Source organism: Planomonospora corallina (assembly GCF_042650625.1).
Lineage (GTDB): Bacteria > Actinomycetota > Actinomycetes > Streptosporangiales > Streptosporangiaceae > Planomonospora_B > Planomonospora_B corallina.
This window is the reverse complement of sequence record NZ_JBHSBM010000027.1, coordinates 2,080-59,750: the sequence shown is the minus strand read 5'-3', so window position 1 is coordinate 59,750 and position 57,671 is coordinate 2,080. Positions and strand designations below refer to the sequence as shown.

46 protein-coding genes are annotated in these 57,671 nt (G+C 73.0%); 19 read left to right on the top strand and 27 right to left on the bottom strand.

The genetic code is table 11. The annotated features are described in order from the left end of the window. Positions 1-106 precede the first annotated feature (106 nt). Complete coding sequence (locus tag ACFOWE_RS24025) at positions 107-1,003, top strand: SDR family oxidoreductase (RefSeq protein ID WP_377291505.1); 897 nt, start codon at positions 107-109, stop codon at positions 1,001-1,003. A 263-nt stretch (positions 1,004-1,266) separates the two neighbouring features. Here the strand turns inward: ACFOWE_RS24025 and ACFOWE_RS24020 are convergent, their stop codons facing one another. From ACFOWE_RS24020 to ACFOWE_RS24010, 3 genes are read right to left on the bottom strand one after another with little or no spacing between them, the layout of a single operon-like run. Then, the gene (locus ACFOWE_RS24020) at positions 1,267-2,352 is read right to left on the bottom strand and encodes an alcohol dehydrogenase catalytic domain-containing protein (RefSeq protein ID WP_377291503.1); all 1,086 of its coding nucleotides are present in this window, start codon (positions 2,350-2,352) and stop codon (positions 1,267-1,269) included. A 25-nt stretch (positions 2,353-2,377) separates the two neighbouring features. Then, complete coding sequence (locus tag ACFOWE_RS24015) at positions 2,378-2,581, bottom strand: ferredoxin (RefSeq protein WP_377291501.1); 204 nt, start codon at positions 2,579-2,581, stop codon at positions 2,378-2,380. Between the two features lie 12 nt (positions 2,582-2,593). Then, on the bottom strand, positions 2,594-3,043 hold the full coding sequence (locus tag ACFOWE_RS24010; protein WP_377291624.1) for a pyridoxamine 5'-phosphate oxidase family protein: 450 nt from the start codon (positions 3,041-3,043) through the stop codon (positions 2,594-2,596). Between the two features lie 100 nt (positions 3,044-3,143). On the opposite strand from ACFOWE_RS24010, the gene ACFOWE_RS24005 reads away from it, so the two are divergent. After that, positions 3,144-3,803 carry a class I SAM-dependent methyltransferase gene (locus ACFOWE_RS24005; RefSeq protein ID WP_377291499.1) on the top strand — a complete coding sequence of 220 codons (660 nt, stop codon included), beginning with the start codon at positions 3,144-3,146 and terminating at the stop codon, positions 3,801-3,803. A 53-nt stretch (positions 3,804-3,856) separates the two neighbouring features. Here ACFOWE_RS24005 and ACFOWE_RS24000 read toward each other — a convergent pair whose 3' ends face one another. From ACFOWE_RS24000 to ACFOWE_RS23990, 3 genes are read right to left on the bottom strand one after another with little or no spacing between them, the layout of a single operon-like run. After that, positions 3,857-5,047 carry a prenyltransferase gene (locus ACFOWE_RS24000; protein WP_377291497.1) on the bottom strand — a complete coding sequence of 397 codons (1,191 nt, stop codon included), beginning with the start codon at positions 5,045-5,047 and terminating at the stop codon, positions 3,857-3,859. A 4-nt stretch (positions 5,048-5,051) separates the two neighbouring features. Beyond that, on the bottom strand, positions 5,052-5,765 hold the full coding sequence (locus tag ACFOWE_RS23995) for a class I SAM-dependent methyltransferase (protein ID WP_377291495.1): 714 nt from the start codon (positions 5,763-5,765) through the stop codon (positions 5,052-5,054). Between the two features lie 28 nt (positions 5,766-5,793). After that, positions 5,794-7,038 carry a glycosyltransferase family 4 protein gene (locus ACFOWE_RS23990; RefSeq protein WP_377291493.1) on the bottom strand — a complete coding sequence of 415 codons (1,245 nt, stop codon included), beginning with the start codon at positions 7,036-7,038 and terminating at the stop codon, positions 5,794-5,796. 310 nt (positions 7,039-7,348) lie between these two features. Here ACFOWE_RS23990 and ACFOWE_RS23985 point away from each other — a divergent pair, with 310 nt between their 5' ends. Together ACFOWE_RS23985 and ACFOWE_RS23980 are read left to right on the top strand one after the other, a co-directional pair. Beyond that, complete coding sequence (locus tag ACFOWE_RS23985) at positions 7,349-8,377, top strand: GDP-mannose 4,6-dehydratase (RefSeq protein ID WP_377291491.1); 1,029 nt, start codon at positions 7,349-7,351, stop codon at positions 8,375-8,377. Between the two features lie 243 nt (positions 8,378-8,620). After that, complete coding sequence (locus tag ACFOWE_RS23980; protein ID WP_377291489.1) at positions 8,621-9,157, top strand: DoxX family membrane protein; 537 nt, start codon at positions 8,621-8,623, stop codon at positions 9,155-9,157. An 82-nt stretch (positions 9,158-9,239) separates the two neighbouring features. Here the strand turns inward: ACFOWE_RS23980 and ACFOWE_RS23975 are convergent, their stop codons facing one another. The 4 genes from ACFOWE_RS23975 to ACFOWE_RS23960 all read right to left on the bottom strand — a co-directional run bounded on the left by ACFOWE_RS23975 (position 9,240) and on the right by ACFOWE_RS23960 (position 12,121). Beyond that, positions 9,240-9,932: a maleylpyruvate isomerase N-terminal domain-containing protein gene (locus ACFOWE_RS23975; RefSeq protein WP_377291487.1), complete on the bottom strand. Its 693-nt coding sequence runs from the start codon at positions 9,930-9,932 to the stop codon at positions 9,240-9,242. 162 nt (positions 9,933-10,094) lie between these two features. Then, a complete protein-coding gene (locus ACFOWE_RS23970; protein WP_377291485.1) occupies positions 10,095-10,415 on the bottom strand; it encodes a helix-turn-helix domain-containing protein in 321 nt (106 codons plus the stop codon). Continuing rightward, the gene (locus tag ACFOWE_RS23965; protein ID WP_377291483.1) at positions 10,412-10,789 is read right to left on the bottom strand and encodes a type II toxin-antitoxin system RelE/ParE family toxin; all 378 of its coding nucleotides are present in this window, start codon (positions 10,787-10,789) and stop codon (positions 10,412-10,414) included. The genes ACFOWE_RS23970 and ACFOWE_RS23965 overlap by 4 nt, the downstream gene beginning before the upstream one ends. A 135-nt stretch (positions 10,790-10,924) precedes the next feature. Next, complete coding sequence (locus tag ACFOWE_RS23960; RefSeq protein ID WP_377291481.1) at positions 10,925-12,121, bottom strand: cytochrome P450; 1,197 nt, start codon at positions 12,119-12,121, stop codon at positions 10,925-10,927. A 613-nt stretch (positions 12,122-12,734) separates the two neighbouring features. On the opposite strand from ACFOWE_RS23960, the gene ACFOWE_RS23955 reads away from it, so the two are divergent. The 4 genes from ACFOWE_RS23955 to ACFOWE_RS23940 all read left to right on the top strand — a co-directional run bounded on the left by ACFOWE_RS23955 (position 12,735) and on the right by ACFOWE_RS23940 (position 16,868). After that, a complete protein-coding gene (locus ACFOWE_RS23955; protein ID WP_377291479.1) occupies positions 12,735-13,577 on the top strand; it encodes a fumarylacetoacetate hydrolase family protein in 843 nt (280 codons plus the stop codon). Positions 13,578-13,709: 132 nt separating this feature from the next. Next, a complete protein-coding gene (locus ACFOWE_RS23950) occupies positions 13,710-15,056 on the top strand; it encodes an L-fuconate dehydratase (protein WP_377291477.1) in 1,347 nt (448 codons plus the stop codon). After that, positions 15,053-15,895: an SDR family NAD(P)-dependent oxidoreductase gene (locus tag ACFOWE_RS23945; RefSeq protein ID WP_377291475.1), complete on the top strand. Its 843-nt coding sequence runs from the start codon at positions 15,053-15,055 to the stop codon at positions 15,893-15,895. Before ACFOWE_RS23950 ends, ACFOWE_RS23945 begins: the two co-directional genes overlap by 4 nt. 28 nt (positions 15,896-15,923) lie before the next feature. Next, positions 15,924-16,868 (top strand): aldo/keto reductase, encoded by a 945-nt coding sequence (locus tag ACFOWE_RS23940; RefSeq protein ID WP_377291473.1) that lies wholly within the window; start codon positions 15,924-15,926, stop codon positions 16,866-16,868. Between the two features lie 60 nt (positions 16,869-16,928). On the opposite strand, the gene ACFOWE_RS23935 is transcribed toward ACFOWE_RS23940, so the two are convergent. From ACFOWE_RS23935 to ACFOWE_RS23925, 3 genes are all read right to left on the bottom strand, one after another. Then, complete coding sequence (locus ACFOWE_RS23935) at positions 16,929-17,603, bottom strand: FadR/GntR family transcriptional regulator (RefSeq protein ID WP_377291471.1); 675 nt, start codon at positions 17,601-17,603, stop codon at positions 16,929-16,931. Between the two features lie 144 nt (positions 17,604-17,747). Then, positions 17,748-18,905 (bottom strand): steroid 3-ketoacyl-CoA thiolase, encoded by a 1,158-nt coding sequence (locus ACFOWE_RS23930; protein WP_377291469.1) that lies wholly within the window; start codon positions 18,903-18,905, stop codon positions 17,748-17,750. Positions 18,906-19,019: 114 nt separating this feature from the next. Then, positions 19,020-19,748: a TetR family transcriptional regulator gene (locus tag ACFOWE_RS23925; protein ID WP_377291467.1), complete on the bottom strand. Its 729-nt coding sequence runs from the start codon at positions 19,746-19,748 to the stop codon at positions 19,020-19,022. A 188-nt stretch (positions 19,749-19,936) separates the two neighbouring features. On the opposite strand from ACFOWE_RS23925, the gene ACFOWE_RS23920 reads away from it, so the two are divergent. The 3 genes from ACFOWE_RS23920 to ACFOWE_RS23910 all read left to right on the top strand — a co-directional run bounded on the left by ACFOWE_RS23920 (position 19,937) and on the right by ACFOWE_RS23910 (position 25,517). After that, a complete protein-coding gene (locus ACFOWE_RS23920) occupies positions 19,937-21,145 on the top strand; it encodes an acyl-CoA dehydrogenase family protein (protein WP_377291465.1) in 1,209 nt (402 codons plus the stop codon). Continuing rightward, positions 21,142-22,296: an acyl-CoA dehydrogenase family protein gene (locus tag ACFOWE_RS23915; RefSeq protein ID WP_377291463.1), complete on the top strand. Its 1,155-nt coding sequence runs from the start codon at positions 21,142-21,144 to the stop codon at positions 22,294-22,296. Before ACFOWE_RS23920 ends, ACFOWE_RS23915 begins: the two co-directional genes overlap by 4 nt. 260 nt (positions 22,297-22,556) lie before the next feature. Further along, on the top strand, positions 22,557-25,517 hold the full coding sequence (locus tag ACFOWE_RS23910) for a hybrid sensor histidine kinase/response regulator (protein ID WP_377291461.1): 2,961 nt from the start codon (positions 22,557-22,559) through the stop codon (positions 25,515-25,517). A 76-nt stretch (positions 25,518-25,593) separates the two neighbouring features. On the opposite strand, the gene ACFOWE_RS23905 is transcribed toward ACFOWE_RS23910, so the two are convergent. Then, the gene (locus ACFOWE_RS23905; protein ID WP_377291459.1) at positions 25,594-27,138 is read right to left on the bottom strand and encodes a hypothetical protein; all 1,545 of its coding nucleotides are present in this window, start codon (positions 27,136-27,138) and stop codon (positions 25,594-25,596) included. Between the two features lie 286 nt (positions 27,139-27,424). On the opposite strand from ACFOWE_RS23905, the gene ACFOWE_RS23900 reads away from it, so the two are divergent. From ACFOWE_RS23900 to ACFOWE_RS23875, 6 genes are all read left to right on the top strand, one after another. Beyond that, the gene (locus ACFOWE_RS23900) at positions 27,425-28,693 is read left to right on the top strand and encodes an ABC transporter ATP-binding protein (protein WP_377291457.1); all 1,269 of its coding nucleotides are present in this window, start codon (positions 27,425-27,427) and stop codon (positions 28,691-28,693) included. Further along, positions 28,686-29,354: an ABC transporter permease gene (locus ACFOWE_RS23895; protein WP_377291455.1), complete on the top strand. Its 669-nt coding sequence runs from the start codon at positions 28,686-28,688 to the stop codon at positions 29,352-29,354. Before ACFOWE_RS23900 ends, ACFOWE_RS23895 begins: the two co-directional genes overlap by 8 nt. Next, the gene (locus tag ACFOWE_RS23890) at positions 29,351-30,019 is read left to right on the top strand and encodes an ABC transporter permease (RefSeq protein WP_377291453.1); all 669 of its coding nucleotides are present in this window, start codon (positions 29,351-29,353) and stop codon (positions 30,017-30,019) included. Before ACFOWE_RS23895 ends, ACFOWE_RS23890 begins: the two co-directional genes overlap by 4 nt. A 34-nt stretch (positions 30,020-30,053) precedes the next feature. Continuing rightward, on the top strand, positions 30,054-30,968 hold the full coding sequence (locus tag ACFOWE_RS23885; protein ID WP_377291451.1) for an ABC transporter substrate-binding protein: 915 nt from the start codon (positions 30,054-30,056) through the stop codon (positions 30,966-30,968). Between the two features lie 318 nt (positions 30,969-31,286). Continuing rightward, a complete protein-coding gene (locus tag ACFOWE_RS23880; RefSeq protein ID WP_377291449.1) occupies positions 31,287-31,739 on the top strand; it encodes a DoxX family protein in 453 nt (150 codons plus the stop codon). Positions 31,740-31,875: 136 nt separating this feature from the next. Next, the gene (locus ACFOWE_RS23875; RefSeq protein ID WP_377291447.1) at positions 31,876-32,355 is read left to right on the top strand and encodes a flavin reductase family protein; all 480 of its coding nucleotides are present in this window, start codon (positions 31,876-31,878) and stop codon (positions 32,353-32,355) included. A 147-nt stretch (positions 32,356-32,502) separates the two neighbouring features. On the opposite strand, the gene ACFOWE_RS23870 is transcribed toward ACFOWE_RS23875, so the two are convergent. Further along, on the bottom strand, positions 32,503-33,480 hold the full coding sequence (locus ACFOWE_RS23870; protein ID WP_377291445.1) for a helix-turn-helix transcriptional regulator: 978 nt from the start codon (positions 33,478-33,480) through the stop codon (positions 32,503-32,505). Between the two features lie 90 nt (positions 33,481-33,570). Here ACFOWE_RS23870 and ACFOWE_RS23865 point away from each other — a divergent pair, with 90 nt between their 5' ends. Continuing rightward, positions 33,571-35,928, top strand: a complete 2,358-nt coding sequence (locus tag ACFOWE_RS23865; protein ID WP_377291443.1) for an excinuclease ABC subunit UvrA — start codon at positions 33,571-33,573, stop codon at positions 35,926-35,928. Between the two features lie 26 nt (positions 35,929-35,954). Here the strand turns inward: ACFOWE_RS23865 and sppA are convergent, their stop codons facing one another. From sppA to ACFOWE_RS23820, 9 genes are all read right to left on the bottom strand, one after another. Next, positions 35,955-37,652, bottom strand: a complete 1,698-nt coding sequence (gene sppA, locus ACFOWE_RS23860) for a signal peptide peptidase SppA (RefSeq protein ID WP_377291441.1) — start codon at positions 37,650-37,652, stop codon at positions 35,955-35,957. 235 nt (positions 37,653-37,887) lie between these two features. Beyond that, complete coding sequence (locus ACFOWE_RS23855; RefSeq protein WP_377291439.1) at positions 37,888-39,909, bottom strand: S8 family peptidase; 2,022 nt, start codon at positions 39,907-39,909, stop codon at positions 37,888-37,890. Between the two features lie 182 nt (positions 39,910-40,091). After that, the gene (locus ACFOWE_RS23850; protein ID WP_377291437.1) at positions 40,092-41,732 is read right to left on the bottom strand and encodes a glycosyl hydrolase family 18 protein; all 1,641 of its coding nucleotides are present in this window, start codon (positions 41,730-41,732) and stop codon (positions 40,092-40,094) included. A 310-nt stretch (positions 41,733-42,042) separates the two neighbouring features. Next, positions 42,043-44,307: a 1,4-alpha-glucan branching protein GlgB gene (glgB, locus tag ACFOWE_RS23845; RefSeq protein WP_377291435.1), complete on the bottom strand. Its 2,265-nt coding sequence runs from the start codon at positions 44,305-44,307 to the stop codon at positions 42,043-42,045. A 114-nt stretch (positions 44,308-44,421) separates the two neighbouring features. Then, complete coding sequence (locus ACFOWE_RS23840) at positions 44,422-45,636, bottom strand: copper amine oxidase (RefSeq protein WP_377291433.1); 1,215 nt, start codon at positions 45,634-45,636, stop codon at positions 44,422-44,424. Next, positions 45,630-46,304, bottom strand: coding sequence for a hypothetical protein (locus ACFOWE_RS23835; protein ID WP_377291431.1), 675 nt, complete (start codon positions 46,302-46,304; stop codon positions 45,630-45,632). The genes ACFOWE_RS23840 and ACFOWE_RS23835 overlap by 7 nt, the downstream gene beginning before the upstream one ends. Before the next feature lie 104 nt (positions 46,305-46,408). Further along, a complete protein-coding gene (locus ACFOWE_RS23830) occupies positions 46,409-47,728 on the bottom strand; it encodes a maltokinase N-terminal cap-like domain-containing protein (protein WP_377291429.1) in 1,320 nt (439 codons plus the stop codon). A gap of 12 nt (positions 47,729-47,740) precedes the next feature. Then, positions 47,741-49,435, bottom strand: a complete 1,695-nt coding sequence (gene treS, locus ACFOWE_RS23825; protein ID WP_377291427.1) for a maltose alpha-D-glucosyltransferase — start codon at positions 49,433-49,435, stop codon at positions 47,741-47,743. A gap of 37 nt (positions 49,436-49,472) precedes the next feature. Then, entirely contained in the window at positions 49,473-51,635 is a 2,163-nt protein-coding gene (locus ACFOWE_RS23820) for an alpha-1,4-glucan--maltose-1-phosphate maltosyltransferase (RefSeq protein ID WP_377291425.1), read from the bottom strand. Positions 51,636-52,000: 365 nt separating this feature from the next. Between ACFOWE_RS23820 and glgP the strand changes: the two genes are divergently transcribed. Then, positions 52,001-54,583 (top strand): alpha-glucan family phosphorylase, encoded by a 2,583-nt coding sequence (gene glgP, locus ACFOWE_RS23815; RefSeq protein ID WP_377291423.1) that lies wholly within the window; start codon positions 52,001-52,003, stop codon positions 54,581-54,583. A 102-nt stretch (positions 54,584-54,685) separates the two neighbouring features. On the opposite strand, the gene ACFOWE_RS23810 is transcribed toward glgP, so the two are convergent. The 3 genes from ACFOWE_RS23810 to ACFOWE_RS23800 all read right to left on the bottom strand — a co-directional run. After that, complete coding sequence (locus tag ACFOWE_RS23810) at positions 54,686-55,324, bottom strand: response regulator (protein ID WP_377291421.1); 639 nt, start codon at positions 55,322-55,324, stop codon at positions 54,686-54,688. Between the two features lies 1 nt (position 55,325). Beyond that, entirely contained in the window at positions 55,326-57,281 is a 1,956-nt protein-coding gene (locus ACFOWE_RS23805; RefSeq protein ID WP_377291419.1) for a sensor histidine kinase, read from the bottom strand. Further along, the coding region (locus ACFOWE_RS23800) for a sensor histidine kinase (RefSeq protein WP_377291417.1) at positions 57,278-57,671 on the bottom strand (394 nt) is incomplete at its 5' end. The genes ACFOWE_RS23805 and ACFOWE_RS23800, both read right to left, overlap by 4 nt.

Sequence of the window (57,671 nt, the reverse complement as noted above, 5' to 3'; positions counted from 1 at the left end):
GCCTCTCTCCGGCCCTGGCCGTTCCCGCCGACCTGTCGTGGCCCCGGAGGGGCGGGCGGGCTATCCTGCTCGGGACTAGAACTTTATTCTCGTAGGAGGGCTCCTGATGTCAGAGCTGCGGTTCGACGGCAAGGTCGCGATCGTCACCGGCGCCGGGCAGGGCCTGGGGCGCTCGCACGCGCTGGCCCTGGCCGAGCGCGGGGCCAAGGTGGTCGTCAACGACCTGGGCGGCGCGGTCGACGGCACCGGCGCGTCCACCGGTCCGGCCGCCGACGTGGTCGAGCTGATCAAGAAGAACGGCGGCGAGGCCGTCGTCAACGCCGACAACGTCGCCACCCCGGAGGGCGCCAAGGCGATCGTGCAGTCGGCCCTCGACGCCTTCGGGCGGCTGGACGTCGTCGTCAACAACGCCGGCATCCTGCGGGACAAGTCGTTCGGCAAGATGACCGTCGAGGAGTGGGACGCCGTCATCGCCGTCCACCTCCGCGGCTCGTTCCTGGTCAGCCACGCGGCCTTCCCCCACCTCAAGGAGCAGGGCTACGGCCGCATCATCAACACCTCCTCGCCCTCGGGCCTGTTCGGCAGCTTCGGCCAGGCCAACTACTCCGCGGCCAAGATGGGCCTGGTCGGCCTGACCAAGACCCTGGGCCTGGAGGGCGCGCGGGCGAACATCAAGGTCAACGCGATCGCGCCGGTCGCCTGGACCCGGATGACCGAGAGCCTGCTCCCGGCGGAGTTCGAGGCCAGGTTCACCCCGGAGAGCGTCAGCCCCCTGGTGGTCTACCTGGCCCACGAGTCCTGCGAGACCAGCGGCGAGGTCTTCAGCGTCGCCGCCGGCCGGGTGGCCCGGGTGTTCGTCGCGGAGGGGCCGGGCTGGAAGCAGGAGAACCACACGGTGGAGGACATCCGGGACAACTGGGAGGCCATCATGACCGAGCAGCCGTACCTGACGCCCACCACCCTCGGCCAGCAGTCGGGCGCGTCGATGAAGGCCATGCTCTGACGCAGCTCTGACGCGGCCCTGACACCGCTCCGGCGCGGAAGGCGACGAAGGGGCCGTGCTCCGGGCGGAGCACGGCCCCTTCGGGCGCGGGACACCGCGAGGGACGCCGCGTGCGAGGGACGCCGCGTGCGAGGGACGCCGTGTACGAGGGACGCCGCGTGCGAGGTACGGCCCCCCGCCGGCCGGGACGCCGTCCGCCGTGGCCGGTCGCTCTCCGGCCGGCGGGTCCTCGGCCGGTTCTCGGCCGGCCGCCGGAACGGGCCCTAGTCCAGGACGACGACCTGGCGCAGGACCTCGCCGCCGCGCAGCGCCGCCACGGCGTCGTTGAGGTCGGCGAGCTTGATCCGGGAGCTGATCATCGTCTCCAGGTCGAGCTTGCCGGCCTTGTAGAGGCCGGCGAAGAACGGGAAGTCCCGGCGGACGTCCGCCTCGCCGTACATCGAGCTGAGGATGTTCTTGCCCTCGAACAGCAGCTGGAAGGCGGTCAGCGGGACGGTGTCGTCCATCGCGCCCGCGCCGACGACGATCACGTCTCCGCCGCGGCGGGTCGCCTGCCAGGCGGTCATGATGGCGGCGGACTTGCCGACGGCCTCGAAGCCGTAGTCGAAGCCCTGCCCGCCGGTCAGCGTGGCGAGCGCGTCCGGCAGCTGGTCGGGGGTGACCGCGTGGGTCGCGCCGACCTTCTTGGCCAGCTCGTGCTTGGACTCCAGCGGGTCGACCGCGAGGATCGTGGTCGCGCCGGAGATCCGGGCGCCCTGGATGATCGAGAGGCCGATCCCGCCGGCGCCCACCACGGCCACGGTCGAGCCCGCGCGGACCCTGGCCGTGTTGAGCGCCGCGCCGACGCCGGTGGTCACGCCGCAGCCGATCAGCGCCGCCACCTCGAAGGGCACCTCCGGGTCGACCTTGATCGCGCCCTGCCAGGGCACGACGATCTCCTCGCACCAGGTGCCGCACCCGGCCATGCCGAACGCCGGAGTGTCCCCGCCGTACCGGAACCGGGCGTTGACGAAGCTGTCCATGACGTAGGTCATGCACAGGAACGGCTGGCCCACCAGGCAGTTCGGGCAGGTGCCGCAGGCCGGTGTCCAGTTGACGATGACGTGGTCGCCGGGCTGGAGCCCGGTGACGTGGTCGCCGACCTCGAGGACCTCGCCCGCGCCCTCGTGGCCGGGGATGACCGGGAGCGGCATGGGCAGCACGCCGCTGAGCACCGAGAGGTCGGAGTGGCAGACCCCGGTCGCCCTGACCTTGATCCGCACATCCGTCGGCCCCATCGGGGCGAGGGTGAAGTCGTCACGGATGTCGAGCTTGTCGTCGCCTACGGCGTGCAGCAGCGCACCACGCATTGGGGGGTCCTCCTGGGTCGGGGCCCTACTCCTGAGGGTTCTCCTCGAGGGACAGGGCGGCTTTGGGGCAGGACCGCACGGCGTGCCGGACGCGGTCCATCATCTCGGGCGGCGGCTCGGGCAGCAGCACGTGCAGCTGGTCGTCGTCGTCGACCTCGAAGACCTCGGGGGCGAGTCCCATGCAGACGGCATTGGCCTCGCAGACCAGATAATCGACCTTGATCTTCATGAGTGGGCCTCCTCAACCGGACTGGATCGGCGTGGCGAGCTTACGGTGATCCCACGAGATCACTCGAGTGGGCTCGACCACGAAGGCGACCCTTTTACGGCCGGTGTGGGCGACGTACTCGGACAGCAGCTCCTCGGAGTCCGGCATCCCGCTCATCCGCCGGGCCACGCTCATGCCGACGCGCAGGACGCCGTCGGGCTCGTCGATCCGGTGCGCGATGCCGTAGATCAGGACGCCGCGCAGCTCGTCGTAGTCGTCTCCGGCCTCGATCAGGCAGCTCACCCGGGCGTCTCGCTGGATGTTCAGCGTCTTCTGGGCCTTGCCGTAGGTCCAGAACGTGATCCTACCTTCGTCCAGCCCGTAGAACATGGTCACCATGTGGGGCGTTCCGTCAGGGTTGATCGTTCCTAGCTGAAGCTTCCGTGCGGCGGCGAGGAAGGACGCGACCTCTTCGTCGGACATCGCTATGCGAGCGCGCTGGTTCACGGTGAAAGTAGAACATGTTCCATGGGGTCGGGCAAGGGTCGTTCCGAATCTCATTCGGTATGGGTAGGCTGCTCCGATGAGCAACGCCACCGAGTCTTCCCGCATGCCCGCGGACCTGCTGCAGGCCGCCCGGCGCGCCAAGGGCTTCATGCCCCCCGCAGAGGGACTCGCCCTGTTCGAGACCGCGCTCGAGTACGGCTCGCGCGGCCCGATCTGCGAGATCGGCACCTACTGCGGCAAGTCCGCCATCTACCTGGGCGCGGCGGCCCGCCAGTGCGGCTCCGTCGTCGTCACCGTGGACCACCACCGGGGCTCGGAGGAGATCCAGCCGGGCTGGGCGCACCACGACCCCACGCTCGTCGATCCCCGCTTCGGCAAGATGGACTCCCTGCCCACCTTCCGGGAGACGATCGCCGCGGCCGGGCTGGAGGAGGAGGTCATCGCGGTCGTCGGCCGCTCCGAGCGGGTCGCCGCGCTCTGGAACACCCCGCTGGCCATGCTGTTCATCGACGGAGGCCATTCCGAGGAGCCGGTGACCGCGGACTACGAGGGCTGGGCCCCGCACGTGATGCGGGGCGGGGCGCTGGTCTTCCACGACGTCTACCCGGACCCGGCCGACGGCGGGCAGGCGCCGTACCGGGTCTACCAGCGGGTGCTCGCCTCGGGCGCGTTCAAGGAGGTCCGGCACGAGGGCTCGCTCCGGGTGCTGGAGCGGATCGCCCCCGGCATCGGCTGAGGTTCCGGCCCGCATCCGGCGCGGTCCGGGCGCCGGGGCGGGCCGGGGGACCGTCAGCCGCGGGAGCGGGCGTGGCTGCAGCCGCAGGCCGCGGTGGGCCGGTCGGCGCCGTCCGCCTGCCGGCCGGCGTCCCGGAAGACGCCCGAGCCGGCGGTGTGGCCGTACAGCGCGTCGGCGGCGAGCACGACGGCGGCCGCGGTGTAGGCCGAGCGCTCGTGCGGGAAGTGCTTGCGGTTCACGAACTGCCAGCCGGTCCAGTAGGAGCCGTCCTCGTGCCGCAGGTGCTGCATGTCGGTGAAGAGCCGCACCGCCCGCTCGCGCTCGCCCAGCGCGTCCAGGGCCAGCGCCAGCTCGCAGGTCTCCGCCCCGGTCACCCAGGGCTGGTCGGAGACGCAGCGGATGCCCAGGCCCGGCACGACGAAGGTGTCCCACTCCTCGGCCAGCCGGGCGTGGGCCGCCGGGCCGCGCAGCGCGCCGCCGAGGATCGGGTAGTACCAGTCCATCGACCAGCGGCTCTTGTCGGCGAAGGCCTCCGGGTGGGCGGCCAGCACGTGGGCGAGCTGGTCGGCCGCGAGCTCCCAGTCGGGCTGCGGGTCGCCCAGGCGGTCGCCGAGCAGCACGCCGCAGCGCAGGCCCTGGTGGATGGAGGCGCACCCGGTCAGCAGGGCGTAGGAGGCGGCCCGGCCGTCCGCGGCCCGCTCCCAGACGATCTCGCCCCGGGTGGTCTGCAGGCCCACCACGAAGTCGAGGGCGGAGCGCACGACGGGCCACATCTCGCGGGCGAAGGCCTCGTCACCGGTGACCAGCAGCTCGTGCCAGACGCCGACGGCCACGTAGGCGGCGTGGTTCGACTCCCCGCCGTGCTCGACCGCCTCGCCGCCGACCAGCTTCATCGGCCAGGACCCGTCGGTCCGCTGGGTGCGGACGAGCCAGTCGTACCCGCGCCGGACCTGCTCGGTCAGCCCGGCCACGCTCATCGCCATCAGGCACTCGACGTGGTTCCAGGCGTCCACGTGGCCCTCGGGCCACGGCACGCCGCCGTCGGCCTCCTGCACGGCCGCGATGCTGCGCGCGGTCTGCACGATCCGGTCCCAGCCGACGGGCGGCTCGTCGTCCCGGTCCCAGCCGGTGGGCGGCTCACCGCCGGCGAGCCGCCCGGTCACCGCGGGCGGCTCGCCGCCCTCGTCCGTCACATCGGCGGGCCCGTCGTACGGCCCGCCGCTCCGCTCGCCCCCTGCCGTCATGGCGTCAGGCGGGCTTCCGTACGTAGAGCACGACGCTCTTGCCGATGACCGGGTTGAGCAGGGCCTCGGCGATGCGGGTGGCCGCCGGGCGCTTCATGATGTCCCAGACGAGCAGCTCGTGGTAGGCCTTGGCCAGCGGGTGGTCGTCGTTGTTCACCCCGACGGCGCACTTGATCCACCAGTACGGCGCGTGCAGGCCGTGGGCGTGGTGGTGCGGGCCGATGACGAAGCCGGTGGCCTTCAGCTTCGCGCCGAGCTCGGCGAGCGTGTAGATCCGCACGTGCCCGCCGGGGGCGGTGTGGTAGTCCTCGTCCAGCGCCCAGCAGATCCGCTCGGGCAGGAAGCTCGGCACCGTGATCGCGGCCAGGCCGCCCGGCTTGAGCACCCGGAAGATCTCCCGCATCGCGGCCATGTCGTCGGGGATGTGCTCCAGGACCTCGGCGGCGATCACCCGGTCGAAGCTCGCGTCGTCGAAGGGCATGTCCAGTGCGTCGCCGGTCACGGTCTCGGCGGTCGCCTCGTCGGGCACCTCGCCGGCCTGCTCCATCGCGGCGAACATGGTCGCCACGCCCTTCAGCTCCTCGGCGTCCATGTCGAACGCCACCACGTCGGCGCCCCGGCGCAGCACCTCGAAGGCGTGCCGCCCGCCGCCGCAGCCGAGATCGAGGACTCGGTTCCCGGGCCCGACGGGCAACCGGCCGAAGTCGACAGTCAGCACTTGCCGCTCCTTGCAGGGATGGTGGTGATCACTTCGCGTGCCGGGCCCGGATGGCCTCTCGGTAGGCCTCCACGGTCCGCTGCGCCACGACGTTCCAGGTGAAGCGCTCCATGGCGCGCTCGTAGCCGCGTCTGCCGACCTCCGCCCGCTCCTCGGGCGAGTCGTGCAGGCGGCGCAGCACGGCGGCCAGCTCCTCCGGGTCGCCGGGCGTGACCTGCACCGCGGCGTCGCCGACGACCTCGGGCAGGGCTCCGGTCCGGGAGGCGACGAGCGGGGTCCCGGAGGCCATGTGCTCCACGGCGGGCAGCGAGAAGCCCTCGTAGAGCGAGGGGACGACCGCGATCTCCGAGGTGGCGATCAGCTCGCCCAGCTCCTCGTCGGAGATGCCGTGCACGAACCGGACCCGGTCGGCCAGGGAGAGCTCGGCCACCAGCTTCTCGGTCGGGCCGCCGGGCGTCGGCTTGCTGACCACGGTCAGGTTCACGTCGCGCTCGGTGGCGAGCTTGGCGACCGCCCGCAGCAGCGTCGCGACGCCCTTCATCGGGGAGTCGGCGCTGGCCACGGCGACGATCGAGCCGGGGCGCTTGGGCAGCTCCGGGCGCGGGTGGAAGTAGCGGGTGTCCACGCCCAGCGGGATGAGCCGCATGTTGGCCTGGGGGACGTTGAAGTCGCGGTGGATGTCGGCGAGGGAGGACTCGCTGACGGTCAGGATCGGGTTCAGCCGGGGGGCGACCCGGGCCTGCATCCGCACGAAGCCGTACCAGCGCCGCATGGAGAACTGCTTGCGCAGGGGGGCGGCCTTCAGCTCGATGCGCCGGTCCACGCTGATCGGGTGGTGGATGGTGCCGACCACCGGGAAGAGCTTCTGGATGCCGAGCAGGCCGTACCCGAGCGTCTGGTTGTCCTGGACGACGTCGAAGTCGCCGACCCGCCTGGCCAGCTCGCGGCGGGCCCGCAGGGTGAAGGTCAGCGGCTCGGGGAAGCCGGCGGTCCACATGGTCGCGACCTCGAGCACGTCGATCCAGTCGCGGAACTCGCGCAGCCCGGGCGTGCGGAAGGGGTCCTCGTCGCGGTAGAGGTCCAGGCTGGGGACCTTGTTGAGGATGACGCCCTCGTCGAGCTCGGGGTACGGCTGGCCGGAGAAGACCTCGACGTGATGACCGAGGGCGACCAGCTCCCGGCTCAGGTGGCGCAGGTAGACACCCTGGCCGCCGCAGGTCGGCTTGCTCCGGTAGGACAGCAACGCGATCCGCAGCGAGTCCGCACCTGGCACGGCAACCCCTTCCTCACCCTGTCCGGGTGCGGACAGGTACCGTGAAAGATGACCTTAGACCTCGGACCCTACCATTTGGTAGGTCTCACGCTTCTAATGTGGAATTGTGCTCAGTGTCACTTCCAAGGCGCGCAAGCTGCGATGTTGGCCTGTCCGAGCATGATTCGGTGTAACAGGTTCTACTAGGGGCGCGAGACGCGCTATGGTGCCCGTACCCGGGCAGGGCGGTACATTCGCCAGTCAACGGCACACTGTTCGGGCGCACCCGAGTGCGGGCGCGGCGCCCCGCCCGACGAGCGAGGAGGACGCCTTGGCCAGGCGCGCGCTGATCACCGGCATCACCGGGCAGGACGGTTCTTACCTGGCGGAGCATCTGCTGAGCGAGGGCTACGAGGTCTGGGGCCTCGTGCGCGGGCAGGCCAACCCGCGTGTCTCCCGGGTGCGCAAGCTCCTGGCGGACGTCCAGCTCGTCCGCGGCGACCTGCTCGACCAGGGCTCGCTGATCTCCGCGGTGGAGAAGGTCCGCCCCGACGAGGTCTACAACCTGGGCGCCATCTCGTTCGTGCCGATGTCGTGGGAGCAGGCCGAGCTCACCGGCGAGGTGACCGGCATGGGCGTGCTGCGCATGCTGGAGGCCATCCGGGTCTGCTCGGGGATCTCCGCCTCCCGCACCCCGGGCGCGAGCGGGCAGATCCGCTTCTACCAGGCGTCGTCGTCGGAGATGTTCGGCCAGGTCAGGGAGACCCCGCAGACCGAGACCACGCCCTTCCACCCGCGCTCGCCGTACGGCGTGGCCAAGGCCTACGGCCACTTCCTGACCCAGAACTACCGTGAGTCCTACGGGATGTTCGCCGTCAGCGGCATCCTGTTCAACCACGAGTCCCCGCGCCGCGGCGCCGAGTTCGTCACCCGGAAGGTCTCCCTCGGGGCGGCCCGCATCAAGCTGGGGATGGCCGCGGAGCTGCGCCTGGGCAACCTGGAGGCCCGCCGCGACTGGGGCTACGCGGGCGACTACGCCCGGGCGATGCACCTGATGCTCCAGGCGGACACGCCCGAGGACTACGTGATCGGCACCGGCCGCACCCACTCGGTGCGGGAGCTGGTCGAGGCCGCCTTCTCCGCCGCCGGTCTCGACTGGGAGCGGTACGTGGTCTGCGACCAGACGCTGCACCGCCCGGCCGAGGTCGACCTGCTCTGCGCCGACCCGAAGAAGGCGCGGGCGCAGCTCGGCTGGGAGCCCTCGGTCTCCTTCGAGGAGCTGGTGGCCATGATGGTCGAGTCCGACATCCGCCTCCTGTCCGAGGGCGGCGACCCCGAGCAGGACTCCTCCTGGCCCTGACGGGCGTACGGCTCCGGGCCGCCCCGGTCCGGGCGGGTGGTCCCGGACCATGCCGACCTTGGCGACGTGCCATCCGATGTTTCCTTTCCCCAGGCAGGGGCATGCGGCAGCGATAGGGCGATATGTCTGGATATGCCGCTGCTCCGGTCTGCGACGCCGGGGTACCGGTGTTCCGGCCCGCGCCCTGTCCCGCCGCGGACGACGGGTCCGGGCGGGAGAAGACGTCGGAGGGGGAGTCGTCCCATGGCAACCGTTTACTCGCAGGGGCCCGATGCCCCTGCCGCCCCGGCGCGCTCGTCCGCCGCGGACAAGGTCTGGGCCGTGACCCGCATCGCGCTCGGCTGGATCTTCCTCTGGGCCTTCCTGGACAAGCTGCTCGGCCTGGGCTTCTCCACGCCGAGCGAGAGGTCCTGGCTCAACGGCGGCAGCCCGACCACTGGCTTCCTCAAGGGGAGTGGAGAGAACATGTTCGGCGGGTTCTTCTCCAGCCTGGCCGGGCAGGCCTGGGTGGACTGGCTGTTCATGATCGGCCTGCTCGGCGTCGGCCTCGCGCTGATCCTGGGCATCGGTATGAAGATCGCGGCCGTCGCCGGCGCCGTGATGATGGTCCTCATGTGGCTGGCCGCGCTGCCGCTGGAGACCAACCCGATCATCGACGACCACATCATCTACGCCCTCGTGCTGGCCGGTCTCGCCCTGTCGCGAGCCGGCGACACCTGGGGCCTCGGCCGCCAGTGGGGCCGCACCGGCCTGGTCCGCAAGAACCCCGTCCTCAGGTGACCGGCGCCCCGCCGTGACGTACGGCTCCCGGCCGCACGGCGGGGTGCCCGGCCGGGAAGCGCCCGGCGACCCGGCGCGTCCCTCAGCCGAGGAGCGGGAACCGGTCCGCCACCGCGCCGAGGCGCTCGCGCTCGCTTCCGGTCAGCGGCACACGCCCGCTGCCCTTGAGCGCGTAGGCCACGTCGTCCCAGGCGGCGCCCGCGGGCGCTCCGGCGAGACCGTCGAAGGTGCGCCGGACGACGGCCAGCGCCGAGGCCGGGGGCGGCGGGGCCGTGTCGACGCCGGCGGTCACGTCGAGGTGGTGGATCGCCGCCTCCACCGCCCACTCGGCGAGGAGGTCCGCCACGGCCAGGCTCCGGCCGTACTGCTCGACGCGGGCCCCTTCCGGCACCGTTCCCGCCTGCCGGACCGCCGCGCGTACGGCGGGCGACATGTGCGCGACGAGGGCGCTCGGCCTCCGGTACGCCGAGGCGACCAGGCGCACGAAACGCAGGTGCGCCAGAGCGCCCTCCTCGTCGCCGCCCCCGTCCCGCCACACGGACACGAAGTCGGTGTCCGGCTCCGCGTCCGCCGGTGTGGCGAGGGCGACGAGCACGTCCTGGACGCCGAGGTGCAGGTGGCAGAGCACGTCGCCGACCGACCAGCCGCGGCAGCGGCTCGGTCCGGTCAGCGACCTGTCATCGAGCGAGGCGGCCAGCTCGTCCAGCGCGGTGAACGCCTCGGTGAACGCGGTCAGCGCCACCTCGTGGGAGATCGGTTCCGGGGACGTCCTCATGGTCGAGCATGATCGCATGCCGTATCCGGTGCGGGGCACGGCCTCCCGCGGCCGGCGGGGTGACCGGTCCGCGGGATCCGGGGTCAGGCGAGGGTGACCGGGAGCTCCTTGATGCCGTTGATGAAGTTGGAGCGGAGGCGGCGGGCCGGTGGGCCCCTGCGGTCAGCTGACCTTCAGCTGCTCGTCTCCGAAGTCGGCTACGAGCTTGAGGGTGCCGCCGAGCGCGGCCACGTAGCGGTCGAGGACCTCCCTGGTGGAGACGTCGCCCTTCTCGATCTGGGATACCCGAGCGATGGAGACGCCCATGCGCTCGGCCACCTGAGCCTGAGTGAGGCCGCGGCGTTTGCGCATCTCACCCAGCCGCCATCCCTGCGCCTGGGCGCGCTGTTGCCGTACTTCGCTCTCGAACTGCTCGGGACCACCGGCGATTTCGATCGCCCGCTCCAGGTGGCCGCTCTCACGCCACCTGCGGTAGTTGCTCACCGGTCCATCTCCTTCTGTCGTTCCACCAGATAGAGCTCGTACAGCAGCTCGGCTCGCGGTACAGCCGTCCGGTACCAGCGTTCCCAGTTACCTGCTTTGTCACCGGCCACCAGCAAGATGGCGGCCCTCCAGGGATCGAAGACGAACAGGATACGGATCTCGCTGCGGCCTGCGGAGCCCGGCCTGAGCTCTTTCATGTTGGGAATCTTGGAGCCTGTGATCGTGTCCACGAGTGGGCGGCCCTCTGCGGGACCGTTGCGTTCCAATATCAAGATGGCCTGGTTGACCAGCTTGTAGGAAACGGGATCGGTCTCGCTCAGAGTGTCGAGGAATTCTCCCACTTCATCGGTGAAGAAGATCTCCCACTCGTCCACCGGGTCTCCTCGCGGCAGTCATCGTAGTTAAGAATATTCTAAATACGGTGAGTCTCGAAGACGGTGGACTCGGCAGAAGTTCTCGAGAGGAGAATGCCCCGTCGGTCAGTGGGATGCCGATCGGCGGGGCGGGCTTCAGGCGAGGGTGACCGGCAGTTCCTTGATGCCGTTGATGAAGTTGGAGCGGAGGCGGCGGGCCGGGCCGGCCTGGGAGATCTTCGGCAGCCGGTCGGCCAGGGTCTCGAAGAGCACCCGCAGCTCCAGCTTGGCCAGGTGGTTGCCGAGGCAGAAGTGGGCCCCGCCGCCGCCGAAGCCGATGTGCGGGTTGGGGTCGCGGCCGATGTCGAAGACGTCCGGGGAGTCGAAGACGGACTCGTCCCGGTTGGCCGAGGGGTAGAAGACCACGATCTTGTCGTTCTCGCGGACCGGCTGCCCTCCGATCACCGTGTCGGCGGTCGCCGTGCGGCGGAAGAGGTTGACCGGGGAGACCCAGCGGACGATCTCCTCGGCCGCGGTGGGGGCGAGCCCCGGCTCGGCCACCAGCCGGGCCCACTGCTCCGGATGCTCGAAGAAGGTCAGCATGCCGCCGGAGGCGGCGTTGCGGGTCGTCTCGTTGCCCGCGACCACCAGGAGCAGCACGAACAGGTCGAACTCGTGCTCGTCGAGCGCCTCGCCGTTCTCGGCGGGCTGCAGGAGCCTGGTGATGATGTCGTCGCGCGGCTCCGCGCGCCGCCGGGCGGCCAGCTCGTTGGCGTAGGCGTAGACCTCCATGGCGGCGGCGTGGCCCTCGGCCGGCTCGGTGGCGTAGTCGGGGTCCTCGGCCCCGATCATCCGGTTGGACCAGTTGAAGAGCTTGTCGCGGTCCTCGACGGGGGCGCCGAGCAGCTCGCAGATCACGTAGAGCGGGAGTGGGGCGGCGATGTCCCGGACGAAGTCGACCGAGTCGCGGCCCTTGGCCTCGTCCACCAGGTCGTTGCAGATGTCGCGGATGTGCTGCTCCAGCCGCCCGATGATCCGGGGGGTGAAACCCCGGTTGACCAGGGAGCGGCGCCGGGTGTGCTCGGGGGGGTCCTGGTTGAGCATCATCATCCGCTGCATCTCGCGCTCCTCCTCCGGTATCTCGTTGAAGAGCGCGAGCCTGCGGTGGGAGGAGAACAGGTCCGAGTGGCGGGAGACGTGGACCACGTCGGCGTGCCGGGTGACCGCCCAGAAGGAGGGGCCGTCCGGGTCGGGGTGCCGGTGCACGGGGTCGTTGGCCCGCAACCAGGCGAACTGCTCGTGGGGAGGCCCGTACCGCGCGTAGAAGTCCTGGTCGATGAGGTTGATGTCCATCAGCGTTCTCCCACGTGGAGCGTACGGGCATGTCCTCGGCGGCACGGAGGGCGCGGAAACGTGGTCCCCGCGTCCCGGCCGCCGTCCTCCGGAGTAATTGATCAAACGCTTGGTTGACTACGTTTCTGAAACGTGTTCTATTACGGGCCCCCTGGACCGTCAAGGCGGTGTCCCGGCTGCCGGGACCGGTGGCGGTACGGCGCCGTCTACCCGCGGGTGCGCCTCTTTATCCGTGCTTGTCCGTGGTCATCCGTGCGAGGAGGGGGATCGCCAGGGACGCGGGCCGCGGAACCGGGGGCGGTGGCCGGCGGGGAGGGGTGCCGCGGTGACGAAAGTAAAACCCACAGGTAATTAGATCCGAGGTCTGATGTCTCTCGGTGCTTGTGTCGGGGATTCGTCGAACGACTCTCCGCCGCTCGGGCCGCTTGGAAGGCCTCCCGGTGCGGCTCCGCGGCCGGTCGGATCGCCCGCCGGATGACCGGGTTTATATGGATGGACCGCTGCTCCTGTCAGGTGGGGATCGCGTCCGGCCGTCGGCGGAGGGTTGACGGAGCGCGGCCGACCCGGCGAGCATCTTGGGCAAGACATCCGATGTATCGACGAGGGGCGCGGTGTGAAGCTGCTGCGAGTAGGACCGGCCGGTCAGGAGCGGGCGGCCGTCATGGACGGGGCCGGTGACCTCCGTGCGATCTCCGAGGAGATCGACGGGGCGTTCTTCGCGTCCGGAGGAGTGGCCCGGGTCCGCGCGGCCCTGGAGGCCGGCGAGCTGCCCGTCCTCGACGCCGCCGGCCTGCGGACCGGTCCGCCGGTCGCCCGGCCCGGCAAGATCGTGTGCATCGGGCTCAACTACCGCGACCACGCCGAGGAGACCGGCGCGCCGCTCCCCGCGGAGCCGGTGGTCTTCATGAAGGCCCCCAACACGGTCGTCGGGCCCGACGACGAGGTCCTCATCCCGCGCGGCAGCGTGAAGACCGACTGGGAGGTCGAGCTGGCCGTCGTCATCGGGGGCACGGCCCGCTATCTGGAGACGCACGAGGAGGCGCTGGCCGCGGTCGCGGGCTACACGATCTCCAACGACGTCTCCGAGCGGGAGTTCCAGCTGGAGCGCGGCGGGCAGTGGGACAAGGGCAAGTCCTGCGAGACCTTCAACCCCCTCGGTCCCTGGCTGGTCACGGCCGACGAGGTCCCCGACCCGCAGAACCTGGGCCTGCGCCTGTGGGTGGACGGGGAGCCGCGCCAGGACGGCACCACCGAGGACATGGTCTTCCCGGTGGCGGAGATCGTCCGCTACCTCAGCCGCTTCATGGTCCTGGAGCCCGGTGACGTCATCAACACCGGCACCCCCGCGGGCGTCGCGCTCGGCCGGGCCGGCACGCCGTACCTGCGGGCGGGCCAGGTCGTGGAGCTGGAGATCGACGGTCTGGGCCGCCAGCGCCAGACGGTGGGGCGGGCGTGAGCGAGCGGAGCGAGCGAACCATGAGCGCAGCAGCGTCGCTCGCGGGGCCGACGGAGGAGGCGACGTGAGCGAGCGGAGCGAGCGAACCATGAGCGCAGCAGCGTCGCTCGCGGGGCCGACGGAGGAGGCGACGTGAGCGACACCGCCGTCCCCGGGCCCGCCGCGCCCGCGGAGGGCCCGGTGGGCCCGGGACCCTACCGGATCACCTCGTTCACCTGCCACGACGTCCGCTTCCCGACCTCGCGGGAGCTCGACGGCTCCGACGCGATGCACCCGGACCCGGACTACTCGGCCGCCTATCTGGTGCTCCGCACCGACGACGGATTCGAGGGGTACGGCTTCGCCTTCACCATCGGGCGCGGCAACGAGGTGCAGACCGCCGCCGTCGAGGCGCTGGCGCCGTACGTGGTGGGCAGGGACGCCGAGGACCTCGGGGCGCTCGGGCGGGAGATGGTCCACGACTCCCAGCTGCGCTGGCTCGGACCGGAGAAGGGCGTCATGCACATGGCGATCTCCGCCGTGGTCAACGCGCTGTGGGACCTGAGGGCCAGGCGCGCCGGCAAGCCGCTCTGGCTCCTGCTCGGCGAGATGCCCCCGGAGGAGATCGTCGACCTGGTGGACTTCCGCTACCTCACCGACGCCCTCACCCGGGCCGAGGCGCTGGAGATCCTGCGCGCCGCCGAGCCCGGCCGGGCCGCGCGCGTCGCCCGCCTGCGGGAGCACGGCTATCCGGCCTACACCACCTCGCCCGGCTGGCTCGGCTACGACGACGCGAAGCTGCGCCGCCTCTGCGAGGAGGCGATGGCCGCCGGGTTCACCCAGATCAAGCTGAAGGTCGGCGCCGACCTGGAGGACGACCGTCGGCGCATGCGCGTCGCCCGCGAGACCTGCGGCGCGGACTTCCCGATCGCCGTCGACGCCAACCAGCGCTGGGACGTGGACTCCGCGATCGCCTGGGTGGGCGCGCTGGCCGAGTTCCGGCCGCACTGGGTGGAGGAGCCGACCAGCCCCGACGACGTGCTCGGCCACGCCGCCATCGCCAGGGCCGTCGCGCCGATCCCGGTCGCCACCGGCGAGCACGTGGCCAACCGCACGGTCTTCAAGCAGCTGCTGCAGGCCGGGGCGATCTCCTACCTGCAGCTCGACGCGGCCCGGGTCGCGGGCGTCAACGAGAACGTCGCGATCCTGCTGCTCGCGGCCAAGTTCGGCGTCCCGGTCTGCCCGCACGCCGGCGGCGTGGGCCTGTGCGAGCTGGTGCAGCACCTGTCGATGTTCGACTACGTCGCGGTCAGCGGCTCGATGGAGAACCGGGTGATCGAGTACGTAGACCACCTGCACGAGCACTTCGCCGACCCGGTGGTCATCAGGGACGGCTCCTACGTCGCGCCCGGCCGGCCCGGCTTCGGCGCGCGGATGCACGCGGCCTCCGTCGCCGCGTACTCCTATCCCGGCGGCGAGGTCTGGAGGTCACGCGGATGAGCGTCACGGAGATGAGGGTCATGGCGGCCGAGTTGGGCGGTCTGCGCGCGCTGGTCACCGGGGGCGGCTCCGGGATCGGCCTGGCCGCCGCCACCCTGCTCGCCGGGCGCGGCGCGGCGGTCGCCTGCCTGGACCTGAAGCCGCCGGCCGGACCGCTCGCGGGGCCGCCGACGGGGCCGGTGGGGCCGGTGGCGGGGCGGCCGGCGGCGTCACCGGCGCCGCCGCTGCTCGGCGTCACGGCCGACGTCACCGACGAGGAGCAGGTCCGCACGGCGGTCGCCGAGGCCGCCGGACGGCTGGGCGGCCTGGACATCCTGGTCAACAACGCCGGGATCGGCGCCACGGGGACGGTCGAGGACAACCCCTACGAGGAGTGGCTCCGCGTCCTGGACGTGAACGTGCTCGGCCTGGTCCGGGTGACCCGGGCGGCCCTGCCGTACCTGCGGAGGTCCGCGCACGCGGCGATCGTCAACACCTGCTCGATCGCGGCCACCGCCGGGCTCCCGCAGCGGGCGCTCTACAGCGCCTCCAAGGGCGCGGTGCAGTCGCTCACGCTCGCCATGGCCGCCGACCACCTGCACGAGGGCATCCGGGTCAACTGCGTCAACCCCGGCACCGCCGACACCCCGTGGGTGCAGCGGCTGCTGGACGCGGCGGACGACCCGGAGGCGGAGCGGGCGGCCCTGCGGGCACGGCAGCCGATGGGCCGCCTGGTGAGCGCGGAGGAGGTCGCCGCGGCGATCGCCCACCTCGCGAGCCCGCTGGCGGCCTCCACCACCGGGACGGCCCTGGCCGTGGACGGAGGCATGCAGGGCCTGCGGCCGCGACCCCGGTCCTGACCCGGCGCGTCCAGGGAAGGAGCGCGCGGTGGGCATCGGAGAGGACCTCGGCAGGTACGGCTTCGGCGGGGGCCCGATCGGCAACCTGTTCACGGCGGTGGACGACGCCACCGCGCACGCGGCGGTCGGCGCCGCCTACGAGGCGGGGATCCGGCTGTTCGACACCGCGCCGCACTACGGGCTCGGCCTGTCGGAACGGCGGCTCGGCGCGGCGCTGGCCGGCCGCCCCCGCGGCGCCTACACGCTCTCCACCAAGGTCGGCCGCCTGCTGGCGCCGGCGCCGGAGGGCGCCGGCAGGCGGGACGACGAGGGCTTCGACGTCCCGGCGGACCTGCGCCGGGTCCGCGACTACTCGCGCGACGGGGTACGGCGCTCGCTGGAGGAGAGCCTTCAGCGGCTCGGCCTGGACGCGGTCGACATCGTGCTGATCCACGACCCGGACGAGCACTGGGAGCAGGCCGTCTCCGAGGCGTACCCGGCCCTGGCCGAGCTGCGCGACCAGGGCGTCGTCCGGGCGATCGGGGCCGGCATGAACCAGTGGGAGATGCTCGCCCGGTTCGTCCGGGAGACCGACATGGACGTGGTGATGCTCGCCGGCCGGTACACGCTGCTCGACCGGTCGGCGGAGCGCGAGCTGCTCCCGCTCTGCGCGGAGCGCGGCGTCGCGGTGCTCGCGGCCGGGGTGTTCAACAGCGGGCTGCTGGCCACCCACGAGCCCTCCGGCACCTACGACTACGCCCCCGCCCCCGGGCCGCTGCTGGGGCGGGCCCGCCGGATCGCCGCGGTCTGCGAGCGCCACGGCGTCACCCTGCCCCAGGCCGCGCTGGCCTTCCCGCTCCGCCATCCCGCGGTCGTCTCGGTGGTCGCCGGGGCCCGCTCGCCCGCCGAGGTCACCCGCAACGCCGCCCTGGCCGCCGCTCCCGTGCCCGAGGAACTCTGGTCCGACCTCGCCGCCGAGGGCCTCCTGCGCTGAGCCGCTCACGTCCGTTCAGGCGAGTGTCCGGCGGAGCCACTCCTCGACCCCGGCGATCGTTCAGGCGAGTGTCCGGCGGAGCCACTCCTCGACCCCGGCGATGTGGACCGTGGCCCAGGCCCGGGCGACCTCCGGCTGGCGGGAGGCGATGGCGTCGCAGATCGCGGTGTGCTGCTCGCGGGTCTTCTCCAGCGCGCGCCCCTGGGTGAGCCCCCGCCAGACGCGCGCCCGGGTGGTCGGGCCGGACAGGCTCTCGATGAGCGAGCAGAGCACCGGGTTGCCCGAGCCCTCGGCGATGCGCCGATGGAAGCGGAGGTCGTTGGCGACGAGCTGCTCGACGGTCGGCTCCTCGGGCAGCTCGCCGAGGACGGCGCGCAGCTCGGCGACGTCGGCCTCGCTCATCCGGGCCGCGGCCATCGCGGTGGCCGCCGGCTCCAGGATCCGCCGGACCTGGAAGAACTGCAGGACTGTGTCGTCCCGGTGGAAGTCCACCACGAAGGAGAGCGCGTCCAGCAGCAGGCCGGGCTCCAGGCTGGTCACGTAGGTCCCGTCACCCTGGCGCACGTCCAGCACGTTGATCAGCGCCAGGGCCCGGACGGCCTCACGCAGCGAGTTGCGCGACAGACCGAGCCGCCCGGCGAGGTCGGCCTCCTTCGGCAGCCGGCTGCCCGGGGCGAGCTCGCCGGAGAGGATCATCTGCTTGATCTTGTCGATCGCGGCGTCGGTGACCGCCACGCCTCACCGTCCAGACTCGCCCGTGCATCGCATGCCCAGGAGTGTAGGGGGCCGAGGGCCCCGATGACCCGAAGGAGGCCGTGGGGGCCGGCGGGCGGTCGGCGGGGCGGTCGGCGGGGCGGCTCCCCGCCGGCCGGTGGGGGCCTACAGCCGCTCCAGGACGGTCGCGGTGGCCAGCGCCCCGCCCGCGCACATCGTGACCAGGGCGGTCGAGGAGTCGGAGCGCTCCAGCTCGTGCAGGGCGCCGGTGACCAGCCGGGCCCCGGTGGCGCCGACCGGGTGGCCGAGCGCGATGGCCCCGCCGCCCACGTTGACCCGGTCCATGTCCGGCGCGTGTACCGAGGCCCAGGAGAGCACCACCGAGGCGAACGCCTCGTTGACCTCGAAACGGTCGATGTCGCCCACCGTCATGCCGGTGTCGGCGAGGACCTTGGCCGTGGCGTCCACCGGGCCGTCCAGGTGGTAGTACGGCTCGGCGCCGACGAGCGCCTGGCCGCGGATCCGGGCCCGGGGACGCAGGCCGTGCCGGGCGGCGGCGGCCTCGCTCATCAGCAGCACCGCCGCCGCGCCGTCGGAGATCTGCGAGGAGGTGCCGGCGGTGTGCAGGCCGTCCTCCCCGAGGACCGGCCGGAGCCGCGCGAGCGTCTCCGCGGTGGTCTCGCGCAGGCCCTCGTCCCGGGTGACCGTACGGCTCTCCCCGGTCGGCGGTCCGCCGGGACCGAGGACCGGGGCGGTCACCGGGACGATCTCGCGCTCGTAGCGGCCGTCGGCCCACGCCTTGGCGGCCAGTTGCTGGGAGCGGGCGCCGAACCGGTCGAGGTCCTCGCGGGTCAGCCCGCGCCGGCGCGCGATCCGCTCGGCGGCGGTGAACTGGTCGGGCATGTCGAGGGACCAGTCGTCGGGCTTGGCGGTCGCGGGGAGGACGTTGCTGCCCAGCGGGACGCGGCTCATCACCTCGACGCCGCAGGCGACGCCGACGTCGATGACGCCCGAGTCGATGAGGGCGGCGGCGAGGTGGACGGCCTGCTGGGAGGAGCCGCACTGGGCGTCGACCGTGGTCACGCCCGTGGTGTGCGGCAGACCGGCGTACAGCCAGGCGTAGCGCCCGACGTGGCCGCCCTGCTCGCCGGCCTGGGTCACGCACCCGGCGAAGACCTGGCCGACGGCGGCCGGGTCGATCCCGGCCCGGTCCACCAGGCCGCGCAGCGCGAGGGCGAGCAGGGCCTGGGGCTTCAGCCAGGCCAGGGCGCCGCCCCGCTTGCCGATCGGGGTCCGCACGGCCTCGACGATCACCGCACTCATGCGCTCTCCTCGCCCCGCGGCCCGGACGGGGGCGGGGGAGGCCGGCCCGCCGCGCGGGCACGCGCGGAATACAGAACATGGTTCCAGTCGATGCGCCTTCGACTGTAACCCGTTCTAGTTACCGGCGGAAGGCGCGGCCTGGAAATCGGAGAAGAGCCGGTCGGCGGCGATCTCGATGCGCCGCTGGATCTGCTCGTGGGTACGCCGGCCGCGGAGCATTTCGAGCAACTCGTGGACCCAGACGCTCGCCAGCGAGCCGGCGAGGGCGAACTGCTCCTCGGTCGGCTCTGCGGCGGAGCCCTGCGCGCCCGGCCCTCCGCCCGCCACGCGGATGAGCAGGTCCGCCATGCGGTCGCCGAACGGGGTCTCCACCTCCGTCATGATCAGCGAGCGGATGAGGGCGTCGGCGAGCTCGGGCTCGCGCATGAGCCCCCGGGTGGCCCGCATCAGCACGTCGACCGCGCGGCCGGCCGGGGTGGCGGCGGAGGGCGGGCGGCGCTCGATGCTGGTCTCCAGCAGCTCGATCTCCTCGCTCACGACGGCGACGACGAGATCCATCTTGGAGGGGAAGTAGCGGTAGAGCGTGCCGAGCGCGACGCCGGCGCGCTCGGCGACGGTGCGCATCTGCATGGCCTCGACGCCGCCCCGGGAGGCGAGCGCGGCGGCCGCCTGGACGATGCGCTTGCGCCGCTGGTGCTGACTTCTCGTGCGGACGTCGGTGGACGGTTCGCTCTGCACGCCGGATGCCCTCTCGGTCGTGGCGGGTCCGGCGATGCCCGGGGTGGAGGCGCCGGTGAGGCGCGGGGCCGGTGGCGCCTCGATGGTCGCATGCGGAGTACGCATGAGAACACGTTATCTGATTTCAGCCTTCTCCGAAGACTTACCGGCCGGTCACAAATGTCCCTGCTCCTTGCATGACATATATCTCACGACGGCTTTCTGTGCGATGTTGATCGAGGAGGATCTGGACACTTATTGGAATCTGTTCTAATTTCTGGTCGGGCGATTCGAGACCCTTCCGGGAGGCGCCGGTGGACTTCAACCTCGACGAGACACAGGAAGAGCTGCGCGCTCTGGCGGCGGGACTGCTCGACCGGGAGACCACCCCGGCCCGCCGCCAGGAGCACGAGCGGAGCGGCGCGCCGTACGACGAGGGGCTGTGGCGCTCCCTGGCCCGGGCCGGGCTGCTCGGCGCGGTCCTGCCCGAGGAGGCGGGCGGCGCCGGGCTCGGGCCGGTGGAGCTGGCCGTCGTCCTGCGTGAGATCGGCGCCCGCGTCGCCCCGGTCCCGGTCCAGCAGAGCCTCGTCGCCGCGATGGCCGTCGCCCGGTACGGCGACGCCGGGCAGCGCCGGGAGCTGGCCCCGCTGGCGGAGGGGGAGCTCGTGCTGAGCGCCGCGCCGCGGGGGCCCGGCGGCGCGCCCGGGCGCTCTCCGGCGGGGGAGCGGGCGGGGTCGTCCCGGGTGACGGCCCGGGAAGGAGGCGGCGGCTGGCTGCTCGACGGCCGGACCACCGCGGTGCCCTACGCCGCCCAGTCGGCGCGGGTCCTCGTGCCCGCCGAGACCGCGGGCGGCCCCGGGCTGTTCCTGGTCGAGCCCGCCCCGGCCGTGCTGCGGCCGGTGCCCCTGCCGTCCGGGGAGCCGGGGGCCGTGCTCGTGCTGGACGGCACGCCCGCACGGCCGGTCGGCGATCCCGGCGGCCCGGCCGGGGAGGAGGCCGTGCGAGGGCTCGGCAGGCTCGCGACCGCCGCCTCCGCGGCCGTCGTCTCCGGGGTGCTGGCCGGCGCCCTGGAACTGACCTGCGGCTACCTGCGCACCCGCAGGCAGTTCGGCCGGGCGCTGGCCGAGTTCCAGGCGGTGACCATGCAGATCGCCGACGTCTACATCGCCTCCCGGGCACTGGACGTGACCGTCAGATCGGCCGTCTGGCGGCTGGCGGGGCACCCCGGCGGGGGATCCGGCGCCTTTCCCGGGGCGATCCCCGGCGGCGGACCCGACGCCTTCCCCGGAGGGGAGACGGGCAGGGACGCGGCCGGGGAGGCCGACACCGACCTGGCGGTGGCGGCCTTCACCGCCGCCGGCCCGGCGCTCGAGGCCCTGTACGCCTGCCAGCACCTGCACGGCGGGATCGGCCTGGACGTGACCTACCCCCTCCACCGCCACTTCGCCTGGGGCCGGCACCACGCCCAGCTGCTGGGCGGCGCGGAGCTCCAGCTCGACACGATCGGAGCGCTGGCCGGATGATGATCGACCTGACCGCGGAGCAGAAGCGCCTCCGCGACGAGCTGCGCGAGTACTTCCGGGGCTGCCTGAGCGCCGAGGAGCGCGCGAAGATCGACGCCGACCCCTTCGGTCCCGCCTACATGGAGCACTGCCGGCGCCTCGGCCGCGACGGCAAGCTCGGCCTGGGCTGGCCGGAGGAGTACGGCGGCGGCGGGTACGGCCCGGTGGAGCAGCAGATCTTCGCCAACGAGATCGCGCACGCCGAGGTGCCCTACCCGCTCATCACCGTGCAGACCGTCGGCCCGACCATCATGAAGCACGGCACACCCGCCCAGAAGGAGTTCTTCCTCCCGCGTATCCTGGCCGGGGAGTGCCACTTCGCGGTCGGCTACAGCGAGCCGGAGGCGGGCACCGACCTGGCCGCGCTGCGCACCACGGCGGTCCTCGACGGCGACCACTACGTGGTGGACGGGCAGAAGGTCTTCACCTCCGGCGCCCACTACGCGCACTACATCTGGCTGGCCGCCCGGACCGACCCGGCGGCGAAGCGGCACCGCGGCATCACGATGATGATCGTGGACTGCTCCGACCCCGGCTACTCCTGGACGCCGATCATCACCATGGACGGCCGGCACCACACCAACGCCACCTACTACTCCGGCGTGCGCGTGCCGGTGGACATGGTGGTGGGCGAGGTGAACCGGGGCTGGGACCTGATCGTCGACCAGCTCAACCACGAGCGGGTCACGCTCGGCCCGGCGGGCAACCTCGGCCGCCTGCGCGACCGCTTCCTGCACTGGGCGCGCGGGGCCGGGCTCGACGGCGAGCCCCAGGTCCGCCGCGCGCTCGGCCTCCTCCACGTGCTGTTCCGCACCAACGAGCTGCTCAACTGGCAGGTCGCCTCCGCCATGGACCTCGGCTGGCTGGGCGCTCCGGACGCCTCCGCCACCAAGATCTACTCCTCGGAGGCCATGCAGGAGGCCGGCCGGATCCTCGGCGACGTCGTGGCCCGCTTCGGCGACCTGTCCGACCCGGAGACGGCCGAGTTCGCCGGGCGCCTCGACCGCCTGGCCAAGGGGGCGCTCGTGCTCACCTTCGGCGGCGGCGTCAACGAGGTGCAGCGCGAGCTGATCGCCATGCTCGGCCTCAACCTGCCGAGGCCGCCGCGGTGAGCGCGCCGACGGCCCCCGGTGACCCTCGGTAACCCCCGGGGGTCGCCGGTGCGGCCGCCGTCCCGACCGGCCGTGCGGCCGGGGACAGAGCGGAGGTCTCCGGGGTACATCCTCTCCATGAAAACGGATATATAGCCACAAACGGGTTGTGTGGCGATGGTGGAGAGGGGGACGAGACCATGGCGGCACCCGCGCCCCCACCCGCTGCCGGACCGCGGGCGCCCGGCTCCGGAGGGAGACGGCGCCGGCCCGGCTGGACGGTGGGCAGGCTGCTCGCCGTCGGCTACACGATCGCGTTCCTCGCGCTCGCCGTCATCGGGATCAGCTCCTACATGCGCATCGGCGCCCTCCAGGACGACGTGCGCGCGGTCCAGCACACCCAGCAGACCCTCGACCGGATCGGGTACCTGCGCAGCCTGGTCAAGGACGCGGAGCGCGGCCAGCGCGGCTACGTCATCACCGGGCAGGACCGCTACCTGGTGCCCTACCGGGAGGCGGTCACGGACATCGACGACGTGTACGCGACCCTGCGCCGGATGACCGGGGACGACCCCGCCCAGCAGGCGACCATGGACCGGCTCCGGCAGGCCCTCGACGCGAAGCTCGACGTGACCGCCGAGGGGATCCGCCTCCGCAGGGAGGAGGGCTTCGCCGCCGCCCGGGACCTCGTCCTGACCGCCCGGGGCCAGCAGAGCATGCTCCAGGTCCAGACCCTGCTGAGCCAGATGCGCGAGGAGGAGTTGCGGCTGCTGGCGCAGCGCGAGAGAGCCGGCGCCCGGAGCGCGACGGAGACCCGCAACCTCATCCTGTGGGGGTCGCTGCTGGCGGCCCTGCTGGTCGCCGCCGCCGCCTGGTGGACGACGCGCAAGCTGACCACCTCCGTGGACGAGGTGACGGCCGCCGCCAGACGCGTCGCGGCCGGCGACGTGAGCCGCCCCGCCCAGGTGCGCGAACCGCTGGAGATGGCACAGATGGCCGAGGCCGTCAACGGCTCGGTCCGGGTCATCGCCCAGGCGCGGGACGAGGCGCTCGCCGCCGCGGCGGCCAAGGCGTCGTTCCTGGCGACCATGAGCCACGAGATCCGCACCCCCATGAACGCCGTCATCGGCATGACGGATCTGCTGCTGGAGACCGGGCTCGACGACGACCAGCGCGAGCTCACCGAGACCGTGCGCAACAGCGGAGAGGCCCTGCTCGCCGTCATCAACGACATCCTGGACTACTCCAAGATCGAGGCCGGTCAGCTCGACCTCGACGACGAGCCGTTCGACGTGCGGGAATGCCTGGAGAGCACGCTCGGCCTGATGGCCCTCGCCGCCGAGGGCAAGGGGGTCGAACTGGTCGGGAACATCGCCCCAGACTGCCCCCGGATCCTCCGCGGCGACGTGACGCGCGTCCGGCAGGTGGTGGTGAACCTGCTCAGCAACGCCGTGAAGTTCACCGACCGGGGGGAGATCGTCCTCACCGCGGAGGGTGAGCGGCTCACCGGGCGCGAGGACGGCCCGGTCCGCCTCAAGGTGGCGGTCAGGGACACCGGGATCGGCATCCCGCCCGACCGCATGGACCGGCTCTTCCGCTCCTTCAGCCAGGTGGACTCCTCGACCACCCGGGTCTACGGGGGAACGGGCCTCGGCCTGGCGATCAGCAAACGGCTCGCCAGGGCCATGGGCGGAGACCTGGAGGTCGAGAGCGAGGTCGGCGTCGGCTCCACCTTCACCCTCACCGCGGTGCTGACCGGCTGCCCCCAGTACACGGAGCCCGAGCCGCCGTCCGTCGGCGTGGACCTCGCCGGGCGGTCGGCCCTGGTCGTGGACGACAACGCGACCAACCGGCACGTCCTGCGGCTCCAGCTCACCGGCTGGGGCATGGAGTGCACCGACGTCGGCTCACCGGGGGAGGCGGTGGAGCTGATCACCGCCGGCCGCGCCTACGACGTCGCCCTCCTCGACATGCACATGCCGGAGATGAACGGCGAGCAGCTGGCCGCGGCCCTGCGCGACCTGGAGGAGGGGCGGAACCTGCCGATGGTGCTGCTGACGAGCGTGCAGTGGCGTGCCAGGAGCGGGCCGCAGCAGCTGTTCGACGCCGTGCTCACCAAGCCCGCGCGCAGCACGGTGCTCCGGGAGAAGCTGGCCGGCGCGATAGCGCGCCGGCAGGCCGCGGAACCGGGGGCGGAGACGGCCGGTGAGCGGCGCGAGGAGACCGCGCCGGGCGCGGCGGACCGGCGCGGCGCGCTGGACGTGCTCCTCGCCGAGGACAACCCGGTCAACCAGAAGGTCGCGCAGCTCATGCTGCGCAGGCTCGGCCACCGCGTCGTGACGGTCGGCAACGGCGCCGAGGCGGTGGAGGCGGTGCGGCGGGCGTCCTACGACGTGATCCTCATGGACGTGCACATGCCGGAGATGGACGGGCTGGAGGCGACCCGGCGGATCCGGGCCGAGCAGTCCGACGCCCGGCCGTACATCGTGGCGCTGACGGCCAGCGTGCTCGGCGAGGACCAGGAGGCCTGCCGCACCGCGGGCATGGACGACTATCTGGCCAAGCCGGTGCGCGCGCACGAGCTGGGAGAGCTCCTCGAGCGGGTCCGGCCCGCGCGGCCCGCTCCGGCTCCGGCTCCGGGGGACGGTACGGCCGGGCAGCCCCAGGGGCCCCGCGTGGCGGAGCCGCCGGCCGTGCCGGTATCGGAGGGGGAGGAGCCCGTGGCGGTCGTGCCTGTACCGGAGGGCGCGGAGGAGGCCGTACCGGAAGGGTCGGAGGAGGCCGGAGGGGCGGGGACGGCGGAGCCCGCGGAAGGACCTGCGGAGGAGCCCTCGCAGGAGCCCGCGGCGCCGGGCCGGGAGAGCGCCATCAGGAGCCGCTTCGAGGAGCTGGCCGGGCCGGACGCGGGGGAGGACGACTGGGAGATGGTCGACTATCTCGCCACCTCCTTCGTCAGCAAGGCGCCCGGAGCCGTGGAGGAGCTGCAGGAGGCGGTCGGCCGCGGCGACGCCAAGGACGTGGAGAAGCAGGCGCACAGCCTCAAGGGCTCCGCCGTCAACATGGGCGCCGACACCCTGGCGGAGCTGTGCGCCCGGCTGGAGGCGCAGGGCAGGGCGGGACGGCTCTCCGACACCGAGGGCACGCTGCACGCGATCAGGGAGGAGCTCGACCTCGTCCGCCGCACGATCGAGGGCCTGCACTCCGAGATCGAGGAGCGGGCGCAGGCGGCGGCGGACCGGTAGCGCCGCCGCGGCCCGGCTCCACGGCCGTGGCGCGGGAGCCGCGGCGCGGACCGGCCACCGGGGAGCCGGGGCGGCCTCAGGGGGTGGTGATGGTCGGGACGGCGAAGAAGACGAGCATCGCGATCGCGACGCAGAGGATGAAGCCGACCAGCTCCCACGCCCAGTCGTGGAGGCGTTCGGCGCGCCGGGCCTGCTTGGGCTTGCGGCGGCTGCCGCGGGTGCGCTCCGGGCGGACGGACCCGGCACGTCCGGGGGCCCCGGTGGAGGCGGTGGAGGCCGCCTCCACGGGGGCCGGGTCCGTGAGGGCCGGGTCAGCGGAGGACGCGGTGGAGGCCGTGGAGAACGCCGTGGAGAACAGGGAGCCCTCGGCCGGCCCCAAGGACACGGGGAGCACGGGAGACGCGGCCGGGCCGCCCGGCGTCGCCGCCGGGTCCGCCGGGTCCGCTGTGCCACGGTCCGGTGCGGTGGTCCCGGCGGCCGCCTTGAACGGAGAGCGGGCGACCAGTTTGTCGGTGTAGGCCAGGGCCGCCCGGGCCTGCGGGGTCAGGGGACGGAACAGGTCCGTCCCACCGGGGAGGTCACCGCCGGCCGCCGGGGTGTCGAGCACGTCACCCGGGACCGGCGCGGACAGCGGCGTCCCGGGAGCCGCGGAGGCCGCCGGCTCCGTGGACTGCGCGGGCTCCTCGGACGTCCGGGGGAGCGGAGGCCCCGCGTGGCGGGGCCTCGGCCGCCGGAGGCGCGGACGGGACGGCGCCGGTGACGGGGCCGACGCCGCGTCGTCGAGGGCCGTCAGCACCGAGTCGCGGAGTCTGGGCATCGGCTCGGTGGTCGCCTCGTGGACGGAGACGGCGTCCGGGTCCGGCGGGAAGAACAGGCAGGTGCCGGTCAGCGCGTCCGGCTCGGCCAGGGGGAGCGGCCAGGCGGGAGCGGTCGGCCAGAGCCTCTTGAGCGGCAGGGCCTTCCCGGCCGGCGAGGCGCCCGCGCCGGCGGGAGCCGCACCCGCTGCCGGGGTGCTCGCCGTACCGACGCCGAGCAGGGTGGAGACGGCGCTCAGCACGGTGGCGCGCAGCGAGGCGGGCGGGACGGGCCACGGGGCGCGGGCCAGCACGTCGCGGATCGGGGCGCCCTCCAGTGTGGCGAAGACCTCGGCCAGGTGGGCCGGGGGCCGGGCCGAGGCCAGAGCGGGGCCCAGCGCCCGGGCGAAGGCGCGGCAGGCGCTCACCGTCAGCTCGTCGGCGGTGTCGGCGGCCACGTCGAGCACCCAGGACAGCTCGGAGGTGTCCATCCCGCACACGCCGGACAGGTACAGCACCTCGCGCTGGTGCGGCCGCAGGTCCCGCAGCACCCGCCCGATGAGGGCGGCGACGGGGTCGCCCTCGGGGATGATCGGGGCGTGGACGACGTCGCGCCGCTGGATCTCACGGCGGGCGAGCGCGTACAGCCCGGCCCGCGGGGGCAACCCGCCGGCCGCCGCGGACAGGACGGTCACGACGACGGCGGAGGCGGTGCCGGGGGAGCCGAGCTGGTCGTGGCAGTACGCGAACAGGCCGGCGGCATGGAGGTCGTAGAGCTCGGCGATCGACTCGGCACGCGATCGCTGACCGAGGAGCGGTTGGGTCACGGCGAGACCGGTTCCTGACGAGGTCGGGCGGGGGGTGTGGGGAGGCGGCACCTGTGACGGGGGTTACACGAGAGATGTCACTGCCCACGATATGGGCAATGATGCCCCCTCATCGAGGTTCTTCGCATTATCGGATACCTATTTGATGTCGAACGTGTACGAGTCCGATGAAACGGCAGGAGGGACCGGGACAGATCGGGAGGCGGACCGTAGTCTGGTCCGCGATGGATCACGGGGCGGGCGTGGCCGGGGGACCGTGACCGCACCGGGCGACCAGGGGTTGATCATGATCACGTTTGACGGCGTCACCAAGCGGTACGCCGACGGGACCGTCGCGGTGGACGGGCTCAGCCTGGAGGTCCCCACGGGGGAGATCACCGTCTTCGTGGGCCCGTCCGGCTGCGGGAAGACCACCTCGCTCCGCATGGTCAACCGGATGGTCGAGCCGACCGGGGGGCGGGTCCTGCTCGACGGCGTGGACGTGTCGGCGGTCGACCCGCCGGCCCTGCGGCGCGGCATCGGCTACGTCATCCAGCAGGCGGGCCTGTTCCCGCACCGCACGGTCGCCGAGAACGTGGCCACGGTGCCCCGCCTGCTCGGCTGGGACCGGCGCCGGGCCCGGGCGCGGGCCCTGGAACTGCTGGAGCGGGTCGGGCTGGAGACCGCGCTCGCCGACCGCTACCCCTTCCAGCTCTCCGGCGGCCAGCAGCAGCGCGTCGGCGTGGCCCGGGCGCTCGCCGCGGACCCGCCGGTGCTGCTGATGGACGAGCCGTTCAGCGCGGTGGACCCGGTCGTGCGGGCGAGCCTGCAGCAGGAGCTGCTCCGCCTCCAGGCCGAGCTGCGCAAGACGATCCTGTTCGTCACCCACGACATCGACGAGGCGATCACACTGGGCGACCGGGTGGCCGTGTTCCGGACCGGCGGGCGCCTGGCCCGGCTCGACGCCCCGGAGCGGCTGCTGGCCGAGCCCGCCGACGACTTCGTCCGCGGGTTCCTCGGCCGCGACCGGGGCATCCGCAGGCTCTCGTTCGTCCCGGGCGACACGGCGCGGCTCCGCACCGACCTGACCGTCCCGGTCACCGCCGACGTCGCGGCGGCGCGGGCCGTGCTCGAGGGCGCCGGGACCGGGGACGGGGACCGGGACCGGGACGCGGCCGGGGAGTGGCTGGTCCTGGTGGATCCGGACGGCCGGCCGCTGGGCTGGGTCGCCCCGCGCGCGCTGCCGGATACGGGCACGCTGGCCGAGGCGCGGCCGGAGCCGTACGGGACGTTCGTGCGGGGCCGGGACCCGCTGCGCGCCGTGCTGGACGCGGCGCTGCTGTCCCCCTCGGGGGGCGCGGTCGCGGTGGACGGCTCCGGCCGGGTCGAGGGCGTGGTGACCCGCCGGGCGCTGGACGCCGCGCTGGCACGGGCCGCGGCGGGCGCCGGCGCGGGTACGGCGGGCGGCGCGGGCGGCGCGGGCAGGGCGGACGCCTCCACCGGTACGGCGGGCGTCCCCGGCGGTGTGGACGCTCCCGGCACGGTCGCCGCCGCCGGGGAGGCCGCCGGTGGGTGAGGAGCCGCTGGTCCGCTGGGACTGGATCGGGCGCAACCGGGCCATGCTGGCGGACCTGCTCGCCGACAACGCGATCATGGCGCTGGTCCCGGTCGCCGCGGCGCTGCTGCTGGCGCTCCCGCTGGGGCTGGCCGGCACCCGCTGGCGCCGGCTCCACCAGCCGACGGTCGCCGTGCTGAACGTCGTCTACTCGCTGCCGTCGCTGGCGGTCTTCATCGTGCTGATCCCCCTCACCGGCCTGGCCACCCGGCTGACCGTCATGGTCCCGCTCACCTTCTACGCGATGGCCGTGCTGGTCCCCGCCGTGGTGGACGGACTGGCCTCGGTCCCCGACCACGTCCGCCAGTCCGCGGTGGCGATGGGCTTCCCCCCGCTCCGGCGGATGCTCGCGGTCGAGCTGCCGATCGCGGCGCCGGTCGTGCTCGCCGGGCTGCGGGTGGCGACGGTCTCCAGCGTCAGCCTGGTCAGCGTGGGCGCGCTGGTCGGCCGGGGCGGGCTCGGATATCTGTTCATCGACGGCTGGCAGCGGCAGTTCCCCACTCCGATCATCGTGGGCATCGCGCTGGTCGTGCTCCTGGCCGGGGCCGCCGACCTGCTGCTGGTCGGCGCGCAGCGGCTGCTGACCCCCTGGGCCAGGCCGAGGACGGAGGCGCCCGCGTGAACTGGCTGGCCGACTTCTTCGCGGACCCGGCCAACTGGTCCGGCCCGGACGGCATCCCGCTCCGGCTCGCCGAGCACCTGGAGTTCGCCGGGCTGGCGCTGCTGGTCGCGGCGGCGGTCGCGGTCCCGCTGGGGCTGTGGACCGGCCACACCGGAAGGGGCGCGGCGGCGGTGACGCTGGCCGCCGGCGCGGCCCGCGCCCTGCCGACGCTGGGCCTGCTCGTCCTCGTCGTGCTCCTGACCGGGGTGGGCACGCTCGCGCCGGTGCTGATCCCGCTGGTGGCGCTGGCCGTGCCGCCCATCCTGGTCAACACCTGCGAGGGGATCCGGGGGGCGGACCCCGACCTGCGCGACGCCGCCTACGGCATGGGCCTGCGCGGCCGCCAGGTCCTGTTCGGCGCACTGGTGCCGGTCGCGCTCCCGCTCGTCCTGCTCGGGCTGCGCACGGCCGCGATCCAGGTGGTGGCGACCGCGACCGTGGCGGCCTACGTGGGCCTGGGCGGGCTGGGCCGCTACGTGATCGACGGTCTGGCGACCCAGGACTATCCGCGCGCGATCGGGGGAGCCGTGCTGGTGGCGGGGCTCGCCCTGGCCGTGCAGGGGCTGTTCGCCCTGCTGTCGCGCGTCGCCGTCTCACCCGGGGTGAGCCGGCGGCACGCCCGATGACCCGATCTCCCCGTCTCAGAAGGGACCCCCACCTATGAAGCGCCTGCTCCGTACCGCGGCCATCGCCCTGGCCGCGGCTTTCACCCTCGGCGCGTGCGGGAGCGGTGACCCGCTCACCGCCGCCTCGCCCGCCCCCGCGGGATCCGGCTCCGCCCCCGCCGCGGGGAAGGTCGTCGTCGGCTCGGCGAACTTCCCGGAGAACGTGCTGCTCGCCGAGATCTACGCCCGGGCGCTGGAGGCGAAGGGCGTGCAGGTCGAGCGCAAGCTCAACATCGGCAGCCGCGAGGTCCTCTACGACCAGGTCAAGGGCGGCGGCCTGACCGTCCTGCCCGAGTACGCCGGCTCGCTGCTGGCCTACGTCGACAAGACGAGCACGGCCAGGACGAAGGAGGAGGTCGTCGCCGCGCTGAAGGAGAAGCTCCCGGCCGAGCTGGAGATCCTGGAGCCCGCCGCGGCCGAGGACAACAACTCCCTCACCGTCACCCGGGCCACCGCGGAGAAGGAGGGCCTGGCCACGATCGAGGACCTGGCGAAGGTCGCCAAGGGCTACGCGGTGGGCGGCCCGCCGGAGTTCCAGTCGCGTCAGGAGGAGAACTTCAAGAAGGTCTACGGCCTGGAGTTCAAGGAGTGGAAGAAGACCGGCGCGGCCACCGCAGACGCGATCAAGGACGGCACCGTCCAGGTCGGCAACGTCTTCACCACCGACCCCAAGATCGTGCTCAACGACCTGGTCGCGCTGGAGGACAACAAGGGCGCCTTCGCCGCCGAGAACGTCACCCCGCTGGTCAACAAGGCCGGTGTGGACGACACGGTGCGGAGCGCGCTGGACGCCGTCTCCGCCAAGCTCGACACCCCCGGCCTGCTCGAGATGATGAAGCGCGTCGCGGTCGACAAGGACGACGCCGCCGCGGTGGCCGAGGACTGGCTGACCCGGCAGGGCCTGTTGTGACCGGCTGAGCTCGGTTGAGACCGGCTGGGATCGGCCGGGACCCGGCGGGACGGCCGGGACGCGACCCGGAAGGGCCCCCGTGCCGGGGCCCTTCCGCCACCCCGCCCGGAGGGAGGCGGACGGGCATCTGATGGGCAGCCTTGCGCCGCGTATGGGTAAAGCGGTTGATCCGCCTGATTCTTCGGGGTACGGCAGGGACCGAAGCCCATCGTCCGTCATCGAGAAGCAGCCCGGGGAAACGGAAGACCCTTCTCCCACGCGACCCCGCCCAGGAGGACGGGACGGCAGACGGGTCCGCCGGGCAGCGAAGGAGGGGTCATGGTGCCCACCGTGATCCGCGATCTGGCACTCCTGATCGCCCGCCTGGGCATCGGCGTGGTGTTCGTCGCCCACGGCTGGCAGAAGGTCGGCGTCAACGGCCTCGCCGCCACGGCGGCCGCCTTCGACCAGATAGGGGTTCCCCTGCCGGTGCTCTCGGCCTGGTTCGCCGCGCTGGTGGAGCTCCTGGGCGGGATCGCGCTGATCATCGGTCTGGCCGTGCCGGTCGCCGGTGCGCTGCTGGCCGTCAACATGCTGGGGGCGTACCTGTTCGTGCACGCCGGAAAGGGCCTGTTCGTCGACACCGGCGGCGCCGAGCTGGTCATGGCCCTCGGCGCGGGGAGCCTGGCCCTGGCCGCGGCCGGCTCCGGCCGCTGCGGCCTGGACCACCTGCTCACGCCCCGGTTGCGCCGGGAGCACGGCCGGGAACGCCGTCGTGAGCGCGTCGGCTGACACCGGCGCACGGTGCCGTTCCAAGGGCCGTTCTGAGGGCCGTTCTGAGGGCCGTTCCGAGGGCCGCGCCGGGGAGCGGTGCCGGGCGCCGGCCCGCCGACGGCAGACCTTAGGGTGGCGGCGGGAGGCGGTGGTGATGAACGGGTTCGTGGAGGCGATGGGCCAGGTCGCCGGGGCGGTGAGCGTGGTGACCGTGCGGGACGAGCGTGACGACGTGGGCACGACCGTGAGCACCCTCACCTCGATCTCCCTCGACCCGCCGCTGGTCATGGTCAGCATGGCCAACCGCGGCTACCTCAACGAGCTGCTGCTGCGCCGCGACCGCTGGGCCGTCAGCGTGCTCTCCGTGGAGCAGAAGACGATCGCCAGCAGCTTCGCCGCCGCCGGCCGCCCCGGTGCCCGGCTCCTGCTCGCGGGCACCCCGCACCACCGGGGCCCGCTGAGCGAGGCCCTCGTCGTGGAGGGCGGCGTGACCGCGCTGGAGGCCGAGACGACGCAGGTCGTCCCGGCCGGCGACCACACCCTCTACATCGCCCGGGTCCTGGGCGTCGACTACGTGGACTCCTCGGCCTCCCCGCTCGTACGGCTCCGCGGCCGCTACCGCTCCGTCGGCTGAGCCCGCCGGCCCGGGTTCCTCGGCCGGGGCACGCGACGAGAACACGCCTTCCCTCCCCCGAGGCTCCTCCTACGGCGTGTCCGCCGTGCTCCTCCTCCGCGGCCCCCTTTACGGCGTGTCCGTCGCGTTCCTCCTCCGCGGCTCCTCCTACGGCGTGTCCACCGCGGGCCCGCGGCCGGTCGCGCGCAGGAGGCGGTGCGCGGCGCGGGCGAGATACTCGCCGAAGGCGTCGGGCCGGTCGACGGTGAACTCGAGGCCGGCGAGGACGAGGACGGTGGCGAGCCACTCGTAGGAGTCGACGTCGGCGATGTACCGGCACCTGCGGTCGTCCACGGGGTGGAGCGTCCCGTCGACGCGGTGGAGGCGGGCCGCGGCGTCGCGCGCGTCCGCGTGCAGGGTGAGCACGACCTGATGGGCGGCCGGACCCCGGAAACGGTCGCGGAGGTGGGCCGCCAGGTCGTCCGCCGGCAGGGCCCGCGGCCGGAAGACGTCATCGGTCGTGCGCGGGCCGTCGATGCGATCGAGCCGGAAGGCGCGCCAGTCGTGCCGGTCGAGGTCCCAGGCGAACAGGTACCAGCGTTTCCGCAGGCGCACCAGCCGGTGCGGTTCGACCGTGCGCCGCGACGGCCCCCGTTCACCCGCGTGGCCGAACACGACGCGGCGGTGCGCCGCGATGGCGGCGGCGAACTCGCCGAGGAGCGCCGGGCTCGGCTGGGGATGCCCGGTGGCGCCGATCTCGACGGCGGTGAGGATCTCGTCGGTCCGGCGGCGCAGCGGTGCGGGCAGGATGCGGCGCAGCTTGGCGGCGGCGCGCTCGGCGGCCTCGGTCGCGAAGTCCAGTCCGGCGCCGCCGGCGGCGGCGAGTTTGAGGCCGAGGACGGCGGCGATCGCCTCGTCGTCCTCGAGCATGAGCGGTGGCAGGGCGGCGCCGGCGACGAGACGGTAGTGGCCGCCCGGTCCGCGTGCGCTCTCCACCGGGTAGCCCAGGTCACGCAGGTGCTCGATGTCCCGGCGGAGCGTGCGCGGGGTCGCGTCCACGGCGGAGGCGAGTTCGCCGGCGGGCCACCGGCGGCCGGTCTGCAGCAGGGAGAGCAGCCGCAGCATGCGCTCCCTCGGCGGCGGCACGGCAGACCCCTTCCCCGGTCGTTCGCCGGTCGATCTCGGCCATCGGAGTTGTGGACATCATCTGTCCACAACCGATCGTAGCGTGGAGTCATGACGAGCACAGAAGTGTCTTCCGTGCGGGTCCCGGCCCCGGACCGGGAAGCGTGGATCACGGTCGAGGGCGCCCGGACCCACAACCTCCGCGACGTCTCGGTACGGGTGCCGAAACGCCGGCTCACCGTGTTCACCGGGGTGTCGGGGTCGGGCAAGTCGTCGCTGGTGTTCGACACGATCGCCGCCGAGGCACAGCGGCTGGTCAACGACTCCTATCCCGCGTTCGTCCGCAACCGGCTCCCGCAGCATCCGCAGGCGGACGTGGACCGGCTCGACGGGCTGATGTTCACCACGGTCGTGGACCAGCGCCGGTTCACCGGGAACGCGCGCTCGACCGTCGGGACGGCCAGTGACCTCGCCCCGCTGCTGCGGCTGCTGTTCTCCCGCGCCGGCAGGCCGTCGGCGGGGTTCACCCCGGCGTACTCGTTCAACGACCCGGAGGGCATGTGCCCGCGCTGCGAGGGGCTCGGCGTCGTGGACGACATCGACGTCGACCTCCTCCTCGACCGGTCGCGGAGCCTGCGCCAGGGCGCGATCCGGTTCCCCGCCTTCGCGCCCGGGACCTACCGCTGGAAGCGGCTCGTCCACGCCCGGGTCGCCGACCCGGACGTCCCGGTGTCCGCGCTCTCCCCGGCCGAGCTGGACACCCTGCTCCACGCCGAAGGACTGCGCCTGACGGACCCCGACCCCGAGTACCCGAAGTCCGGCGTCTTCGACGGCGTCGTTCCCCGCCTGCGCCGGTCCTACCTGCGCCGTACCCCGTCGCGGCTCACCGAGGACGAGCGGGACGCCCTCGCCCGGGTCGTGACACGGCGCGCCTGCCCCGGCTGCGCCGGGACACGCCTCAACGACCGGGCCCGCGCGAGCCTGATCGACGGCCGGTCGATCGCCGACTGGTGCGCCCTGCCGGTCGGCGAGCTGCGGCACGTCGCCGCAGCGGTGACCGACCCCGCGGTCGCCCCGCTCACCGCGGCCATCCGCGACCGGCTCGACGCGCTCGACGCGGTCGGCCTCGGCTACCTCAGCCTCGACCGCGACTCCGGCACCCTCTCCGGCGGTGAGGCCCAGCGCGTGAAGATCGTCCGGCACCTCGGCAGCGCGCTCAGCGACGTCTGCTACGTCTTCGACGAGCCCAGCGCGGGCCTCCACCCGCACGACGTGCACCGCCTGCTCGGCCTGCTCACCCGGCTCCGCGACGCGGCCAACACCGTCCTCGTCGTCGAGCACCACCCGGCCGTCATCGCCGCCGCCGACCACGTCGTCGACCTCGGGCCCGCGGCCGGGGCCGGGGGCGGCACCGTCCAGTTCGAAGGCGCCCCCGCCGGGCTGCGGAACACCGACACCGGGACGGGCCGGATGCTGCGCGACCCGATCCGGCTCCGCCGGCGTCCCCGGATCCCGCGCGGGTCGGTGACGGTCGCCCACGCGGACGCGCACAACCTGCGCGACGTCACCGTCGAGGTCCCCCTCGGCGTGCTCACCGCCGTGACCGGCGTCGCGGGGTCGGGCAAGAGCACCCTGTTCGCGCACGTGCTGCCACGGCAGCACCCGGACTTCGCCGTCATCGACCAGGCGCCCCTGCGCGGGGGCGCCAGATCGACGCCGGCCACCGTGCTCGGCGTCGCCGACCCGATCCGCGACGCCTTCAGCCGGGCCACCGGCCTGCACCCGTCGTGGTTCAGCGCCAACGCCCGCGGCGCGTGCCCGGTCTGCAGGGGCAGAGGAGTCATCACCACCGACCTCGCCTTCCTCGACGACGTGCGGACGACCTGCGACGCCTGCGGCGGCACCCGGTTCAACGCCACGGCACTGGCCGCGTCCCTGCGCGGCCGCACCGTCGCGGACGTCCTCGCCATGAGCCCCGCCGAGGCCGCGGAGCTCCTCGCCGACCAGCCCGGCATCACCCGCCGCCTGCGCTGGCTGGAGCGCGTGGGGCTCGGATACCTCTCGATCGGCCAGAGCCTCGACACCCTCTCCGGCGGAGAACGGCAACGCCTCCGCCTCGCGCGGCATCTCGGGGACGCCGGAGACACGGGCGGCGCCCACGACCGGCGGATCGTCCTCGACGAGCCCACCGCGGGCCTGCACGGAGCCGACGTCGACCGCCTCCTGGCCCTCTTCGACGACCTCGTCGGCGACGGCGCCACGATCATCGCGATCGAGCACGACCGGCGCGTCATCGCCGGGGCGGACCACGTCATAGACATCGGCCCGGGCGCCGGGCTGCGCGGCGGCGCCGTGGTGTTCCAGGGCCCTCCGCACGCGCTCGCCGACTGCGCCGCCTCGGTGACCGGCCGGTACCTCCGCGAGGCGGTCCGGGGCACCGGACGGCCCGCCGCCCTGCACGCCGGCTGACACGGCGTGCAGGGCGGCCCGGCGGGCTAGCGGATCCGCCAGGAGCCGGGGAGCATGAGCGGGCCGTACGCCGGCAGGCCGAGCTCGCCGGCGAGGGCCGCGAGTGGGCCCCACGCCTCCAGTCGGACCCGGGCGAGCGCGGCCGTCCGATCCTCGCTGGAGTCCGGCGGCGTCAGCCGCTCCAGGGGGTTGAGCCGGGGGTAGGAGCGCACCGGGGCGTCGGCCGCGAGCCCGGCCCTCTTGCGGGCGAGGGCGAGGGCGTCCTCCAGCCCGCCGAGCTCGTCCACCAGCCCGCTCGCGTGGGCGTCGGCGCCGGTCCAGACGCGTCCCCTGGCCAGCTCGTGGGCGCGATCGCGGGTCAGTCCCCGGCCCTGCGCGACCTTGCCCACGAAGTCGTCGTAGATCCGGTCCAGCCAGGCGTCGACCTTGGCCCACTGGGCCTCGGAGAAGCCGTGCGACGGCGAGAACATCGCCGCGTTGGCGCCCTCGCGCACGGTCTCGGAGGTCACCCCGATCCTGCCCAGCAGCTCGCCGATGACCGGCTTGCCGCCGAACACGCCGATGGAGCCGGTGAGCGTGCCCGGCTGCGCCATGATCACGTCGGCGGCCATGGAGACGAAGTAACCGCCGGAGGCCGCCACGTCGCCCATCGAGACGATGACCGGCTTGCCCGCCTGCCGGGTGAGCCCCACCTCGCGCCAGATCGCGTCGGAGGCGACGTAGGAGCCGCCGGGGCTGTCCACCCGGAAGACGACGGCCCTGACGTTGTCGTCGCGGCGGGCCGCGCGCAGGGCGGCGCAGACCGTGTCGGAGCCCATCGCGCCACCGCCCATCGGGCTGCGCCCGCTCCGGCCGAGCTTGATCGGGCCGCTGCCCTGCACCAGCGCCACGGCCTGCTCACCGGGGTGCGGCAGCTTCCTGGCGAGCGACCCCTTGTGGTACCGGGCGACGTAGAGCAGCAGGGCGTCCTCGCCGGCGGCCCGCCGTACCTCGTCGTAGACCTCGTCGCGGTAGGCCAGCCCGTCCACCAGGCCCGCGTCCACCGCCTCCGGCGCGGTGAACGGCCCGGCGTCGACGAGCTCGCGGACCTTCGCCGGGTCGAGCCGGCGCCCCTCGGAGACGCCCGCGACGATCTGCTCGGTGACCGACGCGGCGATGCGGGCCACCGACTCGCGGTGCGGCCCGGTCATGCCCTCCTGGGTGAACATGTTGGCGGCCGTCTTGTACTCGTGCCGCTGCCCGAGCTGGTACTCCACGCCGATCTTGTCGAGCGCGCCCCGTACGAAGCGCTGCTCCAGCGCGATGCCGGTCAGCCCCACGTCCCCGGAGGGCTGCAGGTAGATCCGGTCGAAGGCGCACGCCAGGTAGTAGGGGACGGTGCCCGCGCCGAACTCGCCGAACGTCTCGGCGAACACCGCCGCCTGTTTGCCCGCCTCGCGGAAGCGGAGCACCGCCTGGCGCAGCTCCTGCACCATCGCCAGCCCCAGGGGGTGCGCGCCGATCTTGACGATCAGTCCCTTGACCCGCTCGTCGCCGCGGGCGCGCTTCAGGCCGGACAGCACGTCGGACAGGCGCGCCCTGCGCATGGACAGGATCGCGCTCAGCGGATCGGTGGGTGGCCTGTCGATGAGGCCCTCGGTGAGGTCGAGCTCCAGCACCAGAGGGGCGGTCCGCCGCTGCCGGATCCGGTCGACGGCGTCGATGATCACCTTGGTCGCGTCCATGGAAATCACCCTAAGCGACGCGTTCCCGGATCACGCGCCCTCCTCGCCGGGCCGGGCGAGCGCCGTCGCGCCCCCGGCCCATCCGCCGGCCCGTCCGCCTGCGCCGCCCTCTCCGCCGGCCCGTCCGCCTGCGCCGCCTACGCTGCCCTCTCCGCCGGACCGGGTGAGCGCCGCCCCTCCGCCGGGCGCGGGGCGGCGCCGTCCACTGCGCTCACGAAGGGGCTCACGAAGGGACTCACGAGGGACGGCGGGTGTTGACGTGCTTGCGCAGGGCCGAGGCGGGGGCGGGTCCCGGCGAGCCCGCCAGGCGCCGCTTCTCGGCCGAGGCCAGCACGGCCTTGACCGTGCCCGCCTCACCGGCCCCGGCGGTGAGGTTGACCGCGCCGTGCGCCCAGTTCAGCCAGGCGGCCAGCAGCTCGCTCTCCAGCACGGCCCGCTCGGTCCGCTTGGCGGGCTTGAGGACCCGGTAGGCCGTGCCCAGTGTCGAGGCGCGGGTGACCTCGGAGAAGACCGTGCTGGCCTTGCCCGCCAGGCGCAGATAGCAGGCGAGCGTCCCGTCCGGCAGCCCGCCCCGGCCCCGGGTCATCTCGGTGGCCCACTGGGCGGCGGTCAGGGTCCGCCTCGCCGTGCCCCGGGTGCAGACCGCCGGGGCCGCGGCGGGCGCGGCGGTCACGGTCACCGTCACGGTCACCGTGGGCAGTGGGACCGGATCGGGGTCGGCCGGGGCGGGGGTGTCCTCCGGAGCGGGGGCCGGCTCGGGGCCCGCGCTCGGGTCGGGAGCCGGAGCGGAGGGATCGTCCGGCGCGGTGCCCTCTCCAGGGCCCTCTCCAGGGCCCTCTTCGGGGCCCGGGGCGGTGGTCTCGGGAGCGGGGGCGCCGCCGTTGACCGCCGCGTTCAGGTCGATCCGGGGCGTGCGCACCCCGCCGTAGGAGACCGGGCGGCCCGAGTCGCCGAGCCTGCGCAGGAGCGTGTCGGGGGCGTCGTCGGCGTCCTTCTGGGCCAGCAGCGCGAACGCGCCGGTGACGTGCGGGGTGGACATGGAGGTGCCGCTGTAGACCCGGGTGCCGCCGCCGGGCACGGCGGAGTCGATCTCGAGGCCGGGGGCGAACAGGTCGAGCAGGGGGCCGTGGTTGGACCAGTGGGGCACGTGGTCGTCGTCCCCGGTCGCGCCCACCGTCACCGCGCCGGAGAAGCAGCCGGGAGCGCCGGCGCCCGCGTAGCCCTCGTTCCCGGCCGCGGCGACGACGGCCACGCCCTTGGCGCGCAGGGCCTCCACCCGGTCCCGCATGGCCTGCAGTTCGGGTACGGCGTCGCACGCCCCGTCGGACATCCCGCCGCCGAGGCTGAGGTTGACCGCGACGAGGCCGGGGACGGTGTCCCTCAGCTCGGCCACGTGGTCGAGGGCGCGCAGGAGCGAGGACTCGTAGGCGGTCAGGCAGGCCGTCTCGCCCTCCCAGCAGTCGGTGGTCCGGCTGAAGACCTGGAGGGCGATGATGTCCGCGCCGGGGGCGACCGCGTGTGCGATGCCCGCGACGTGGGTGCCGTGGTCGCACAGGTTGGCGCCGTCGTGCACGCACGCGGGCGTCTCGGCGTCGGCGGAGACGTCCTCCGTCAGCCCGTTGGGGCACAGGGACTGCGACCCGTCGTCGGTGGAGGAGAAACACGCCTGCCGTACGACCTTGCCGCCCAGGGCGGGGTGGTCCGGGTCGATCCCGGTGTCGATGATCGCGATGGTCTGGCCCTCACCGGTGACCCCGGCGGCATGGGCCTTGTCCGCTCCGATCACCCGCAGGCCGGAGGCGAGGGACGCCAGGGCCGCGGGGGAGTAGGCGCGGTCCCGCCGCACGGACACCACCCGGGGGTCGGCGGCCAGCGCGGCCAGGGACTCGCCGGTGGCCTCGACCACGATGAACGAGGTCTCCGGCGCCTGGAGCACCACCTCGGTCTCCGGCAGCGTCCGTGCCTCACCCGCCACCGGGGCGGTCTCGGCGGGGGCGCTCACCTCGACGATGACGCGGGCCCCGTCGGCGTCGGCGGCGAGCCCCTCCTCCAGCTTCGGCTGCGGGGGCCGCGCACCGGTCTCCTCCGGCGCGGGGGTCCCGCCGGTCCCCGGCGCGGGCGACCCGGTCTCCTCCGGGGCGGGGGCGGCGGGGCTCCCGGTGGGCGCGGGTGGCACGGGCGCTTCCTCGGCGGACGCGGGCGCGGCCGGGGTCAGGGTGATCATGATCGCCAGGGCCACGGCGGCTCGGAATCGCACACGTCCTCCGGGGGGATGAAGCGGGCGATTCGGAGTCTAGGCAGCGGTTCCCGTGCGGTGAATACCCTTTCTCCGGTTTTGTGGATCTTCACAGTCGGCGTTCAGCGGGCGGCGGTCCGGCGGCCGGACATGGCTCGGCCCTCCGCGGCGTGACGCGCACGGAGGGCCGAGTGCCCGAAATATTACTTGAGTCCGTTGGCGATGGCGGTAATCAGCTCGCCGTTGGCCGTGTCACCGCTGGTCTCCCAGAAGAAGGCGCCGCCCAGGCCCTGCTCCTTGGCGTAGGTCATCTTGCCCTTGACGGTGCTCGGGGTGTCGTAGCTCCACCACTCGCCGTTGCAGAGGCCGTAGGCGGTGCCCGCCACGGTCTTGGTCGCCGGGCACCTGGTCTTGAGGACCTTGTAGTCCTCGATGCCCGCCTCGTAGGTGCCCTGGGCCGCGCCGGTGGCGGTGCCGCCCGGGGCCTCCTGGGTCACGCCGCTCCAGCCGCGGCCGTAGAAGCCGATGCCGAGCAGGAGCTTGCTCGCCGGGATGCCCTTGCTCTTCAGCTTCTGGATCGCCGCGTCGGAGTTGAACCCGGCCTGCGGGATGCCGCTGTAGGAGGTGAGCGGCGAGTGCGGCGCCGTCGGGCCCTTGGCGTTGAACGCGCCGAAGTAGTCGTAGGTCATCGGCATGAGCCAGTTCAGGTTCGAGATCGCGCCGGCGTAGTCGGTGGCGTCGATCTTGCCGCCGCTGGAGCCGTCGGCGGTGATCGCCGCGGTGACCAGGGCGTTGGAGCCGAACTTGGCGCGCAGGGCGGAGATCAGGTTCTTGAAGGCGTTCGGGCCGCTGGTGTCGCAGGTGAGGCCGCAGGCGTTGGGGTACTCCCAGTCGACGTCGATGCCGTCGAACACGTCGGCCCAGCGCGGGTCCTCGACCAGGTCGTAGCAGGACTGGGCGAACGCGGCGGGGTTGGCCGCGGCCTGGGTGAAGCCGCCGGACCAGGTCCAGCCGCCGAAGGACCAGATCACCTTGATGTGCGGGTAGGCCTTCTTCAGCTTGCGGAGCTGGTTGAAGTTGCCGCGCAGCGGCTGGTCCCAGGTGTCGGCCTTGCCGTCGACGCTGAGGTCGGCGGTGTAGGCGCGCTCGTAGTCGGCGTAGGCGTCGCCGATCGAGCACTTGCCGCCGGTGGTGTTGCCGAAGGCGTACAGGATGTGGGTCAGCTTCTCCGCCGAGCCGCTGGTGACCAGGTTCTTCACGTGGAAGTTGCGGCCGTAGACGCCCCAGTTGGTGAAGTAGCCGACGATCTTCTTGCCCGAGGGGTCGCTCGTCGGGGTCACGGTGGGGGTCACGGTGGGGGTGACCGTCGGGGTCGCGGTGGGGGTCGCGGTCGGCGTGGCGGTGGGGGTCACGGTGGGGGTGACCGTGGGCGTGGCCGTCGGGGTGGCGGTGCCGCCGCCGCACGGGGCGCCGTTGAGCTTGCAGTTGGCCAGGCTCTTCACCCCGCCGGGCGCGCCGACGAACCCGAAGCTCACCGACGCCCCCGCGGACAGGGAGCCGTTCCACGACTTGTTGACGAAGGTGTAGTGGTTGCCGCTCCTGGTCATGTCGGCGTCCCACGACGAGGAGATCGAGGTGCCGGAGGGGAGGTCGAACTCCACCTTCCAGGTGCTCAGGGCGGAGCTGCCCGCCTTGACGGTGACCTTGCCCTCGAAACCGGAGCCCCAGTCGGAGGTGGTCGCGTAGGCGGCGGTGGCCGGTGTGGCGGCGGAGGCGGTTCCGAGTCCCAGGGGAGCCAGCAGCGCGGCTGCCGCCACCAGAGAGCCGATGGTGATTCTTCGCAAGGATCGCTCCAGGTCAGAGAGTGACTAGCCCCCGTAATTCATAGGAAAGTTTCCTATTGATTTTGGAGCGTAAGACCATCGTCTCGCGGTGGTCAACATTCCGGTGGCCCCATAAGCCGGACATAAGCCAGATTTAAGGTGTCCTCCGGTGTCCTCCGGCGGCCCTGCCCGCCCCGCTCGTCCCGCCCGCCCCGGCCGCTCTCCCGCGCCCCCGGACACGGCACGGGCCGGTCACGCGAGCGTGACCGGCCCGGACCCCGGCGGAGCGGGCCGCCCCGCCGGGGTCGCTCCGCCGTGCCGCTCCGGTGTGTCACTCCGCCGGGGGCCGCTCCGCCTCCGCGCCGGAGACCCCGGACGCTCCGGAGACCTCGGACGCTCCGGAGACCCCGGCCGCCTCCGACGCTCCGGAGGCCCCTGGCCGCTCCGCCGGCACGTGCCGGAGCCAGAGGGCTCCCAGCGGCGGCACCCGCAGGCACGCCGAGTACGGCAGGCCGTGGTGCGGCTCCGCGCAGGCCTCCACCGAGCCGAAGTTGCCCACGCCGCTGCCCGCGTAGTCGTAGGCGTCGGTGTTGAGCACCTCGGTCCAGGCGCCGCCGGACGGCAGGCCGATCCGGTAGTCCTCGTGCGGCGCGCCGGAGAAGTTGGCCACGCAGGCCAGGACCGAGCCGTCGGGGGCCTGCCGGAGGAAGGAGAAGACGTTGCCCTGCGCGTCGTCGGCGTCGATCCAGCGGAAGCCGTCCGGAGAGGTGTCCAGCCGCCACAGCGCCGCCGTCTCCCGGTAGACGCGGTTGAGGTCGCGGACCAGCCGCTGGATGCCCCGGTGCCCGTCGAAGTCGAGCACCCACCAGTCGAGCCCGCGCTCCTCCGACCACTCCGAGCCCTGGCCGAACTCCCCGCCCATGAACAGCAGCTGCTTGCCGGGGTGGGCCCACATGAACGCCAGCAGCGCGCGCAGGTTGGCGAAGCGCTGCCACTCGTCGCCGGGCATCTTGCCCAGCAGCGAGCCCTTGCCGTGCACGACCTCGTCGTGCGAGAGCGGCAGCACGAAGTTCTCCGAGTAGGCGTACATCAGCGAGAACGTCATCTGGTGGTGGTGGTACTGCCGGAAGACCGGCTCGTGCTTCAGGTAGGCGAGCGTGTCGTGCATCCAGCCCATGTTCCACTTGAACCCGAAGCCGAGACCGCCGAGGTAGGCGGGGCGGGAGACGCCCGGCCAGGCGGTCGACTCCTCGGCGATCGTGACGATGCCGGGGGCCTCGCGGTAGCAGACGGCGTTCATCTCCTTGAGGAACTCCACCGCGTCGAGGTTCTCGCGCCCGCCGTACTGGTTGGGCGTCCACTGGCCCTCGGGCCGCGAGTAGTCGAGGTAGAGCATCGAGGCGACCGCGTCCACCCGCAGCCCGTCGATGTGGAACTCCTTCAGCCAGTACAGCGCGTTGGCGACCAGGAAGTTGCGGACCTCCTTGCGCCCGAAGTCGAAGATGTAGGTGCCCCACTCGGGGTGCTCGCCCCGCGTGGGGTCGGCGTGCTCGTACAGGGAGGTGCCGTCGAAGCGGGCCAGCGCCCAGGCGTCCTTGGGGAAGTGCGCCGGGACCCAGTCGAGGATCACCCCGATCCCGGCCTGGTGGAGCCGGTCCACCAGGTGCCGGAACTCGTCCGGGGAGCCGAACCGCGAGGTCGGCGCGTAGTACGACGTCACCTGGTAGCCCCAGGAGCCGCCGAACGGGTGCTCGGCCACCGGCAGGAGCTCCACGTGCGTGAACCCCATGTCCTTGACGTAGTCCACCAGCTCCTCGGCGAGCTGCCGGTAGGACAGGCCGGGCCGCCACGAGGCCAGGTGCACCTCGTAGACGCTCATCGGCTCCTCCAGCGCCCGCCGGTCCGGGCGCGCGGCCATCCACTCGCCGTCCTGCCAGCCGTACTCCGAGCGCTCGACCACCGAGGCCGTGGCGGGCGGCACCTCGGTGCGGCGGGCCATCGGGTCGGCCTTCTCCCGCCAGACGCTGTCGGCGCCCAGGACGGCGAACTTGTAGCGCTGGCCCTCGCCGACGCCGGGCACGAACAGCTCCCAGACGCCGGAGCCGCCCAGGGAGCGCATGGGGTGGCCGGCGCCGTCCCAGTGGTTGAAGTCGCCGATGACCCGGATGCCCCGGGCGTTCGGCGCCCAGACGGAGAAGGCGGTGCCGTCGACCTCCTGGTGCCGCATGATCCGCGCGCCGAGCACCTCCCAGAGCCGCTCGTGCCGGCCCTCGCCGATCAGGTGCAGGTCGACCTCGCCCAGCGTGGGCCAGAACCGGTAGGGGTCGTCGGCCTCGTACGGCTCCGCTCCCGGGTAGAAGACCCGGAACCGGTAGTCGGGGACCTTGTCGATCCCCGGGACCGTCACCTCGAAGACCCCGAAGGCGATGTGGCCCATGTCGTGCTCGGCGCCGTCGAGGAGCACCTGGACCTTCTCCGCCAGCGGACGCAGCGCCCGGATCGTCACACCGTGCTCTCCGGGGTGCGCGCCGAGGATCGAGTGCGGATCATGATGTGCTCCGCCTGCCAGCCGGTTCAGGTCCAGGTCCGCGTTCATTGATCAACTCCCGTCGGTCGATACTCCCTAACCCTGCCCGTTCGTCAGCATTCAACCCACTGCACGGGAGGGGCACCAGGAAAGATCTTCCAACGCCGCCGGGGAGCGCGCGGCTCAGTGCGGGTTCTCGGAGCTCACGTCGCGCGGCGTGACGCGGAACCCCTGCCAGTGGGTGGGCATGGGGTCGGCGTCCTCGTCGCGGGCGACGTGGTGGAAGCCGACGTGGACCCAGAGCACGGGGTCGGTGAGCCGCTCGTCGTCGGCGATGTAGCGGTCGACGCTCTTGCCGCAGCCGGCCACGGGGTTGGTGCTGGCCAGGCGCTCGCAGGCGCGGTAGTCGGTCACGTAGAGGTCGGCCCGGGTGAAGGCCTCGTCGGCCGGACCGCGGTACTCCGCGCTGGAGAGGTTGTTGATCTCCCAGGAGACGGGGTGCCGGTCGGCGTTGCGCACGCCGGAGTCGACCACCCGCCACCAGCGCATCCGGTCGTTGACCGCCTTGGTCTCCTCGGTGAAGACCGTGCGGGTGAGCTTGCGCTTGGCCGTGCCGGAGCCGGTGAAGTCGTACTGCTCGACGACGTCGCCGTCCGCGCCGTCGATGTCGAAGTCGAGCCGCCAGAAGATGTTGTGGCTGTGGCTCTCCTCGAACTTCGTCGAGCCCACCCCGATCGGCCAGCCGTGCTGGGGGGTGGTCGTGAAGCCGGAGAGCGAGCCGGTCGCGCCCACCCGCGGGGTGATCGCGCCGTCGTCGCCGAAGGCCCACTCCACCAGGTAGGTGTACCAGCCGAGCTGGAAGGCGGCGAAGACCACCAGGTCGGTGCCCTGGACGGAGGTGGTGACCCCCTCGCCGTCCGACTTCATGTAGCCGTGGCCGCGCGCGCGGGTGGTCACGCAGACGTACTGGTCGCGGCGCTCGCCCCCGGGGCAGTCGGCGGCCTTCAGCGCGATGGCGTCGTCGCCGATGGTGCCGATGTCGTGGAAGCGGGGCTCGCCGCTGTCGTAGGGGACGTGGATCTGCGCCAGCGCGGTGCTGCGCAGCACACGCAGCGCCTCGCCGCCCTTGGGGGTGTAGGTGACGTTGGTGAGGGTCAGTCCCTCGATGGTGCGCATCTCCCAGCACATCCGCCAGCGCGCGCCGTTCGGCAGCGTCTCGTCGATCCGGTACGGCGAGCTGCACGTCGCCGGGGCGGCCGCGGCGCGCACGGACCCGGTGGCGTCCGCGGCGGCGCGCACGGAGCCGGCGGCGTCCGCGGGGGCCTGGGCCGACGCTCCGGTGAGCCCGGTGGCGAGCAGGGCGGAGGAGAGGGTCAGGCGGAGGAACACGGTCACCATTCCAGCGTGAAGATCTTCTTGGCGGACAGGTCGATGACGATCCGGCTGGTGTCCAGCCAGCTGCCGTCCGGGAGCCGGACGAACAGCCGGACGCACCGGTGGACCTCGCAGGCCCCGGCCTCGGTGTCCCGGGGGCTCGGGGTGAAGCTCAGCGCCCGCAGGCCCAGGTCGGAGGCTGAGGCCAGCGGCCTGCCACCCGCCTTGGCGTGCGCGTCGCGCACCCGCGAGCCGTACACCGGGTCGGCCAGCAGCAGCTCGGCCGCCCTGATCTCCTCGCCCCTGGACGGCGGCGGCTGCACGCCGCGCTCGGCCTGTTCCGCCACGACCTCGCCCCTGGCCAGGTCGACGGTCCGCACGACGAGCCGGTCGGTGCGGTAGTCGTAGATGTAGACGTCGGCCCGGCGCGTGCCCTTGGCGGCCTTGTCGTCGTCGCGCTCGACGTAGAGCAGCTCGGCGTGCCCGGTCGTCATGTGCGTGCGCCACGTCGCCGAGGCGACCTGGCCCGCCCGGTCGATCTCGTCGCCGGTCAGCGGGTCCCCGGGAGCGGGCGGCCGGGAGACGGACTGGGCCGCCTGCGAGCCCGGCTCCCCCGGGATCAGGAAGAACGCTCCCGCGACGACCGTCACCCCCGCTCCGGCGAGCGCCATCATGACCCGTGCCCGTCTCATTCACACCACTCTCCGCTCGTACTCGTATGCGAAGAGTAGTGAAGAGGCGGTGCTCCGTTGGGCGAAATGGGAAAGCGGTGAACGCCGGATGAGGAACCGGTGGATCAGGACTCGAAGGCGGCCAGCGGCACGGGCAGCCAGGTGGGCCGGTTGCGGGCCTCGTAGCCGACCTCGTAGACCGCCTTGGCCAGCTCCAGGGCGCGCAGCAGGACGGCGTCCTCGCCGCGCAGGCGCCCGCCGCCGGCCGAGTAGCCGGCCAGGAACGACGAGCGGTTGAGCTCGGCCCACTCGACGGCCTGCGGGCGCAGCTCGTCGGCCTCGGGCTGGTCGGCCAGCAGGTGCCGGGCGGCGTAGTCGAAGGAGCGGAGCATCCCGGCCACGTCGCGGAGCGGGGAGCTCAGCGCCCGGCGCTCGGCCAGCGGCTGCCCCGGCTCGCCCTCGAAGTCGAGGATGATCCAGTCCGTCGGGGTGCGCATCACCTGGCCGAGGTGGTAGTCGCCGTGCACGCGCTGGACGGGGACCTCGTGGGCCACCTCCACGACCCGCCGGTAGGCCTCCTCGGCGACGTGAGCGTGGGGGGCCAGCTCGGGGACCTCCTCGACGGCGCGGGCCAGCCGGCGGAGCTGGTCGTCCATGAGCTCCCTGACCTCGGCGGGCTCCATCACGCCGGTCGGGAAGGCGGCGGCCAGCTCCTGGTGGACCTCGGCGGTGGCGGTGCCGAGGCGGAAGGACTCGGCGCTGAAGTCGCCGCCCGCTTCCGAGGCCGACCGCTCCGGGGAGTTGTACAGGTCGCGGACGCTCGCCAGGGCCAGCGCCCAGCCGTCGTTGGCGCCCGACAGGAACTCCTGGGTCATCGCGAGCGTGGTGGTCTCCCCGTCGAGGTCGGTCTCGAACCAGCCGTACGGCTGCGCGATGTGGGCCGCCTTGCGCAGCGCCAGCGCGCCTGTGATCTCCAGTTCGGGGTTGACGCCGGGGATCAGCCGGCGGAACAGCTTGCAGATGTAGGAGTCGCCGTAGACCAGGGAGGTGTTGGACTGCTCCGCGCCGAGCACCAGGCTGCGCTGCGAGGTGTCGATCTCGGTGCCCTCCAGGTGCCGGAAGCGCAGGGGCCCGAGGTCGCGCCCGGCCGCCATCGCCTCCAGCAGGGTGCCGGTGAGGTCGGCGTCGTGGACCGCGTCGTAGAGCTCCTGGTCGCCGTCGCGGCCGATCCGGGCGTGCGTGAGCCGGTCGGGGAGATCGGAGCGGCACCCCAGCAGCAGCTGGTAGCGGTCGCGGGTGCCTCCCTGCCGGACGGAGACGATGAGATGGCGGAGCCCCGGCGCCAGCTCGAGGTCGGAGTCGACCTCGAGCCCGTCGATCGGCCGCCCCTTACCGGCGAACCACCGCTGATGCGCTATCCAACCGGCAAGGAGCTCCGTCAACACGTCTGTGCCTCCTCAGGGCGCGGGTGGCAGGGTGAACCAGTAGAAACCATGCCCAGGAAGCGTCAGAAGATACGGAAGTTCGCCGATCGGTGGGAACGGGACGCCGCCCATGGTCTCCACGGGGACCGATCCCTCGAAGCGGCGCAGGTCCAGCTCGACCGGCTGCGGGAACCGCGAGAGGTTGTTGACGCACAGCATCCGGTCGTCGCCCAGCTCGCGCACGTAGGCCAGGACGCTCGGGTTGGAGGCGTTCAGCTCGGTGAAGGCGCCCAGGCCGAAGACCGGGTGGCGCTTGCGGATCTCGATCATCCGCCTGGTCCAGTTCAGCAGGGAGCCGGCGCTCTTCTGCTGCGCCTCGACGTTGATCGCCTGGTAGCCGTAGATCGGGTCCATGATGACCGGCAGGTAGAGCCGGCCGGGGTCGCAGTCGGAGAACCCGGCGTTGCGGTCGGGACTCCACTGCATCGGGGTCCGCACGCCGTCGCGGTCGCCCAGCCAGATGTTGTCGCCCATGCCGATCTCGTCGCCGTAGTAGAGCACGGGGGAGCCGGGCAGGGAGAGCAGCAGCGCGGTGAACAGCTCGATCTGGTTGCGGTCGTTCTCCAGCAGCGGGGCCAGCCGGCGCCGGATGCCGACGTTGGCGCGCATGCGCGGGTCCTTGGCGTACTCGGCGTACATGTAGTCGCGCTCGTCGTCGGTGACCATCTCGAGCGTGAGCTCGTCGTGGTTGCGCAGGAAGATGCCCCACTGGCAGTTCTCGGGGATCTTCGGCGTCTGGGCCAGGATCTCCGAGATCGGGTAGCGGGACTCCCGGCGCACGGCCATGAAGATGCGCGGCATGAGCGGGAAGTGGAAGGCCATGTGGCACTCGTCGCCGCCGGTGGCCGGGTCGCCGAAGTACTCGACCACGTCGGCCGGCCACTGGTTGGCCTCGGCCAGCAGCACCCGGTCGGGGTAGAGCCGGTCCACCTCGGCCCGGACCCGCTTGAGGTACTCGTGCGTCCGGGGGAGGTTCTCGCAGTTGGTGCCGTCCTGTTCGAACAGGTAGGGGATGGCGTCCATCCGGAACCCGTCGATGCCCAGGTCGAGCCAGAAGCGCAGCACCTCCAGCATGGCGTTCTGCACGTCCGGGTTCTCGTAGTTGAGGTCCGGCTGGTGGGAGAAGAAGCGGTGCCAGTAGTACTGCTGCCGCACCGGGTCGTAGGTCCAGTTGGACGCCTCGGTGTCGATGAAGATGATCCGGGCGTCCTTGTAGAGCTCGTCGGTGTCGGACCAGACGTAGAAGTCGCCGAACGGGCCCTCGGGGTCGTGCCGGGAGGCCTGGAACCACGGGTGGGCGTCGCTGGTGTGGTTCATCACCAGGTCGGCGATGACGCGCATGCCCCGCTGGTGGGCCTGCTCGACCAGCTGCACGAAGTCCCCGAGGTCGCCGAAGTCCGGGAGGATCTTCATGAAGTCCGAGATGTCGTAGCCGCCGTCGCGCAGCGGCGACTCGTACAGGGGCAGCAGCCACAGGCAGTCGACCCCCAGCCACTGGAGGTAGTCCAGCTTGTCGATGAGGCCGCGGATGTCTCCGGTGCCGTCCCCGTTGGAGTCGGCGAATCCCCGGATCAGCACCTCGTAGAAGACCGCGCGTTTGAACCAGTACGGATCGCGCGGCTCTTCCTTGTCGAAGGTGTTCGGAATGGGCTCGGACAAATGGCTCATTTCTCCCCGCTGTTCTGCCGGATCGCGCCCGGCCGGCTCACCTGGAGTGCGCCGCCGCCGTGCGCAGGGTGAAGACGTGCGCTGGGTGGATGTGGGGATCGAGACGCACGTAGTTCGACTGCCGCCACCGGTACGACTCGCCGGACAGCTCGTCGTCGACGACGAACTCGTCCTGCCAGTCGAGGCCGAGGGCGGGCATGTCCAGGAACACCGTCGCCTCGTGGGTGTGATGGGGGTCCAGGTTGACGACGGCCAGCACGACGTCACCCGCGCCGTGCCGTCGTGAGGCCGTGTCGCGGGCCCCGGGGAGCCGCTTGGAGAAGCAGATCATGTCCGGGTTGTCCACGCTGTGGAACCGTAGATTACGCAATTCCTGCAGGGCGGGGTGCGCTCTTCGGAACAAATTCAGCCGGGTGATGAAAGGCGCAAGACTCCGCCCTTCCTGCTCTGCTTTAGCCCAATCGCGCGGTCTGTACTGATATTTCTCACTATCGAGGTACTCTTCGCTGCCGGGCCGTACCGGGATGTTCTCTCCCAGCTCGTATCCCGCATACATCCCCCAGGTCGGCGAGGTCAGAGCCGCGATGACCGCCCTGATCTTGAATGCCGGGATCCCGCCATGCTGGAGATATTCGTGAAGGATGTCCGGAGTGTTGACGAAGAGGTTGGGCCGCATGAAATGCGACGTCTCGTGGGAGAGCTCGGTGAGGTAGTCCTCGAGCTCCTGCCTGGAGTTCCGCCACGTGAAATACGTGTACGACTGGTGATAGCCGATCTTGGCCAGGGCCCGCATCATCGGCGGCCGGGTGAACGCCTCCGCCAGGAAGAGCACGTCGGGGTCGGTGCTGTGGATGTCGGCCAGCAGCCGCTCCCAGAAGGCCACCGGCTTGGTGTGCGGGTTGTCCACCCGGAAGATCCGCACGCCGTGGTCCATCCAGAGCCGCACCACCCGCTTGACCTCCGCGTAGATCCCCTCCGGGTCCTTGTCGAAGTTGATCGGGTAGATGTCCTGGTACTTCTTCGGCGGGTTCTCGGCGTACGCGATCGAGCCGTCGGCGCGGACGGTGAACCACTCCGGGTGCTCCTTGACCCAGGGATGGTCGGGGGAGCACTGCAGGGCCAGGTCCAGGGCGATCTCCATGCCGAGCTGCCGGGCCTTGGCCACGAACGCGTCGAAGTCGTCGAACGTGCCGAGGTCCGGGTGGATCGCGTCGTGCCCGCCCGCCTCCGAGCCGATCGCCCAGGGCGAGCCCGGGTCGTGCTCCTCGGGGGTCAGCGTGTTGTTGCGCCCCTTGCGGAAGGCGTGCCCGACCGGGTGGATCGGGGGCAGGTAGACGACGTCGAAGCCCATCTGCGCGACCGCGGGAAGGCGCTCGGCCGCGGTCCGGAACGTGCCCGACCTGGGCTCCTGCCCCGGTTCGACGACCGCGCCCTCCGAACGGGGGAAGAACTCGTACCAGGACCCGAACAGCGCCCGGCGCCGGTGGACCACGACCGTGTGCCGGGCCGAGCGCGTCACCAGCTCGCGGAGCGGGTGCAGGCGCAGCAGCTCGGCCGTCTCCCGCAGCTGCGCCACCGCGAACCGGGCGCGGGGGTCGCGGCTCTCGTCGCGCAGCACGGCGGCGATCTCCAGCAGCGCGGCCCGGTGCCCGCAGGCCCCGTTGCCGTTCCTGCCGCCGTTCCTGCCGTTGCCGCCGTTGCCGTTCCCGGCCGCCGCGCCGTCGCCGTTCCCGGCCGCCGCGCCGTCGCCGTTCCCGGCGCCGTCCTCCTCGTCGTCCGGCCGGCCCCTCCCGGAGCAGTCGGCGGACCGTACGGCCCTCGCCGCGCGCTCGAAGAGCCGGGCGCCCTCCTCGCACATCAGGTCGGCGTCCATGTCGCGGGGGATCTTGATGCCCGCGTCGTGCAGCCAGGTGGCGATGGGGTCGCTCCACGCCTCGACGCGGAAGTGCCAGGTGCCCTCGGCGGGCAGCGTCACCTCCACGCCCCAGCGGTCGGTGCCCGGCGCGAGGGCGCGCATGCGCAGCAGCGGCCCGCGCACGCCGTCCGGGTCGGTCAGCACGACGCCCGCGGCGACCGCGTCGTGTCCCTCCCGGAACACGACGGCGGTGATCTCGAATGTCTCACCCGCGGCGGCCTTGGCGGGGTAGCGCCCGCACTCGACGGCAGGGTGGATGTCCTGGATGGGAATTCGTCCGATCATCGCGTCTCACGGTAGCGACGGCACACCGGTGCCGCCGGGATGGTCCGGGCAAGAAAGATCAAGAAAGACCCTTCGGCGTCTCAAACATTCCCTGACCGGCCGCAGGGCAGGACTGCGCACCGCCTCCCAACGGACGGCCGGATCCGGGAGGCGGAGCCGCTGGCTCTTATCTGGGTTGCCCCAATAGTGGCTCTTCATGCCTGACCGGGGAAGAGGGGCGCGGGTTCCTTCCCCGCTGTTCACCGTTCGTTCGATCATGTGGTGAAGCGCGCCGTTCGCGTTTGGACCGGGTCGATAGCGGTGAGGGGGACACGCGTGAGCATTCTGGTCGCCCGTGTGGCGTTGAGTAACTAGGGTCTGACAGCGTGAGAGCTATCCGCAGGTTCACCGTACGCACCGTCCTGCCCGCGGAGCTGGCCGCCCTCGGCGAGCTCGTGCACAACCTCCGCTGGTCGTGGCATCCCGAGACTCTCGACCTGTTCGCCGAGGTGGACCCGGACACCTGGGAGCGGGTGGGGCACGATCCGGTGGCGCTGCTCGGGGCCGTCGAGCCGGAGCGCCTCCGCGAGCTGGCGGCCGACCGCCGCTTCCTGCGGCGGCTCGCCGACGCGGCCGACGACCTCCGCGAGTACATGACCGCCCCGCGGTGGTATCAGTCCCTGCCGGACGCCGCGCGGGCCATCGGCTACTTCTCGCCCGAGTACGGCATCGCCGCCGCGCTGCCGCAGTACTCCGGCGGCCTGGGCATCCTCGCCGGCGACCACCTCAAGGCGGCCAGCGACCTCGGCGTGCCGATCCTCGGGGTCGGGCTGCTCTACCGGCACGGCTACTTCACCCAGTCCCTGTCGCCCGAGGGGTGGCAGCTGGAGCACTACCCGTCGCTCGACCCGGGAGGACTGCCGCTCACCCTCCTGAAGGAGGCCGACGGCAACCCGGTCCGCGTCAGGATCGGCCTGCCCGAGCACCGCACGCTCCACGCCCAGGTCTGGGTGGCGCAGGTGGGCCGGGTCCCGCTGCTGCTGCTCGACTCCGACGTGGCCGAGAACGACAACGCCGAGCGCGACGTGACCGACCGCCTGTACGGCGGGGGCACCGACCACCGGCTCAAGCAGGAGCTGCTGCTCGGCATCGGCGGGGTGCGCGCCATCCGCGCCTACTGCCGCATCAGCGGCCACCCCGAGCCGGAGGTGTTCCACACCAACGAGGGGCACGCCGGCTTCCTCGGCCTGGAGCGCATCCGCGAGCTCACCGAGGCCAGGCTCTCCTTCGAGGAGGCCCTGGAGGCGGTCCGGTCCGGGACCGTCTTCACCACGCACACCCCCGTGCCCGCCGGCATCGACCGCTTCCCGGCCGAGCTGATCGCCCGCCAGTTCGGCGGCGAGAACGCCTGGCCCACCGTCCCGGTGGACCGCATCCTGGGGCTCGGCGCCGAGGACGAGCCCGGCGTGTTCAACATGGCGGCGATGGGCATGCGGCTGGCCCAGCGGGTCAACGGCGTCTCGCAGCTCCACGGCGAGGTCAGCCGCGAGATGTTCAAGGGGCTCTGGCCCGGCTTCGACGTCGACGAGGTCCCGATCGGGTCGATCACCAACGGCGTGCACGCGCCCACCTGGGTCGGCCGGGAGATCATGGAGCTGGCCGGGCGCGAGCTGCCCTCGCTGGTGGAGCGCGCCCAGGGCTGGGAGGGCGTCAGCAAGATCGCGGATGAGGACATCTGGGCCATCCGCGGCCGGATGCGCGCGCGGCTGGTCGAGGCGGCCCGCGTCCGGCTCCGCCGCTCCTGGCTCGACCGCGGCGCCTCGCCCGCGGAGCTCGGCTGGATCGACGAGGCGCTCGACCCGGAGGTGCTCACCATCGGCTTCGCCCGCCGGGTGCCCTCCTACAAGCGGCTGACGCTGATGCTCTCCGACCCGGCGCGCCTGCGCGAGCTGCTGCTCCACCCCGAGCGGCCGGTCCAGATCGTCATCGCGGGCAAGGCGCACCCGGCCGACGAGGGCGGCAAGAAGCTCATCCAGCAGATCGTGAAGTTCGCCGACTCCGAGGACGTCCGGCACCGCATCGTCTTCCTGCCCGACTACGACATGGCCCTGGGCCAGCTCCTCGTGCAGGGCTGCGACGTGTGGATGAACAACCCGCTCCGCCCCCTGGAGGCCTGCGGGACCAGCGGGATGAAGGCCGCGCTGAACGGCGGCCTCAACCTGTCGATCCGCGACGGCTGGTGGGACGAGTGGTTCGACGGCACCAACGGCTGGGCCATCCCCACCGCCGACGGCGTCACCGACCCCGACCGGCGCGACGAGCTGGAGGCCACGGCGCTCTACGACCTGATCGAGCACGAGGTGGCCGACCGGTTCTACGACCGGCCCGCCGACGGCCTGCCCCGCCGCTGGCTGGAGATGGTCCGCCACACCCTGACCTCCCTCGGCCCCAAGGTCCTGGCCGGCCGGATGCTCCGCGACTACGTCGTCGGCCTCTACACGCCGGCCGCCCACTCCGCGCGCGCCCTGACCGCCGGCGGGCACGGCCCGGTCAAGGACTTCGCCTCCTGGAAGCTCAAGGTCGGCCGGGCCTGGCCGGGCGTGCGGGTCGAGCACGTCGAGGCCTCCGGCGTGGGCGACACGCCCGAGGTCGGCGCCTCCCTGGAGCTGCGGGCCACGATCGCGATGGGCGAGCTGAGCCCCGAGGACATCGAGGTCCAGGTCGCCTACGGCCGGGTCGGCGTCCACGACGAGCTGGTCCACCCCTCCTACGCGCCGCTGACCGCCGACTCCCGGGCCGACGACGGCCGGGCCGTGTTCACCGGCTCGGTCCCGCTGCAGAGCACCGGGGCCTTCGGCTACACCGTCCGGGTGGTCCCGTCCCACCCGCTGATGGCCGCGCCCGCCGAGCTCGGCCTGGTCACCGTCCCGCAGGAGCCCGAGGGCATGACCAACGGCACCCTGCGCTAGGGGGCACGACGCGCGCGGCGGGCCGGGGACGGGCGTCCCCGGCCCGCCGCTTCCAGGTGCGTCCATGCGTGCCCACCGGGGGACGGCCGCCGTGCGACCGGCTCAGGATCCGCCCAGCCCCGCCTCGCGGGCGCGCACGATCGCCTGGGCGCGGTCGGCGACCTGCAGCTTCATGAAGATGTTGGAGACGTGGTTGCGCACGGTCTTACCCGACAGGAACAGGATCCCGGCGATCTCCGTGTTGCTCCGGCCCTGGGCGACGAGCTCCAGGACCTCCCGCTCGCGCTCGGTCAGCTCGGGGAAGGCCGGCAGGGCGGGGCCGGGCAGGCCGGCGAAGAAGGCCAGCACCCGCCGGGCGATCCGCGGGCCGTAGATCGCCTCGCCGGCGGCCACCGCCCGCACCGCGCGGCCGATCTCCTCGGCCCCGGCCTCCTTGAGGAGATAGCCGCGGGCCCCGGCGCGCATGGCCGCGAAGACGGAGTCGTCGTCGTGGAACATCGTCAGCACCAGCACGCCGATGCGGGGGCTGGTCCGCGTGATGGTCCGGGTCGCCTCGATCCCGTTGCCGTTCGGCATCTGCAGGTCCATGACCACCACGTCGGGCTGGAGCTCGGCGGCCAGGGCGACGGCCTCCTGCCCGTCGGCGGCCTCCCCGACGACCTCGATGTCCATGGCGCCCAGCAGCCCGCGCAGCCCCTGGCGGAAGACGGGGTGGTCGTCGACGACCAGTGCGGTGATCACTTCAGGCCATCTCCGGGAGGGGCAGGCGGGCGGTCACCACCGTACCGCCCCCGGGCGGGCGGGAGAGCTCGCAGGAGCCGCCCACCTCGGCGGCGCGCTCGCGCATCGAGATCAGCCCGAGGCCGGCGTCCGGCCGGTCGGGCAGGCCGACCCCGTCGTCGCAGACCTCCACCCGCAGCTCGCCGGGCAGGCGGCGCAGCCGCAGGGTCGCCCGCTCCGCCCCCGCGTGGCGGCGGACGTTGGTCAGCGCCTCCTGCGCGATCCGGTAGGCCGCCACCTCCACCGCGGCGGGCAGCCCGGTCAGCGGGCCGTCCACGGCCACGTCCACCCGCGTGCCGGGGACCTCGGTGACGGCACGCAGCGCGCCCTCCAGCCCCAGGTCGTCCAGGGCGGGCGGGCGCAGGCCGTACACCAGCTCCCGCACCTCCCCGATGGTCCGCGTCATCTCCCCGCGGACCCGGACGAGGATCTCCTGCGTGCCCGCGCGGTCGTCCTCGATCCGGCGGCGCGCCTCGTCGAGCGTCATGGCGATGGCGGTCAGCGCGGGCCCGAGCCCGTCGTGGAGCTCGCGGCCGAGCCGGCGGCGCTCCTCGTCCCGGGTCGAGCTGATGCGCTCACGGGAGCGGCGCAGGTCGGCGGCGAGCCGTACGGCGTGCGCCAGCTCGGCCACGTGCCGGGACAGGACCGCCAGGGACTCGCGGCCCGGCCTGGCCCCGGTCACCTGCAGCCTCCCGACCGGCTCCCCGTGCCACTCCAGCGGCACGGTCCTCGGCCGCTGGCCGGGCGCGCCGGAGGTGAAGACGAGCACCCGCTCGCCGTCCACCTCGACGCGGACCCCGTCCGCGCCCAGCGCCCAGCGGACCATGTCGGTCGCGGTGGCCAGCGCTCCGGCGGGGTCCTCCGCCTCCTGCACGGTGCGGTTGAGCCGGTCGGCGGCCCGGTAGGGGTCGCGCTCCACCTTCAGCAGCCGGTCCACGGCCCGCTGGACGCGGAGCCGCACCGGGTGGAAGACCATGCCGGCCGAGAGCGCGGCGGCCAGCCCGGCGGCGTGGCCGTGGTCCGCCGCGAGGGTGCTGCCCAGCCAGATCAGCCCGGAGTAGACCCCGCCGCCGACCACGGCGACGGTGACGTGCACGAGCGTGCGGTTGAGGATGACGTCGATGTCGTAGAGCCGGTAGCGCAGGACCGCGACCACGATCGAGAGCGGGATCGCGCAGACGATCACCATCTCCGCGTACCGGGCGAGGGGGGCGTTGCCGCTGGCCAGCCTGGCGGTCATGGAGATCACCAGAAGCCCCATGGCGTAGGCGAACCAGGCGACCTGCCGCCGCGTCTCCGGGCCGCCGGCCCGGAAGCGCACGACCAGGGAGGCGATGCCGGCCACGCAGAAGCCGAGCAGGGGGATCACGATGTGCCGCTCCACGAGCTCGGGGAGCGTGCCCAGCGCGGCGATGCCGAACGGGTTCTCGAGCGGGACGCCGATCTCGAACCCCATGTCCGGGCTGAACGCCATCAGCAGGCTGTGGCCCACGGCGGTGGCGAGCATCAGGTGGACCAGGGGGCGCCAGCGCGGCGAGGGCGGGCGGCCGTCCGGGAAGAGCAGCGGGAGCAGCCCGAAGGCCGGGACCACGTACCAGAGCCAGGTCCACATCGCCGGCCAGGCGAGATAGGCGGCGAGCTCGGTGAGGCCGCGGTGGTAGGTCCACAGCACCGACACCAGCAGCAGGTTGTAGACGGAGGAGGCGAGCCCGATACCCCACAGCATCCACGGGAAGAACAGCCTCGGCCGCTTCGTGATCAGGAACGCGCCCGCCGCGGGGAAGGTCAGGGCCAGCGGATCGACGATCTCGAACGGCGGGACCGGCAGCCGCACCATCATCCAGGCGGTGACGGCGCTCAGCAGCGGCGCGGCGGCCGCGCCCGTCCAGGCCACCGCGGCGGCCCACCGCCGGCTCACGGCCGGGCCCCGATCGCGCCCGGGGCCCGGAGGGCGTCGTCCCGGGCCGACGGGGACAGGGGCAGGCGGACGGCCACCTCGGTGCCGCCGCCGGGCCTGGACGTGATCACGCATGAGCCTCCGGCCTCCTGCGCGCGCTCCCGCATCGAGGCCGTGCCCACCCCGCGGCGCGGCGTCGCGGGCAGGCCGACGCCGTCGTCGCTCACGGTCAGGCGGAGCTCGCCCCGCCCCGCCGGATCGGTCTCGACGCTCAGCCGGACCAGCACGGTGGTGGCCCGGGCGTGGCGGCGGACGTTGGTCACCGCCTCGTGCGCGATCCGGTAGGCCGCCACCTCCACCGCCGGGGGCAGGCCGGCCGTGTCGCCGCAGACCACCACCTCCACCCGGGGG

Excerpts from the sequence above, each read along its gene's own strand:
- ACFOWE_RS24025 (WP_377291505.1), top strand. The coding sequence starts at position 107 with ATGTCAGAGCTGCGGTTCGACGGCAAGGTCGCGATCGTCACCGGCGCC.
- ACFOWE_RS24020 (WP_377291503.1), bottom strand. The coding sequence starts at position 2,352 with ATGCGTGGTGCGCTGCTGCACGCCGTAGGCGACGACAAGCTCGACATC.
- ACFOWE_RS24015 (WP_377291501.1), bottom strand. The coding sequence starts at position 2,581 with ATGAAGATCAAGGTCGATTATCTGGTCTGCGAGGCCAATGCCGTCTGC.
- ACFOWE_RS24010 (WP_377291624.1), bottom strand. The coding sequence starts at position 3,043 with ATGTCCGACGAAGAGGTCGCGTCCTTCCTCGCCGCCGCACGGAAGCTT.
- ACFOWE_RS24005 (WP_377291499.1), top strand. The coding sequence starts at position 3,144 with ATGAGCAACGCCACCGAGTCTTCCCGCATGCCCGCGGACCTGCTGCAG.
- ACFOWE_RS24000 (WP_377291497.1), bottom strand. The coding sequence starts at position 5,047 with ATGACGGCAGGGGGCGAGCGGAGCGGCGGGCCGTACGACGGGCCCGCC.
- ACFOWE_RS23980 (WP_377291489.1), top strand. The coding sequence starts at position 8,621 with ATGGCAACCGTTTACTCGCAGGGGCCCGATGCCCCTGCCGCCCCGGCG.
- ACFOWE_RS23975 (WP_377291487.1), bottom strand. The coding sequence starts at position 9,932 with ATGAGGACGTCCCCGGAACCGATCTCCCACGAGGTGGCGCTGACCGCG.
- ACFOWE_RS23960 (WP_377291481.1), bottom strand. The coding sequence starts at position 12,121 with ATGGACATCAACCTCATCGACCAGGACTTCTACGCGCGGTACGGGCCT.
- ACFOWE_RS23945 (WP_377291475.1), top strand. The coding sequence starts at position 15,053 with ATGAGCGTCACGGAGATGAGGGTCATGGCGGCCGAGTTGGGCGGTCTG.
- ACFOWE_RS23930 (WP_377291469.1), bottom strand. The coding sequence starts at position 18,905 with ATGAGTGCGGTGATCGTCGAGGCCGTGCGGACCCCGATCGGCAAGCGG.
- ACFOWE_RS23925 (WP_377291467.1), bottom strand. The coding sequence starts at position 19,748 with ATGCGTACTCCGCATGCGACCATCGAGGCGCCACCGGCCCCGCGCCTC.
- ACFOWE_RS23915 (WP_377291463.1), top strand. The coding sequence starts at position 21,142 with ATGATGATCGACCTGACCGCGGAGCAGAAGCGCCTCCGCGACGAGCTG.
- ACFOWE_RS23900 (WP_377291457.1), top strand. The coding sequence starts at position 27,425 with ATGATCACGTTTGACGGCGTCACCAAGCGGTACGCCGACGGGACCGTC.
- ACFOWE_RS23885 (WP_377291451.1), top strand. The coding sequence starts at position 30,054 with ATGAAGCGCCTGCTCCGTACCGCGGCCATCGCCCTGGCCGCGGCTTTC.
- ACFOWE_RS23880 (WP_377291449.1), top strand. The coding sequence starts at position 31,287 with ATGGTGCCCACCGTGATCCGCGATCTGGCACTCCTGATCGCCCGCCTG.
- ACFOWE_RS23875 (WP_377291447.1), top strand. The coding sequence starts at position 31,876 with ATGAACGGGTTCGTGGAGGCGATGGGCCAGGTCGCCGGGGCGGTGAGC.
- ACFOWE_RS23865 (WP_377291443.1), top strand. The coding sequence starts at position 33,571 with ATGACGAGCACAGAAGTGTCTTCCGTGCGGGTCCCGGCCCCGGACCGG.
- sppA (WP_377291441.1), bottom strand. The coding sequence starts at position 37,652 with ATGGACGCGACCAAGGTGATCATCGACGCCGTCGACCGGATCCGGCAG.
- glgB (WP_377291435.1), bottom strand. The coding sequence starts at position 44,307 with ATGAACGCGGACCTGGACCTGAACCGGCTGGCAGGCGGAGCACATCAT.
- ACFOWE_RS23840 (WP_377291433.1), bottom strand. The coding sequence starts at position 45,636 with ATGGTGACCGTGTTCCTCCGCCTGACCCTCTCCTCCGCCCTGCTCGCC.
- ACFOWE_RS23835 (WP_377291431.1), bottom strand. The coding sequence starts at position 46,304 with ATGAGACGGGCACGGGTCATGATGGCGCTCGCCGGAGCGGGGGTGACG.
- treS (WP_377291427.1), bottom strand. The coding sequence starts at position 49,435 with ATGAGCCATTTGTCCGAGCCCATTCCGAACACCTTCGACAAGGAAGAG.
- ACFOWE_RS23820 (WP_377291425.1), bottom strand. The coding sequence starts at position 51,635 with ATGATCGGACGAATTCCCATCCAGGACATCCACCCTGCCGTCGAGTGC.